Source organism: Paenibacillus sp. FSL R7-0272 (genome assembly GCF_037969905.1).
GTDB classification, from domain to species: Bacteria; Bacillota; Bacilli; order Paenibacillales; family Paenibacillaceae; genus Paenibacillus; species Paenibacillus polysaccharolyticus.
Map to the genome: position 1 here is coordinate 519,043 of NZ_CP150221.1, position 57,671 is coordinate 576,713.

General features: G+C 47.3%; 50 protein-coding genes and 1 riboswitch (1 of these 51 running past the window's edge). Of the genes, 42 read left to right on the plus strand and 8 right to left on the minus strand.

Going from position 1 to position 57,671, the window contains the following annotated elements:
* From MKY23_RS02410 to sdaAA, 17 genes are all read left to right on the plus strand, one after another.
* Positions 1–13, plus strand: partial view of a DUF1572 family protein gene (locus tag MKY23_RS02410; RefSeq protein ID WP_339834993.1) — the final stretch only. Its footprint begins 554 nt before the window's first position; 13 of the gene's 567 nt are visible here — the last part of the coding sequence; its start codon lies beyond the left edge, outside the window; it ends in the stop codon at positions 11–13.
* A gap of 28 nt (positions 14–41) precedes the next feature.
* A complete protein-coding gene (locus tag MKY23_RS02415) occupies positions 42–617 on the plus strand; it encodes a histidine phosphatase family protein (RefSeq protein WP_339834995.1) in 576 nt (191 codons plus the stop codon).
* A 9-nt stretch (positions 618–626) separates the two neighbouring features.
* Complete coding sequence (gene pxpB, locus MKY23_RS02420; RefSeq protein ID WP_339834997.1) at positions 627–1,364, plus strand: 5-oxoprolinase subunit PxpB; 738 nt, start codon at positions 627–629, stop codon at positions 1,362–1,364.
* On the plus strand, positions 1,364–2,389 hold the full coding sequence (locus tag MKY23_RS02425) for a biotin-dependent carboxyltransferase family protein (RefSeq protein ID WP_339834999.1): 1,026 nt from the start codon (positions 1,364–1,366) through the stop codon (positions 2,387–2,389). The genes pxpB and MKY23_RS02425 overlap by 1 nt, the downstream gene beginning before the upstream one ends.
* Positions 2,386–3,165 (plus strand): 5-oxoprolinase subunit PxpA, encoded by a 780-nt coding sequence (locus MKY23_RS02430; RefSeq protein ID WP_308722985.1) that lies wholly within the window; start codon positions 2,386–2,388, stop codon positions 3,163–3,165. The genes MKY23_RS02425 and MKY23_RS02430 overlap by 4 nt, the downstream gene beginning before the upstream one ends.
* Before the next feature lie 27 nt (positions 3,166–3,192).
* Positions 3,193–3,651: an NUDIX domain-containing protein gene (locus MKY23_RS02435; protein ID WP_154891429.1), complete on the plus strand. Its 459-nt coding sequence runs from the start codon at positions 3,193–3,195 to the stop codon at positions 3,649–3,651.
* 457 nt (positions 3,652–4,108) lie between these two features.
* Complete coding sequence (locus MKY23_RS02440) at positions 4,109–4,525, plus strand: pyridoxamine 5'-phosphate oxidase family protein (RefSeq protein WP_090918752.1); 417 nt, start codon at positions 4,109–4,111, stop codon at positions 4,523–4,525.
* 501 nt (positions 4,526–5,026) lie between these two features.
* Positions 5,027–7,300: a bifunctional 2',3'-cyclic-nucleotide 2'-phosphodiesterase/3'-nucleotidase gene (locus tag MKY23_RS02445; RefSeq protein WP_339835003.1), complete on the plus strand. Its 2,274-nt coding sequence runs from the start codon at positions 5,027–5,029 to the stop codon at positions 7,298–7,300.
* Positions 7,301–7,518: 218 nt separating this feature from the next.
* Positions 7,519–8,583: an EAL domain-containing protein gene (locus tag MKY23_RS02450; protein ID WP_339835005.1), complete on the plus strand. Its 1,065-nt coding sequence runs from the start codon at positions 7,519–7,521 to the stop codon at positions 8,581–8,583.
* A 200-nt stretch (positions 8,584–8,783) separates the two neighbouring features.
* Positions 8,784–10,823 (plus strand): methyl-accepting chemotaxis protein, encoded by a 2,040-nt coding sequence (locus tag MKY23_RS02455; protein ID WP_339835007.1) that lies wholly within the window; start codon positions 8,784–8,786, stop codon positions 10,821–10,823.
* Between the two features lie 94 nt (positions 10,824–10,917).
* Positions 10,918–12,210, plus strand: coding sequence for an arsenic transporter (locus tag MKY23_RS02460; RefSeq protein WP_339835009.1), 1,293 nt, complete (start codon positions 10,918–10,920; stop codon positions 12,208–12,210).
* Positions 12,211–12,999: 789 nt separating this feature from the next.
* Entirely contained in the window at positions 13,000–13,932 is a 933-nt protein-coding gene (locus MKY23_RS02465) for a phosphate ABC transporter substrate-binding protein (RefSeq protein WP_154891424.1), read from the plus strand.
* Between the two features lie 145 nt (positions 13,933–14,077).
* The gene (pstC, locus tag MKY23_RS02470; RefSeq protein WP_090919026.1) at positions 14,078–14,986 is read left to right on the plus strand and encodes a phosphate ABC transporter permease subunit PstC; all 909 of its coding nucleotides are present in this window, start codon (positions 14,078–14,080) and stop codon (positions 14,984–14,986) included.
* A gap of 2 nt (positions 14,987–14,988) precedes the next feature.
* The gene (gene pstA, locus MKY23_RS02475) at positions 14,989–15,876 is read left to right on the plus strand and encodes a phosphate ABC transporter permease PstA (protein ID WP_090919024.1); all 888 of its coding nucleotides are present in this window, start codon (positions 14,989–14,991) and stop codon (positions 15,874–15,876) included.
* 13 nt (positions 15,877–15,889) lie between these two features.
* Entirely contained in the window at positions 15,890–16,645 is a 756-nt protein-coding gene (gene pstB / locus MKY23_RS02480; protein WP_090918740.1) for a phosphate ABC transporter ATP-binding protein PstB, read from the plus strand.
* 526 nt (positions 16,646–17,171) lie between these two features.
* A riboswitch (glycine riboswitch) is annotated at positions 17,172–17,345 on the plus strand.
* Positions 17,346–17,601: 256 nt separating this feature from the next.
* Positions 17,602–18,291 carry an L-serine ammonia-lyase, iron-sulfur-dependent subunit beta gene (sdaAB, locus tag MKY23_RS02485; RefSeq protein WP_154891419.1) on the plus strand — a complete coding sequence of 230 codons (690 nt, stop codon included), beginning with the start codon at positions 17,602–17,604 and terminating at the stop codon, positions 18,289–18,291.
* Entirely contained in the window at positions 18,281–19,216 is a 936-nt protein-coding gene (gene sdaAA / locus MKY23_RS02490) for an L-serine ammonia-lyase, iron-sulfur-dependent, subunit alpha (protein WP_154891418.1), read from the plus strand. The genes sdaAB and sdaAA overlap by 11 nt, the downstream gene beginning before the upstream one ends.
* Positions 19,217–19,472: 256 nt before the next feature.
* Here sdaAA and MKY23_RS02495 read toward each other — a convergent pair whose 3' ends face one another.
* Complete coding sequence (locus tag MKY23_RS02495) at positions 19,473–21,227, minus strand: alpha-glycosidase (protein ID WP_339835013.1); 1,755 nt, start codon at positions 21,225–21,227, stop codon at positions 19,473–19,475.
* Positions 21,228–21,598: 371 nt separating this feature from the next.
* Between MKY23_RS02495 and MKY23_RS02500 the strand changes: the two genes are divergently transcribed.
* The 6 genes from MKY23_RS02500 (at position 21,599) to MKY23_RS02525 (ending at position 29,344) form a co-directional block, all read left to right on the plus strand.
* Positions 21,599–22,282 carry a response regulator transcription factor gene (locus tag MKY23_RS02500; protein WP_154960032.1) on the plus strand — a complete coding sequence of 228 codons (684 nt, stop codon included), beginning with the start codon at positions 21,599–21,601 and terminating at the stop codon, positions 22,280–22,282.
* Positions 22,279–23,865, plus strand: a complete 1,587-nt coding sequence (locus tag MKY23_RS02505; RefSeq protein WP_339835015.1) for a HAMP domain-containing sensor histidine kinase — start codon at positions 22,279–22,281, stop codon at positions 23,863–23,865. Before MKY23_RS02500 ends, MKY23_RS02505 begins: the two co-directional genes overlap by 4 nt.
* Before the next feature lie 97 nt (positions 23,866–23,962).
* On the plus strand, positions 23,963–24,877 hold the full coding sequence (locus MKY23_RS02510) for an ABC transporter ATP-binding protein (RefSeq protein WP_090918727.1): 915 nt from the start codon (positions 23,963–23,965) through the stop codon (positions 24,875–24,877).
* Complete coding sequence (locus tag MKY23_RS02515) at positions 24,874–25,590, plus strand: ABC transporter permease (RefSeq protein ID WP_154891414.1); 717 nt, start codon at positions 24,874–24,876, stop codon at positions 25,588–25,590. The genes MKY23_RS02510 and MKY23_RS02515 overlap by 4 nt, the downstream gene beginning before the upstream one ends.
* 1 nt (position 25,591) lies before the next feature.
* Entirely contained in the window at positions 25,592–26,326 is a 735-nt protein-coding gene (locus MKY23_RS02520; protein ID WP_154891413.1) for an ABC transporter permease, read from the plus strand.
* Positions 26,327–26,635: 309 nt separating this feature from the next.
* Complete coding sequence (locus MKY23_RS02525; RefSeq protein WP_339835019.1) at positions 26,636–29,344, plus strand: PAS domain S-box protein; 2,709 nt, start codon at positions 26,636–26,638, stop codon at positions 29,342–29,344.
* Positions 29,345–29,512: 168 nt separating this feature from the next.
* Here MKY23_RS02525 and MKY23_RS02530 read toward each other — a convergent pair whose 3' ends face one another.
* The gene (locus MKY23_RS02530) at positions 29,513–30,466 is read right to left on the minus strand and encodes an L-lactate dehydrogenase (protein ID WP_145334020.1); all 954 of its coding nucleotides are present in this window, start codon (positions 30,464–30,466) and stop codon (positions 29,513–29,515) included.
* Between the two features lie 558 nt (positions 30,467–31,024).
* Between MKY23_RS02530 and MKY23_RS02535 the strand changes: the two genes are divergently transcribed.
* The 4 genes from MKY23_RS02535 to MKY23_RS02550 all read left to right on the plus strand — a co-directional run bounded on the left by MKY23_RS02535 (position 31,025) and on the right by MKY23_RS02550 (position 35,405).
* Positions 31,025–31,723, plus strand: coding sequence for a hypothetical protein (locus tag MKY23_RS02535; RefSeq protein WP_339835022.1), 699 nt, complete (start codon positions 31,025–31,027; stop codon positions 31,721–31,723).
* 139 nt (positions 31,724–31,862) lie between these two features.
* Positions 31,863–32,693, plus strand: coding sequence for a protein kinase (locus MKY23_RS02540; RefSeq protein WP_339835024.1), 831 nt, complete (start codon positions 31,863–31,865; stop codon positions 32,691–32,693).
* Between the two features lie 589 nt (positions 32,694–33,282).
* Positions 33,283–34,029, plus strand: a complete 747-nt coding sequence (gene map, locus MKY23_RS02545; protein WP_339835026.1) for a type I methionyl aminopeptidase — start codon at positions 33,283–33,285, stop codon at positions 34,027–34,029.
* A 362-nt stretch (positions 34,030–34,391) separates the two neighbouring features.
* Positions 34,392–35,405, plus strand: a complete 1,014-nt coding sequence (locus MKY23_RS02550) for an NADP-dependent oxidoreductase (RefSeq protein ID WP_090918707.1) — start codon at positions 34,392–34,394, stop codon at positions 35,403–35,405.
* A gap of 299 nt (positions 35,406–35,704) precedes the next feature.
* Here MKY23_RS02550 and MKY23_RS02555 read toward each other — a convergent pair whose 3' ends face one another.
* The 3 genes from MKY23_RS02555 to MKY23_RS02565 all read right to left on the minus strand — a co-directional run bounded on the left by MKY23_RS02555 (position 35,705) and on the right by MKY23_RS02565 (position 38,489).
* Positions 35,705–36,190, minus strand: coding sequence for a cytochrome c biogenesis protein CcdC (locus tag MKY23_RS02555; protein WP_339835028.1), 486 nt, complete (start codon positions 36,188–36,190; stop codon positions 35,705–35,707).
* A 1,001-nt stretch (positions 36,191–37,191) separates the two neighbouring features.
* A complete protein-coding gene (locus MKY23_RS02560) occupies positions 37,192–37,767 on the minus strand; it encodes a TetR/AcrR family transcriptional regulator (protein ID WP_339835031.1) in 576 nt (191 codons plus the stop codon).
* Positions 37,764–38,489, minus strand: a complete 726-nt coding sequence (locus tag MKY23_RS02565) for an MBL fold metallo-hydrolase (RefSeq protein WP_339835033.1) — start codon at positions 38,487–38,489, stop codon at positions 37,764–37,766. The genes MKY23_RS02560 and MKY23_RS02565 overlap by 4 nt, the downstream gene beginning before the upstream one ends.
* A 429-nt stretch (positions 38,490–38,918) precedes the next feature.
* Here MKY23_RS02565 and MKY23_RS02570 point away from each other — a divergent pair, with 429 nt between their 5' ends.
* Together MKY23_RS02570 and MKY23_RS02575 are read left to right on the plus strand one after the other, a co-directional pair.
* Positions 38,919–39,380 carry an Rrf2 family transcriptional regulator gene (locus tag MKY23_RS02570; RefSeq protein ID WP_154985246.1) on the plus strand — a complete coding sequence of 154 codons (462 nt, stop codon included), beginning with the start codon at positions 38,919–38,921 and terminating at the stop codon, positions 39,378–39,380.
* A 229-nt stretch (positions 39,381–39,609) separates the two neighbouring features.
* On the plus strand, positions 39,610–40,236 hold the full coding sequence (locus tag MKY23_RS02575) for a nitroreductase family protein (protein ID WP_090918698.1): 627 nt from the start codon (positions 39,610–39,612) through the stop codon (positions 40,234–40,236).
* Between the two features lie 337 nt (positions 40,237–40,573).
* On the opposite strand, the gene MKY23_RS02580 is transcribed toward MKY23_RS02575, so the two are convergent.
* Positions 40,574–41,257 carry an S-layer homology domain-containing protein gene (locus MKY23_RS02580; protein WP_339835037.1) on the minus strand — a complete coding sequence of 228 codons (684 nt, stop codon included), beginning with the start codon at positions 41,255–41,257 and terminating at the stop codon, positions 40,574–40,576.
* A gap of 108 nt (positions 41,258–41,365) precedes the next feature.
* Positions 41,366–42,277: an AraC family transcriptional regulator gene (locus tag MKY23_RS02585; RefSeq protein WP_339835039.1), complete on the minus strand. Its 912-nt coding sequence runs from the start codon at positions 42,275–42,277 to the stop codon at positions 41,366–41,368.
* Positions 42,278–42,640: 363 nt separating this feature from the next.
* Between MKY23_RS02585 and MKY23_RS02590 the strand changes: the two genes are divergently transcribed.
* The 4 genes from MKY23_RS02590 to MKY23_RS02605 all read left to right on the plus strand — a co-directional run bounded on the left by MKY23_RS02590 (position 42,641) and on the right by MKY23_RS02605 (position 46,115).
* A complete protein-coding gene (locus MKY23_RS02590; protein ID WP_339839160.1) occupies positions 42,641–43,726 on the plus strand; it encodes a sulfate ABC transporter substrate-binding protein in 1,086 nt (361 codons plus the stop codon).
* 140 nt (positions 43,727–43,866) lie between these two features.
* Positions 43,867–44,706 (plus strand): sulfate ABC transporter permease subunit CysT, encoded by an 840-nt coding sequence (gene cysT, locus MKY23_RS02595; RefSeq protein ID WP_339835041.1) that lies wholly within the window; start codon positions 43,867–43,869, stop codon positions 44,704–44,706.
* Positions 44,707–44,841: 135 nt separating this feature from the next.
* Positions 44,842–45,720, plus strand: a complete 879-nt coding sequence (cysW, locus tag MKY23_RS02600) for a sulfate ABC transporter permease subunit CysW (protein WP_339835043.1) — start codon at positions 44,842–44,844, stop codon at positions 45,718–45,720.
* A 158-nt stretch (positions 45,721–45,878) separates the two neighbouring features.
* Positions 45,879–46,115: a YezD family protein gene (locus tag MKY23_RS02605; protein ID WP_154985250.1), complete on the plus strand. Its 237-nt coding sequence runs from the start codon at positions 45,879–45,881 to the stop codon at positions 46,113–46,115.
* A gap of 118 nt (positions 46,116–46,233) precedes the next feature.
* Here the strand turns inward: MKY23_RS02605 and MKY23_RS02610 are convergent, their stop codons facing one another.
* Positions 46,234–47,154 (minus strand): hypothetical protein, encoded by a 921-nt coding sequence (locus tag MKY23_RS02610; protein WP_339835045.1) that lies wholly within the window; start codon positions 47,152–47,154, stop codon positions 46,234–46,236.
* A 182-nt stretch (positions 47,155–47,336) separates the two neighbouring features.
* Between MKY23_RS02610 and MKY23_RS02615 the strand changes: the two genes are divergently transcribed.
* The 9 genes from MKY23_RS02615 to MKY23_RS02655 all read left to right on the plus strand — a co-directional run bounded on the left by MKY23_RS02615 (position 47,337) and on the right by MKY23_RS02655 (position 57,389).
* Positions 47,337–47,930: a sugar O-acetyltransferase gene (locus tag MKY23_RS02615; protein WP_154891399.1), complete on the plus strand. Its 594-nt coding sequence runs from the start codon at positions 47,337–47,339 to the stop codon at positions 47,928–47,930.
* A gap of 41 nt (positions 47,931–47,971) precedes the next feature.
* The gene (locus MKY23_RS02620; RefSeq protein ID WP_154891398.1) at positions 47,972–48,385 is read left to right on the plus strand and encodes a GNAT family N-acetyltransferase; all 414 of its coding nucleotides are present in this window, start codon (positions 47,972–47,974) and stop codon (positions 48,383–48,385) included.
* Between the two features lie 165 nt (positions 48,386–48,550).
* Positions 48,551–48,934: a ribbon-helix-helix domain-containing protein gene (locus MKY23_RS02625; protein WP_222591863.1), complete on the plus strand. Its 384-nt coding sequence runs from the start codon at positions 48,551–48,553 to the stop codon at positions 48,932–48,934.
* Entirely contained in the window at positions 48,912–50,207 is a 1,296-nt protein-coding gene (locus MKY23_RS02630; protein WP_339835050.1) for an MFS transporter, read from the plus strand. The genes MKY23_RS02625 and MKY23_RS02630 overlap by 23 nt, the downstream gene beginning before the upstream one ends.
* A 172-nt stretch (positions 50,208–50,379) precedes the next feature.
* The gene (locus MKY23_RS02635; protein ID WP_161556981.1) at positions 50,380–50,517 is read left to right on the plus strand and encodes a hypothetical protein; all 138 of its coding nucleotides are present in this window, start codon (positions 50,380–50,382) and stop codon (positions 50,515–50,517) included.
* A 120-nt stretch (positions 50,518–50,637) separates the two neighbouring features.
* A complete protein-coding gene (locus tag MKY23_RS02640) occupies positions 50,638–53,388 on the plus strand; it encodes a lanthionine synthetase LanC family protein (protein WP_339835052.1) in 2,751 nt (916 codons plus the stop codon).
* Positions 53,366–54,166 (plus strand): hypothetical protein, encoded by an 801-nt coding sequence (locus MKY23_RS02645; RefSeq protein ID WP_339835054.1) that lies wholly within the window; start codon positions 53,366–53,368, stop codon positions 54,164–54,166. Before MKY23_RS02640 ends, MKY23_RS02645 begins: the two co-directional genes overlap by 23 nt.
* On the plus strand, positions 54,163–55,638 hold the full coding sequence (locus tag MKY23_RS02650) for a hypothetical protein (protein ID WP_339835056.1): 1,476 nt from the start codon (positions 54,163–54,165) through the stop codon (positions 55,636–55,638). The genes MKY23_RS02645 and MKY23_RS02650 overlap by 4 nt, the downstream gene beginning before the upstream one ends.
* Entirely contained in the window at positions 55,620–57,389 is a 1,770-nt protein-coding gene (locus MKY23_RS02655) for an alpha/beta fold hydrolase (protein WP_339835058.1), read from the plus strand. Before MKY23_RS02650 ends, MKY23_RS02655 begins: the two co-directional genes overlap by 19 nt.
* Positions 57,390–57,671: the final 282 nt, after the last annotated feature.

The following is a 57,671-nucleotide window of genomic DNA, read 5'->3' on the forward strand; positions in this document are numbered from 1 at the left end:
CGAGCTTGAATGAGTTTTAGAGAAAAGAGGGATTACAAACGATGGCACAAATTGCGTTGATACGTCACGGCAGTACGGCATGGAATAAAGAAAAACGTTCGCAGGGACAGACAGACAACCCGCTTGATCAGGAGGGCAGAGAACAGGCGGCTTTGTTAGCGGCGAGGCTGGCGGAGGAATCCTGGGATGCCATCTACGCCAGTGACTTGGAGCGGGCAAGTGAAACGGCTCGTGTTATCGCAGATCGGCTTGGTATTCAGGAGATTCATCTCGACCCGAGATTACGTGAAATGGGCGGAGGTCAGGTAGAGGGCACAACAGAAGAGGAACGTGTCGCGAAATGGGGAGCAGATTGGAGTTTGCTCGATCTAGGAAAAGAGCACCCGGACACAGGTGCTTCCCGAGGGAAAGCGGCGTTAGAAGATATCCTTCGGCAGCATCCGAATGGACGAGTCATCGTGGTGAGTCACGGGGCTGTGCTTCGTAATACATTGCGGGCACTGGTACCGGAACTGGATATCAGCGTAAAGCTGGGGAACACATCGATTACACGAATGGTGCATCAGGATCAGGCATGGCAGTGTGAATTGTACAATTGCAGTGCGCATCTGGAGTGAGGTAAAGCCATGGACACAATCTCCTATAACTGGACAGAGGACAGGTTATCTCCACTCGGAGAGCGTGGAATTGTAATTCGCTGCGGCGAGTCGCTGTCTGAGGTGGTACATCAGAGAGTGATGTCAGTATGTGCTCTTTTGGAAAAGGGATCTGTGACAGCTGCGGTGGAGTGGGTGCCTTCTTATTTGTCTGTCACATTGTTTTACGATCCTTGGATATCGTCTTATGAGGACACATGTAAGCTTCTGCTACAACATTTGCGTCAACTCAATGACGAATCTAAAGATTTGAAGTCGATTGGGATGGGGAATCCTCCTAGGATCATGACTATTCCGGTATGTTACGGCGGAAAGTTCGGGCCGGATCTGGAATATGTGGCTAACGAACATGGCCTCACAGTAGAGGAAGTCATTGCGATCCATTCATCGGTTGATTACCTCGTACATATGATTGGATTTGCCCCCGGCTTCCCATATTTAGGAGGACTGCCTGAACAAATAGCCACGCCAAGGAGGGCAACGCCGAGGCTTCAAGTAGAGGCTGGGACGGTCGGCATAGGTGGTTCTCAGACGGGGATCTATCCGATAACGACACCAGGTGGGTGGCAGTGTATTGGACGGACACCTATCCGTCTTTTCCGTCCGGAAACGAATCCTCCAAGTCTGCTTGAAGCGGGAGACTTTGTTCACTTCAAGCCCATTACGATGCAAGAATACTTGGAACTGGCGCGGAAGGAGGAGGAGTGATGAGTATACAGATCATTCGTCCTGGCTTGTTAACAACCGTTCAAGATGAAGGCAGAATCGGGTATCGCCGTTATGGTGTGCCCGTAGGCGGTTCAATGGACATGTTCGCGGCGCGAGCAGCCAATATACTTGTCGGTAACTCTCGGCACGATGCAGTACTTGAGATCACGATGTCCGGGCCGGAACTGCAAGTACAAACCAATCAACTGGTTTCGCTATGTGGTGCAGATCTCAGTGCCACGGTTGATCGACAGCCTGTACCTTTGTGGAGACCCGTGCTGTTACGGGCTGGCAGTGTATTGAAGTTTGGCGCATGTCGGCATGGCCTGCGTGCATATTTGGCGTTTGCTGGCGGGATCGATGTACCAGAAGTGATGGGCAGCCGTAGTACGGATGTTAAGACCGGGTTTGGTGGTTTTCATGGGAGAGCTCTGCGTGCGGCAGATGTCCTAGATACGGGAAGCATCCAAGATCAGGTTCGACAATGGATGCGTTTTATGGAAGAACAATTAGGTGATAACAAATCCATGGTCGCTCCGGCATGGCTATTATCAGAGCGGGAGAGACCCAACTATTACGGTAAAGCTGTCGTTCGAGTGATGCAAGGTCAAGACTGTGCGGAATTCAGCGCAGAGAGCCTGGATCGATTTGGTACCGAAGATTACCTCATCTCTCCCCAATCTGATCGTATGGGATACCGGATGCAGGGGTTACGGCTGGAGCTGGATCGGCCATTGCATCGTTTATCCGAGGCGGTCACCTTTGGCACGGTGCAGGTACCTGCGGATGGGCAGCCTATCGTATTGATGGCGGATCACCAGACCATTGGAGGATATCCTGTGATTGCACAGGTAGCTGCGGTTGATTTGCCCATTCTGGCTCAGGCCAGGCCCGGAAGTCGCGTTTCTTTTGCAGAGATTACGCATGAAGAAGCGCGTGATCTCTACATCGAACGTGAGCGGAACTTAAGACTGCTGGATCAGTTGATTCGCAGGAAAATGGCCGAAATGGAGGTGATATCATGAGCGTTTCATATACACTGGATATCAATTGTGATCTTGGTGAGAGTTATGGTTTTTATCAGACGATGATGAATTCCGATGAAGCCATGATGCCATTGATCACATCGGCTAATATTGCCTGTGGATTCCATGCGGGTGATCCCTCCGTCATGCGGCTGACGGTAGAACGGGCAATCGTGCATCAGGTAGCCATTGGCGCACATCCCGGGTTGCCTGATTTGCAAGGATTCGGAAGACGAAATATGGAGATTACACCACGGGAAGCCTACGACATGGTGGTATATCAGATTGGGGCTTTGCAGGCTTTTGTCTATGCCAGAGGGGGACATCTGCATCATGTAAAACCACATGGAGCACTTTATAATATGGCGGCAACCAATTCGAAGCTCGCTGAGGCTATTGCCGAAGCGGTTTATAGGGTGCAACCTGAGCTTTATTTATATGGTTTGGCAGGCAGTGAACTGATCAGGGAAGCTCAGCGAATCGGTGTACGCGGCGTGAATGAAGTATTTGCAGATCGGACGTATACCTCTGATGGCAGATTAACGCCTCGCAGTCACGAAGGTGCTCTCATAGAACGATCTGAAGAAGCACTGGCTCAGGTGATTCGCATGGTTAAAGACGGAGTGGTCGTATCTACGGATGGAACCTTAGTTCCCATTACAGCAGATACAGTTTGCATCCATGGTGACGGCACACATGCGCTTACGTTTGCTCAAGAGATTCGTCGCATGCTGGAAGCCGAGGGTGTTGCACTGACAGCATATGAAGCGAGATAAAGATGGAGAATGGAGGAGTTGTACACCATGAAACCGATACGGAATTCGGCCAAAGCGGTCATTGTTCAGGACGGAAGTTTGTTACTGATTCGTCTACAAGATCAGTATGGTGATGCTTATGTTTTTCCAGGCGGTGGGCAGGAGAAGGGTGAAGAACTGAAAGATGCGGTAGCTCGGGAATGTCTGGAGGAGATTGGACAGGCGGTGCAGGTAGGTGAGCTATTACATATCCGGGAATACATCGGTGCCAATCATGAGTTTGCTGAGTGGGATGCAGATATCCATCAGGTGGAGTTTTATTTCGAGTGCAGTCTGGTTGATCCAAAAGCTTCAGTCTTTGAAGGCTCTAACCCGGATGATCATCAGGTTGCTGTAGAATGGATTGCGCTCGAGGAGCTGTCCAACATCCGCCTGTATCCCAAAACCATCGGTGAATTGCTGTTGAAAAAGGGAGAGCAACGCATTTACCTTGGAGACCTTAATTAAGTTAACATTCTCAAAATTGTCATGCATATGTTCTGGTTCAGGGATTCATCATAGGTGAGGCGGGTACACTATAAGTACAGGCGTATGTTAAAGGAATCGTGCTTAAATATACATCTGTACATTGTGTCATTAGGAATCTGTGTCGACTGTTAGAGACATAGATTGTATACAATTAATCTTAAAAGAATAGTTCAAAGCTTTTGGGCTTTGAAACTGCTTCTACCAATGAAAGAACTGCAGAAGTAGTGAAAGAGACGAAGTCGATTCTGAAGAAGCGAAGCGCTCGCCTTTATCACCGGATTATTTACCATTAAACCATATTCAATAATAAATCCGGGGATAACAGCGATCGAAAGAACGATTCGTCACTGTAACGGTCACACTGCATAACTATGTTGGTAGCTAGCATCAAAGCCAAGCTTTCAAACACTCCCCCATCCCGAAAGGAGCAACTCCCATGAACCAGAACGAATTGGAACAAAACATTGTGAAGGCTTTGGAAAATAACCCGTATTGCAGTTTCTCCACCGTAGAGAATGGCAAGCCGAAATCCCGTTATATGGCTATTTTCAATGATGGGCTGAATATTCATCTGGCAACCAACCGTCAGACGCACAAAGTAGAGGAACTGGAGAACAATCCGAATGTTAGTCTTCTGCTTGGTTACGAAGCCGGAGGCACCAAGGAAGTGGTGGAGATCGAGGGTACTTGTGAGGTCACTAAAAATGAATCCTTGCGTGAGCAAGTGTGGAATGATGAGTTGAAGGCATGGTTCGATGGACCTAATGATCCCAACTATGTAATCTTGGATATTACCCCAGCTCGCATAGAATATACAGGCAAAGACCATGAGCATCATGTGTGGGAGCAATAAATTCAGGCGTAGCTTCAAGGTAAAGCCAATTACCAAATTATCTTGGCGAATACTCGTTGTCAGACGACGAAAATATAGAGAATGTTCAACCGTGAATGCCTTTTCTAAGGCTTCGCGGTTTTTAATTTTATCCCAAAACAGCAAGATATGCACTTTATGTAACATTGATGTAACATACGTGATTTTGAGTAATTATACCCTAACCCTTTCCTTATTCACTGCAAAATATGTCGAAATCACGCATGAAAACGTAAAATGGACTAGTTATGTGCGGATAACGTAAAAATTAATGCTTTTCATTGTTTTAACATTACGTTATGATTTGATATGTAAATACACGCACAGATATGAATAGATGTTCATGTGAGATAAACTTACCTGAAGACGCCGATGAGTGCTCATTGGATCATCAGTACGCACAACCCATGAAATCTATTATTTTCTGTGCCTGTATTTGCGGTATTGCATGATTTAATGTACATAAACCGGGAGGGGTTATTTTTGAAGAAAAGTAAGAAGTTGTTATCAAGCCTGACTGCCGCTTTCGTTGCATTTAACGTGCTTGCGGTATTTCCAGTACCTGTATCGGCTGCCGATGCGGCCAAAGTCAAATTGCGGATCATGGAAACAACGGACATTCATGACAACCTGATCAACTATGACTATTATTCAGACAAAGCGACGGATCAATATGGACTGGCCAAAACGGCTACGCTGATCAAGAAAGCCCGTGAGGAAGCGAAGAACAGCTTGTTGTTCGACAACGGTGACTTGATCCAGGGTAACCCGATGGGAGACTATGTTGCGAAGATTGATCCTCTGAAAAAGGGTGAAACTCACCCTGTATATAAGGCGATGAATCTGCTCGATTATGATGCAGGCAACATCGGTAACCATGAATTCAACTATGGTCTCGATTTCCTTGACATGACGCTGGAGGGGGCAAATTTCCCTTACATCAATGCCAACGTTTATGTAGACGATGGTGACAAAGATGAAACAAATGACAAAAACTACTTCACTCCTTATAAAATTTTGGACAAAAAAGTAACGGATGAGAATGGCAAGGAACATACCATTAAAGTGGGTGTGATCGGCTTTGTGCCGCCGCAAATCATGCAATGGGACAGTGCTAACCTTGAAGGTAAGGTTATTGCCAAGGATATCATCGCTACTGCGAAAAAATTTGTTCCAAAAATGAAAGCCGAAGGTGCGGACATTATCGTAGCGATCCCTCACTCGGGATTCGAGGATATTCCGCAAACCGACCTGATGGAGAACTCTGTGCTGTACCTGAGCCAAGTGGAAGGCATTAATGCCATTCTGTTTGGACACGCCCACAAAGTATTCCCTAGTGCAGACTTTAAAGGTAAAAAAGGAGTCGATCTGGAAAAGGGTACAATCAATGGTGTTCCTGCTGTAGAGCCTGGTTTCTGGGGGGATCACCTGGGAATCATTGATCTGGATCTGGAGCAAGTGGACGGTAAATGGAAAGTGGTTGATTCCAAAACAGAAGCACGTTCAATCTACGATACAGCGAACAAAAAACCGCTGGTAGATGCGGATCAGGCAATCGTTGATGCTGTCCATGACGAGCACGAAGGCACACTGGAATATGTACGTGGTCCCGTTGGCGAAACGACAGCACCGATCAACAGCTTCTTCGCTCTGGTGCAGGATGACCCATCCATTCAGATCGTAACGAATGCACAGAAATGGTACGTGGAAAAGAAACTGCAAGGCACTGACTATGAGAATGTCCCAGTCCTGTCTGCGGGTGCACCTTTCAAAGCAGGTGGACGTTCTGGTGCTTCGTATTACACGAACATTCCTAAAGGTACAATTGCCATCAAAAACGTGGCAGACCTTTATGTATATCCAAACACGGTACACGCTGTAATGGTGAATGGTGCCGAATTGAAAGAGTGGTTAGAATGGTCAGCAGGCCAATTTAACCAGATTGATCCGGCTAAAGGTGGTCAGCAACAATTAATTAATATGGATTTCCCAACGTATAACTTTGATGTTATCGATGGTGTAACCTACCAGATTGATGTTACACAACCAGCTAAGTACGATAGCAAAGCGACAGTGGTTAATGCATCGGCCAGCCGGATCAAAAACTTGAGCTTCGAAGGCAAGCCGGTAGATCCAGCACAAAAATTCATCGTAGCAACGAATAACTATCGTGCGTCTTCATCCAAATTGGCTAACCCGGACGGTAAACGTATCGTTCTGGCTGCACCGGATGAGAACCGTCAAGTGATTATCGACTATATCCGTGAGAACAAAACAATTAACCCGACAGCGGATGGCAACTGGTCGCTGGCACCAATTAAACCTTCTGCTGGTGTAACTGCGGCAGCGCTGAATGACCTTGAGGTGGTATTTGCTTCTTCCCCGGATGCTAAAGATCTTGTGGAAGCGAATCCGGCTATGTCCTTTATTGGTACCAATAAAGATGGGTTTGCAGAATACGGATTGAAACTGACAGGTGAGGCAGCAACAACACCAAAACCTGAACCAAGCCCGGCTCCGACACCGAAACCCGAACCAACACCAGCGCCGGCACCAAAACCTGTACCAGCACCAAAACCACAGCCGGAGAAACCAGCTACGAACCATAAAGTCGTATATGTGGTGCAAAAAGGAGACAACCTGTATCGCATCGGTTTAAAACATGGTGTAGACTGGCGTGTCCTTGCCAAAACAAACAAAATCACCAATGTGTATAACCTGAAAGTTGGACAAAAAATTGTCATTCCTGCTTCATAGAGTCTAATAAAGGGTATAGACGAGAGACTGGCAGTCATCAGACTGCTGGTCTTTTTTGTGGCAAGAAGGAATACAAATGTTTCTGTATACCTCATATAGGAAGTCATTAAAACATTAGAGATTAATTGTTGGACCCATGATATACTATTTACAAACTTTGGGTATAAAACTTGGTAACATTAATGATGTAGCTTGATAAACTGGCAAGGGGGTTCTACATGAATTGCAGTGGCTGCAGTCCAATCTATCCGATAGAGGGCCAAGGTACCCTGTACCTGCGACCCGTCTCCCCTGCTTTGCTGGAAGCGCTGCAAACCAAGGGAAGGCATGTTGATTATTCAGAAGAGATGTTTTGGTTCCATTTTTCAGATGTACAGGAGTTACAGGATCGAATGGAAGAGATTATAGATATGGAGAAGATATTGTCGATTTCGCTGGCCGTTCAGTTAAAGTCTGTAACGGAACCATTCACCGATGGTTTTGAGGGTGATTGGATTAGTCTATCCATGCAACATGCCAGAATCAAATATGCTGATATCGTTTCTACTATTTTAGAACGCCAGTTTACCAGTTATATGCAACCGATTGTAGATGCCTCACAGTGCATTATCGGATATGAGTTTTTGCTTCGTCCGGCTGAACATGGGAGAGCCTTTAGTTCCTATGAATTGTTTGAAGTAGCTCGCGAAACGGGACTGCATTCGTTTCTGGATCGTACTGCCCGTATTAAGGCCATTGAGACAAGCGCCAAATATCTGCCTCGCGGTGTGAAACGTTTTGTTAATTTCCTGCCTTCCTCTATTTATAACCCCGAATATTGCCTGACACATACATTTGAGGCGATAGAACGTCTCTCGCTCGATCCGAAAGATTTCGTTTTTGAAGTCGTGGAAACCGAACAGATCCAGCAACTGTCTACATTGCAGCATATTTTTGAAGTTTATCGCTCTCGCGGTATGTCCGTTGCATTGGATGATGTAGGCGCTGGATTTTCGACGATCGAACTAATGAACCGCTTAGAGCCGGATTTTGTGAAAATTGATCGCAGCCTGATTGACTATTGTGATCAGGATGAAGTGAAGCAACAGAAGATCAGGAACATTGTTCAGTTATCCAATCGATTTGGAGGCAAAGTGCTTGCCGAGGGGATCGAACGAATGGAGGAGTTTGATTTCTGCCGATCGGTTGGAATTGAACTTGCACAAGGATATTATTTTGGTAAACCCGCAGCACAACCTCCCGATGGTCCATATTCGGATCCATCGTACAGAGAAGCGAGATAACTGCTGTTCACCTTTGGACTAAACACTAATATTCAACATTAACATGACAGCACAAGTCACTTTCCCCTTGAAGTGGCTTGTTTGTTGTGAACTTTGTTTTTATTCAAAAAAACTCCGTCATTAGCCGATATATAGTATAGACCAATAGAAGTTCATACATAGCTGGGAGAATGGCTTCATAATATGAGGGGGAGAACCGATTGAAAGAGACTAAGAACAAAAAGAAAAGTAAAAAGAAAGCTTTTGTCTGGAATATCCGCAATAAAATGCTCGTTTCGTTTTTGGTTGTTCTTTTAGTACCAAGTTTGGCAATTGGCTTGGTGTCTTTGTATATCGCGGAAGATACAGTACAAGCACAATTGAACGACAGTGCCCTTCAGAGCGTAAGTACGGCTAATAAAATTGTGGAGAGTCAGGTCAATAACAAAATTTTTGACATTAATTTCTTCTCGGAATCACTCGACCCGTCCCTGATCAAAGGAGAAGATGATAGCACGGAGCTTCAAACCAAGCTTGCTCAGTATCTGGGACTGCATCCGGATGCTTTGAATATTTTTGTAGGGTCGACAGAAGGAGTCATGGTTCGTGGCAAGCCAACAGAGAGTAGCCAGCGAGGAGAAGCTTATGATCCAAGAGAGCGTGAGTGGTATAAGCTCGCGATGGATAAGCCGGGTACGGTTGCTATTTCACCTGTCACCAAAAATACAGATGGCGTAGCGGTTGTTTTTATCTCCAAAACGCTTAAGGATCAATCCGCTGTAATTGGTTTGTCACTTGATTTGACCGAGCTAAGGGATCAGGCTGCGATTAAGGTTGGTAAAGAAGGATACGTTATTATTCTGGATAAAGATAAACATGTTGTTGTTTCTCCTGTGCAAGAAGTAGGTACACAAGAAAAAAGCGGTGTGTTAGATCAAATGTATGATGGCAAGGAAGGTCAATTTGACTATGATTACGAAGGCCGCTCCAAAACCATGATTTTCTCTACCAATGAAGCAACGGGTTGGAAAATTGCAGGTACGATGTTCAAGAGTGAAGTCACCGACGCAAGTAAGGAAATAAGGCTCGCTACACTCATCGTGCTTTTGGCTTCTGTGTTCCTGGCCCTTATCTTTATTATCTGGTTCACTCGTTCGTTAGTGAGTCCGATTAAACGGTTGCAGGAAAATGCAAGAGCTGTAAGTAAAGGCGATCTCACCGTGAAGATGGATAGTAAACGTAAAGATGAAGTGGGTGAACTCGCGAAGTACTTTGAACGTATGGTGGATAATTTACGGATGATGATTCTGGGTGTGCAGGAAACAGCAGAACAAGTATCCGCTTCTTCACAAGAGTTGTCTGCGAGTGCAGACCAAACAACCAAAGCCATTGAACATTCAACTATGGCGATCCAAGAACTGGCCGAGGGTGCAGAGCAACAAGTGAATAGTGTGAAGGATGGTTCTGGACAGATGAGTCGCATGGCAGAAGATGTTCGTCAGATGTCAGAGCGTGTACAATCCATAACTACAGCGATGCGAAATACATCCGGGGCAGCATCTTCAGGGAATGAAGCAGCGGGAGAGGCTGTTGCACAGATGAATATCATCCAGGAAACGGTGGAACAGTTAGGAGATGTTGTGCAGTCCCTTAACGCCCGTTCAGTTGAGATTGGTAGTATGGTTGATGTCATTGCATCTATCTCGAAACAGACCAACCTTCTCGCACTGAATGCATCTATTGAAGCAGCAAGAGCAGGGGATGCAGGACGTGGATTTGCAGTCGTAGCTGGAGAGGTACGCAAGCTGGCTGAAGAATCGGGTAGTTCCGCGGCTCAGATTGGTGAACTTGTGCATAATATTCGTCAGGACATGGACTCTGCCCTAACAGCGATGAATGCTGCCCAAAGCCGTGTCGGTGAGGGGATACAGGCTGTAAATACTTCTGGAAAATCCTTCTCTCAAATTCGTGAAGCAGTGGAAGATGCTGTTCATACGCTGGACGAACTATCCGAAACGACGAAACAATTGGAGAATGGTGCCTCTCATGTGGCTCAGACGATGACGGATATCTCGAACGTCACTCAGGAATCTGCGGCGAGTACCGAATCTGTATCGGCTTCATCGCAAGAACAACTGGCTTCTGTTGAGGAAATTGCTTCGTCTTCTGCACATTTGAATAGTATGGCTGAACAGTTACAAGGATTGCTGGGTATGTTCAAAATGATGGATGATCCCGCAAAAGATAATAGCAAAAAATAATAGCAAAAAATAAATATAGACATTCCTCTTGCGTCCCTGTATAAATATATCGTCTGGTTCTTACGGGCAATTGTACAGGACAGCAGGAGGAACTATGGTATATGTAGCAATATTAATATTTGTTTTGACCATTACGATGGTGATCTGGCAGCCTCGTGGCATCGGCATTGGCTGGAGCGCTTCGGGAGGGGCAATCCTTGCCCTGGCAGCAGGAGTAGTTAGTTTCAATGATGCTTCGGATGTGGCCTCGATTGTGTGGAATGCTACGCTGGCCTTTGTTGGCATTATTATGATTTCATTGATTTTGGACGAGACTGGATTCTTCGAGTGGGCTGCCCTTCATATGGCCCGGCTGGCCGGAGGTAACGGACGTAAATTATTCCTTTATTCTATTTTACTAGGGGCCGCGGTGTCTGCCTTGTTTGCCAATGATGGCGCTGCGTTGATTCTGACACCGATTGTTCTGGCGATGGTTCGTGCTTTAAAGTTTGATGAGCGCATGGTGCTGGCATTTGTCATGGCAAGTGGTTTCATCGCGGATACGACCTCATTGCCACTCGTGGTCAGCAATCTTGTGAATATTGTTTCTGCCGATTTCTTTGGCATTACATTTGTAGAGTATGCGGTACGTATGTTTGTGCCTAATCTGTTCTCTATTGCAGCGAGTACGGCGATGTTGTTTTTGTTTTATCGTAAAAGCATCCCGCAGACGTATGATGTCACGGCTGCTCGTGACCCCAAGGAAGCCATCCGTGATCCACGTGTGTTCAAGATTGCATGGTTTATGCTGGGGCTGTTATTGGTAGCTTACGCTTCCAGTGAATTTCTGCCGATTCCCGTCTCCGTTATTGTAGGTGCGGTGGCCCTGCTTTTCGGTATACTTGCACGCAAGAGCGAAGCGGTGGATTTGAAAAGGGTGGTTAAGGAAGCACCTTGGTCTATTGTTGTCTTCTCGGTAGGGATGTACATTGTTGTTTATGGTTTACGTAATGCTGGATTAACGGATCATCTGAGCAGCTGGCTTGATGCTATAGCGGATTATGGTCTGTTCGCAGCATCGCTAGGTATGGGCCTGACCGCTGCGGTATTATCATCCGTGATGAACAATTTACCAACGGTATTAATTAATCTGCTCGCCATTCAAGGTGCACACACTGAGGGTATCATTAAGGAAGCTATGATCTATGCCAATGTCATTGGCTCGGATCTAGGTCCAAAGATGACGCCGATTGGGTCACTTGCAACCTTGTTATGGCTGCATGTATTGTCCCGTAAGGGTGTTAAGATTACATGGGGATATTATTTCAAAGCAGGCATTATTCTAACCATTCCAACGTTGTTGATTACATTGGCCGGTTTAGCAGTATGGCTGTGGATCTTGGGATGAAAATAAGCAGTGAGTTTAAAATAGTTATGATTTAAAAAGGCTATTCTTAACGGATGTGTTAACCACATCTGTTGAGAAGGCCTTTTTTGTTTGCAATCATAAATACCGTGTCCGTTCCTCTCTTACATATAAGAGGCCAATTATCCTATATCTATTTCCGAGGCCAGCCTTGTCTGAGGCAGGCCTTTCATTGCTACCACCCATAGCTGGAATCAAAGCTTTTGGAATTCCAACGAAGTGATCAAGTGCAGGAGACGGAATCGATTCTGTAGAAGCGAAGCGCTCGCCTTTGTCTCCGAATGTTTACATATGAAAAATGAAATCCATAACGATTTGGAGACAACAGCGATCGGAAGAATGATCCGAAACCGGAACGCCCAGCACGGAGTGGTTCTTTTACTGCCCTCAGCCTTAGCTAGGAATATAAATGTTTTAGAAACAGATGAGCGCTGACGCAACAGATGAGCGCTGACGCAGCGGAGGGAACGGAACGATTGTGGAAAAGCGGAGCGTTCGCCTTTACCCCCGGATATATTCCTCTTACAAATACAATCAAATATATCCGGGGGTAACAGCGATTGAAACAACGTCCGTTCCCGAAGCGGCCACCAGCGTACAAAATTTATTTTTCGTATGTTTCGTATTTTATCCCTAGCCCATATTTTTAACATTGCGTTTACAAAACATTGATTTTCAGATGACATAACGAAACTACAATGATTAAAGAGTTGATGGTGATCACACAAATTCACAAAACGCCATCACTACATTGGGGGAGGAAAACAAAAAATGTTTAAAAAGTTGCCGTTTATTTTGATGACCTTAACGTTCGTACTGGTGCTTGCAGCATGCGGATCGAAAAACGACGCAGGTACTACAAATGGTGCCGCAAGTAATGGATCAGGAGATAATACTGCTGCTGAACTCAGCGGTAACATTCTCGCTGTTGGATCAACAGCACTGCAGCCTCTGGTAGAGCAAGCTGGACAAAAATTTATGGCAGTTGATCAATATAAGAACGTGACGGTACAAGTGCAAGGCGGCGGTAGTGGTACAGGTCTGACTCAAGTATCTGACGGACAAGCTACGATCGGTAACTCTGACGTATTTGCTGAAGAGAAGCTGAAAGACGAAGCAAAAGCTAAAGAACTGGTTGACCACCAGGTAGCAGTTGTAGCAATTGCACCAGTAAGCAACAAAGATGCAGGTGTAACGGATCTGACAAAAGAACAACTGGTAGATATTTTCTCCGGTAAAATCACGAACTGGAAAGATGTTGGTGGTAAAGATCAAGCGATCGTTATCGTTAACCGTCCAAGTAGCTCCGGTACACGTGCAACTTTCGAAAACTTCGCGCTGGGAACGAAGGTAGAAGATATTCAAGGTTCAATTCAAGAAGATTCTTCCGGTACAGTTAAGAAGCTGGTATCTGAGACTCCAGGAGCAATTGGTTACCTGGCTCTGTCTTACCTGGATGACAAATTGCAAGTTCTGAAATACGGCGGTGTTGAAGCTACAGTTGAGAACGTAGAAGCAGGAACATATCCAGTATGGGCTTACCAGCACATGTATACAAAAGGTGAGCCGGATGCAGCAACAAAAGCATTCCTCGACTACATGCTCAGCGATGAAATTCAACAAAATGACGTTAAGGAACTGGGCTACATTCCGGTATCCGGCATGAAAGTAAAACGCGATGCAGCAGGTAATGTGACTCAGTAACATTCTTTGAACTTGCGCATACAGCGAAAGAGGCGGACCCAGGTCCTGCCTCTTTGCGCGGTTTGCTCAGAAATTATCCCATATTTTGCACTAATTCTACTATAGAAGGATGGTTGTTATGGAACAGACCGAAGGGGGAACGGTGATGAACAATAAACTGAAACCACGCCGGCCCTTGAGAGAGAAACATTACTGGGAAGAGTGGACGGGACGGATCTACACGTCGATATGTGTCGTTTTCCTGATCGTTGTCATGTTTTCCATCGTATATTTTGTCGCATCCAAAGGGTTATCAACCTTTTTCCAGGATGGCGTCAGCCTGCGTGAGTTCATTTTCGGAAAAACGTGGAATCCTACAGGTGAGCCTGGCGTTTATGGTGCATTACCGTTTATCACGGGTTCCTTTACAACCACCTTGCTTGCAGCATTGATTGCAAGTCCGCTTAGTCTATGTGCAGCACTCTTTATGACCGAGATTGTACCGGGTAAAGGTAAAAAGATTTTGCAGCCCGCGATTGAATTGCTTTCCGGTATTCCATCCGTTGTATACGGATTTATCGGTCTAAGCGTAATTGTTCCGATGTTACGCAGTATCTTCGGAGGACCCGGCATTGGGATTGCAGCCGGATGTCTGGTGTTGTCCGTCATGATTCTGCCTACAGTTACGAGTATCATGGCAGATGCGTTGTCTGCTTTGCCTAAGGGCTTGCGTGAATCTTCTTATGCGCTTGGCGCAACACGCTGGCAGACGATTTATCGGGTAATCATTCCGACGGTGCTACCTGCATTGCTGACAGGTATTGTCCTTGGTATGGCTCGTGCATTTGGTGAAGCATTGGCTGTACAGATGGTCATCGGTAATGCGCCGCATGTACCGACATCCCTGCTCGAATCCGCTTCAACATTAACAAGTGTAATCACCCTGAGTATGGGTAACACCACGATGGGTTCTGTTCATAACAATGCATTGTGGAGCATGGCGCTTGTCCTGCTGGTAATGACCTTTGTCTTCGTCATTCTGGTTCGCCTGCTTGAAAGGAGGAACCGGGTATGAGAATGAAGCCAAAAACAGCGGATAAAATTGCAACAGTAGTCATCGTGATTCTGGCTTTATTCATTGTTGTACTTTTGCTCGGTTTACTCGGATTTATTCTGTTCCGGGGGATCGGTCAGATCAATTGGCACTTCCTGACGAGTGCGCCGCAATTGCTCAAAGGTGGCGGTGGTATTGGTCCGCAACTCTTTAACTCTATCTTTTTGCTTGTACTAACGCTGATTATTACCATCCCGCTCGGCTGGGGCGGAGGTATTTATATGGCGGAATATGCCAAACCGGGTCGGATTACAAGTTTCATTCGACTGGTTGTCGAAGTATTGTCATCTTTCCCATCGATCGTGATCGGTTTGTTCGGACTTTTGCTGATCGTAAATACGTTTGGCCTGGGCTTCTCACTCTTATCGGGTGCGATGGCACTGGCGATTTTCAACTTGCCACTTATGGTACGGACGACAGAGCAAGCTTTCCGAGCCGTTCCCAAAGAGCAGAAGGAAGCAGGACTTGCTCTTGGTTTATCCAAATGGAAGATCATTACGTCCATCCTGTTGCCTGTGGCACTGCCAAGCTTGATCACTGGTACGATTCTGGCATCCGGTAGGATCTTCGGTGAAGCAGCGGCCCTGATGTTCACTGCGGGTATGAGTAGTCCACCGCTGGACTTTACGGACTGGAATCCAACAAGTCCGAGATCACCAATTAATCCACTTCGTCCTGCGGAAACACTAGCTGTACACATCTGGAAAGTCAACAGTGAAGGCATCGGACCAGATTCAAAAGAAGTTGCAGCAGGGGCTTCTGCCGTGCTGGTCATTCTGGTACTGGCATTCAATCTGAGCGCGCGCTGGATCGGCCGGGTTGTGTACCGCCGTATGACAGCTTCGAAATAAGGAGGAAATCCACATGGCCATACCTTTTGGTACGGAACAGTTAAGCATATATTATGGACATTTTCAGGCCGTGAAGCAGATCAGCCTGACTTTCCCCGAAGCGAGTGTAACGGCCCTGATCGGGCCGTCCGGTTGCGGGAAATCCACATTCCTTCGTTCGTTAAATCGGATGAATGATGAGATTGCCGGGTCCCGCACGGAAGGACATATCTGGATGGACGGCAATGACCTTAACGAACCGGGGACGGATGTAATCAAGCTTCGTCAGAAAATCGGCATGGTGTGGCAGAAGCCAAACCCTTTTCACAAGTCTATTTACAACAATATCGCATTTGGCCCCCGCTACCGCGGTACAAAAAGTAAGAAGGCACTGGATGAAATCGTGGAAAAAAGCTTGCGCCGTGCTGCCCTCTGGGATGAAGTGAAAGACAGACTACATGAGTCAGCCTTGGCACTTTCAGGTGGACAGCAACAGCGTCTCTGTATCGCGCGCGCGCTGTCTGTAGACCCGCAGATCCTATTGCTTGACGAGCCTGCATCTGCGCTTGACCCTGTATCTACGGGTAAAGTGGAGGAATTGATCTCGGAGCTGAAGCAGGAGCTACGCATCGTTATTGTTACCCATAACATGCAGCAGGCGGCTCGCATCTCGGATTATACCGCTTATTTTTATCTGGGCAGTATGGTTGAGCACGGGGAGACGGAGCACATTTTTACTAACCCGGACAACCGCTTGACGCAGGAATATATTATGGGGCGTTTTGGTTAATAAGAGTCAAGGGTGTAGCATAGATTTATATGTTTAGAGAAACACGAAATAACAGCATGATCTTTGAACGAGGGTGTTCAAGGATCATGCTTTTTTTTGTGTTTTTTTATATTTGAACATGCTTTATGAGTTATTTACGAGTACACAAATCGCTACAATTGTAGGATCGAACTGGAATGTTGCCTATAATATTATGTCACAAGTACATTGGCAGGTTCATATGTGTCTATGATTCGTACCTGTCATGGAGTGAGGGCGGTCTTCGTTATTCGGTGCTATATAAGTTGAACTTTTCTTTTACACATTAACGGAGTGGACTGTGTAAAATCTTTAGTTCAACTTATATAGAAAAGATCGAACAAGCCCTGAACCATATGAACGAAATGAGCATATCCTATATAGAAATGATGTGCTTTGAGAATACGTCACTTTTATTGACATATAGCGTATGGCATATTACGCTGTATATGATTGAATGCATGGCAGAATGGTGAACTTTCATCATGAAATAACAGAATATAGCGAATGATAACGAGCGGGAGAGACCTGAGCAGGATAATCGAGCACAGTACAAGTAGGCATGATTGATGCAATTTAGATTCAGAACTGTACTGTACAGATGGCTTAGGCACCGAAGGAGCAAGCAGTTATGCACCCGGCATAACCGTTAATCTCTCAGGTAAAAGTACCGTCGTTGGACGCAACTCTGGAGAGTGCGCGGAAGAAGCGCCACCCAAGGGGTATATGATTGTCAGATCGCTGAACAGAGGAGTACTTGAGTGTACTTGGCTTTGTTCTTCCTGACGTTATAATCATGAAACTCTCAGGTATCAAGGACAGAGAGAGGGCTAACGGCCTTCTTCTGTCCTTTTTTAATGTCATCATTCAGTAAATCAGGAACATTGTGGTGATTCTTGTCCAGATGTCGATGACAAAACCAATTGGAGGGTTACAAGGTGCGATTTAAAGATGTTTTTTCAATTATTGGCCCGTCGATGACGGGGCCATCCAGTTCACATACAGCCGGTGCGGCAAGATTGGGACGAATTGCGCGTCAGTGGCTGGGATGCACACCGGAACGTGCAAGGCTTACATTATATGGATCATTTGCGGATACCTATCAGGGACATGGAACAGATCTGGCACTAATCGGTGGTTTGCTGGGTTACGTTACAGATGATCCACGTATACCGGATGCAGAGCAATATGCAGATGAAGCAGGCATGGAGGTTGAATTTTACACCAGCGGTCTGCCAGCTCCCCATCCTAACACGGTCAAGATTGAATTGTGGCACGGCGAACGGGCATGCTCTTTAATAGGCGCTTCCATCGGTGGCGGCAGTGTATCTGTGCATGCTTTAAATGATTTTCGCGTACAGATCAGTGGAGAGTTTCCGACACTTGTTTTGCGTCATGCCGATAAAGCGGGAGTTCTGGCATCCGTGACCTCAACCATTAGCTCATCTGGAGTGAATATCGGCTATATGCAAGTGGATCGAAAGGCTCGTGATGGTGAGGCGCTTACAGCAATGGAGATGGATGCACCGCCGAGTGAAGACACGTTGAACAAGCTGCGTTCATTGGATCATATGCTGGATATTCGTGTGATTGATCTGAAGAGAGGGGGTGATCCGGATGCGGTTTAAACATCTACATGAATTGAACACCATCTGCACTGCGGAGTCCAAAACAATTGCACAGTTGATGATTGAAGAGCAGGTGCAGGAGACTAACACACCCGAAACAGACGTCGTAAAGCAAATGTCGGAGTACTACCAGGTGATGAAAGAAGCGGTTCGTAAAGGACTTACAGAAGATACAACCTCACGTAGCGGACTGACGGGTGGGGACGGGAAAAAGATGGCCGAATATATTCGCCAAGGCGAAACATGCTCAGGTGATGCTTCTGCCCTTGCCATGGCCTATGCGCTATGTGTATCGGAAGTAAATGCCTCTATGGGACGTATCGTGGCTACCCCAACGGCGGGCTCTTGTGGCATCATTCCGGGTGTGTTTATCAGCTCGCAGGAACGATTTGGCTGGACGGATGAACATCTGGTGAATGGATTGTTCTGCGCCGGTGCTATTGGATACGTGATCGCCAACAATTCATTTATTTCAGGGGCCGAGGGCGGCTGTCAGGCGGAAGTAGGATCAGCGATTGGCATGGCTGCCGGTGCGATGGTGGAGCTTCGCGGAGGGACACCGGAGCAGGTAGTGCATGCTGTAGGATTGGCTTTGAAAAATACACTGGGCCTCATCTGCGATCCGGTTGCTGGCCTTGTAGAGATTCCATGCATCGTGCGCAACGGACTCGGTGCCGTTACTGCACTGGCTGCCGCAGATATGGCACTCGCTGGTGTACGTAGTGCCATTCCGTCTGACGAAGTCATTGACGTGATGTTGGAGGTAGGCAGTGCGATGCCAAGCCGTCACCGCGAGACAGCGCAAGGTGGGCTCGCTCAGACACCTACAGGCCGCAAGATGATGGAGAAGCTGGCGAAACCAAAGGCCAAGCGGTTGCCGGATGAGTCATCCGAAACATCAACAACAGGCTCAGAGGCAGAATAGCAAGTGGATCATATACAGGACAGGGTCAGATAGCTTGGGAGTACAAAACCAGGTTCCGATTTAGCAAGTAGCAAGTAGTAATTATTAATTAGAGCATGTTAGTCGTTATTACATCATAACAAACAAGCGTCCGCGAACCTGGTTTTCTCAGGTTATGCGAGACGCTTGTTTGTCCAGTCTGCCTAAACCGCCAAGATAGCAGTCAACCAATCAGAATTGGAGAAGGCAGTCATGTATTGTTGTTTCAAAAAGGCATCTACTTTACTTCTGTGCGCATCACGGCATATCCGTAAGCAGGCAGTTCAATGGCAAGCACACCGTCTTCCAGAGCGGTGCGATGGTTGCCCTCAAACAGCTCCGTCCAAGGTTGCTCTCCTGCATCCAGTTCAACGATGGCGGTTTCCTCAGAACGGTTGAACAGAATGAGGATGCGTTCCTCGTCACTTTGCCGCTCCATCACAAGCTGGCTACCGCCTTCCTGAGCTTGCAGGAAACGGATGGTTCCGGCTGCTCGCAGAGCAGGATGAGCATGGCGCAGAGCAATCAGCTTTTGATAAAAGTGAAGTAGCTCCCGATCCTGCTTCGCTTCGTCCCACTCCATGCATTTGCGGCAACCTGGATCATGTTCTCCGTCAAGCCCGATCTCGTCACCATAATAGATACATGGGGCTCCCATATAACTGAACTGGAACAAGGCAGCCAGTTTCATCTTGCGTTGATCGCCCTCACACAAGGTAAGCAGGCGCGGAGTATCGTGACTGTCCAGTAAGTTGAATGCCACCTCGCTCGCTTGAAGTGGGTAGCGGGATAGCTGCCTGCCAAGGGCACTCGCGAATTGTTCAGCGTGCATCTTATCTTCCACAAAGAAATGATTTACGGCGGCGGTGAACGGATAGTTCATGGCAGCATCGAACTGGTCCCCTTGTAGCCAGGAAGAAGATTCGTTCCATATCTCACCTAGAATGTAGGCATCCGGGTTGGCTTCCTTAACAACCCGCCTGAAATCTCTCCAGAAAGCATCGTCCACTTCATCAGCTACATCAAGACGCCAACCGTCCGTTCCAACTTCCTTGATCCAATATTCCGCTACTTCGAGCAAGTAGGCCTTCACATCGGGATTCTCTGTATTCAGCTTGGGCATATGAGCCTCAAAGCCAAATGTCTCATAGGTTGGAATGCCATCCTTTACGTCGAGCGGGAATTCATGTACGTGAAACCAGTCCTTGTATTTAGACTTGGCACCAAGCTTTTGTACATCGACAAAAGGAGCAAATGTTTTGCCTGAATGATTAAACACGGCATCCAGCAGCACACGAATACCGCGTTCATGACATAGCTTCACCAGATGCTTCACTGTGTCAGCATCACCGAAATGGCGGTCGACGCGCAGATAGTCTTCGGTATCATATTTATGATTGGTTGTAGCTTCGAAAATCGGAGTAAAATAAATCGCATTAATACCCAGTTCACTGAGGTAATCAAGGTGGTCGATTACGCCCTGCAGGTCACCGCCAAAGAAATTAAAGGGTGTAGGTTCACCGCCCCAAGGTTCAACCTCTTTGGGATTGATATCCGGGTTGCCATTGGCAAAGCGCTCGGGGAAAATCTGATAAAACACAGCATCTTTCACCCATGCTGGGGGTGTAAACACAGCTCCGGCATGAAGATATGGGAACTGAAACATGCGGCCTGGGTCATCGGGCTCCTCCTCTTGGAAATCCGTCTCGGTCATCCAGATGTGTTCATCTCCACTTTTGAGCAAAAAAGCATACTTCAATCGATGATACGGAGGTCTCACTTCCCCCTCGTAGTAGTCAAACATTGAGTCTGACGTCAATTTGGTCAGAGGAACCATATCTCTTGTTTCCTCCCACGCGTATTTATCTCCAGTCAGGGCATACACCTCGGTGAGATCATTCTTTTTGGCACGCAGACGTAGACGAATCGTATCCTGATCATAGGCATAGGCCCAGTTTCGTTTCGGTTGGTGAAAGATGGCTTCAAGCAGCATATGTAATTCCTCCTGTCAGATATAAATGAAGTAAGCAGAGACCAATTCATTTAAATTAGATAAAATATGCTAGTAGTGCAGTAATACAGGTGATATGTAGACATTATTGCTGAAAGATATAGCTTCATAATTACGTGACTGCAGATTGCGTTATAATAGGGTATGGACAGAGAGGACTGGCTCCAAACGAGTGACATGGAATGTACTGAAACCTAGGTAACGGACATTGTAGCTTGTGCAACCAGGCTTGCATTTAAACTCGCGGGGAGGTTCGCTCCATTCAAAATTTAAAGCCAAAAATCATAAAGATAAGCATTGCCGCCCAGATATATCATTAACCCAAAGGGAACGGAAAGGAAACGAGTACATAGATGAAAAACAAACTGTTATACATTGAGGATGATACGGAAATTGCAACATGGGTGAGAGAAGATCTGGAGGAGCGTGGATATGAGGTCGTTTGGCTTGGGAGCGGTGAAGGGGCCACCGAGGCTGTGGCAGACTGCTCCCTGGTCATTCTGGATGTCATGCTGCCAGGGCTCGACGGATTCACGGTAGGCCAGCGATTAAAAAAAGAATATCCTGCTGTGCCCATCGTTATGCTCTCGGCCAGAACATCCATTGATGACAAGTTGCATGGACTTGATTTTGCCGATGATTATGTGACCAAACCTTTTCATCCGGACGAGCTTGCAGCGCGGATTGAGGTTCAACTGCGGAAAGCAGGCAAAGTAGCTTCAAGTGAAGCGGTACTTAAGCTGGATCATCTGTCGATTTATGAGCAGGATAACCGGATAGTGAATGAGCAGACGGGGGAAGAGATTATTTTATCCGGTAAACAGTTCCACATCTTCGCTTATTTGCTTCGGCATATGGGCATGATTCGCACCAAAGAGCAGATCTATGAAGCGGTGTGGAACGAGTCTTATCTGGATGGGGACAAAACGTTGATGGTGCACATCCGGCATCTGCGCGAGAAGCTGGAGATTGATCCGGCCAATCCTGTCATTATTCAGACAGTACGCGGTGTTGGCTATCGTGTGAAGAAGCCATGATCAGATGGTATAGAGAACGGAAGGCAAGAAAGTCTGAACAGAACAGAGGCAGTGAAACAGGACAGCCTATCCGTCCCAAAATAAAGTTTGGCCGATCGCTGATGTCCAGATACATGCTACTGATTCTGGCAGCTTTTCTGTTTGTACCGGTTGTGGTACCGATGGTAGCAACGGTTTTTATTGTAGTCATCAATAACGTAAACTCTAGTGAAGAAGCACCTTACGGTGATGCTGATCAAATCACCAAACTGTGGACGAGCGAATCCAAAAAGCTGGGCGAGGCTTCTGACCAAATCATAGATAAACGGATGAAAGAACTGCAGGAGAAATACCCTAAATCGGCTATGTATCGTGTAGATGCGGCAGGCAGAACGAAGTTAGTGCTTGGCGGTGAAGAGGCGGAGGTACTGAAGTCTAAATCATTACATCCTTCAGTCACTGCGGAAGGGGAGCCGGAGTCTTTAAATACAGACGTCATTCTGAAGTGGTCGCTCGCAACTGGAAAAAAAGCAGAGACCCGAATCCCGGCAAGATGGACACCAAATGATGCGGTTCAGTTTATGAAGGAAGCCTTCTATCGCGATCCTCTAACCGTTGTTTCTTTTATTGGCGGAGGAAATGTGAATAAGGGACAAGGGTTTATGGTGATTGAAGTCCCTCGTGAGCTCATTCAAAACCTTACCAATAACGGACTGTTAGAATTTGTATATTTCGGGGTAGTGATGCTGATTGTGTTTGTGATCTTTATTGTGATGTCCGTTCTGTTCTTTGCTAAAATTCGCAAGCGACTGGTTCACTTGCAATCTGCTATGGTTACCCCGAGCAAGGAGGGTATACCTCTTCCAGTGGACATTAAGAGATCGGATGAGATTGGACATTTGGAGGAATCCTTTAATCAGATGGTACACCAGTTAACGGATAGTCTTCAGCGTGAGCGGGAAGAGGAGCAACTTCGCAAACGGCTTGTGGCAGGGTTATCCCATGACCTGAGAACACCGCTTACGGTAATTCGCGGGCATATGCATGCATTGAATAAAGAGAACCTAAGTGATCAAGGCGTGCGCGCACTGAGTCGGATGGAAGGCAAGATACAGGATCTTGGTGAACTGATCGACAATTTGCTCACGTATAATCTGCTGACTAGTGGAAGATATACTTTAAAACTGGAGCAGAAAGATGCACTGCGTATGATAAGAGAAGCCGCTGCCTCATGGTATCCGGTGTGGGAGAAGGAAGAGTTTGAGATCGATATTGACCTGCCTGAAACTCCGTTAATCTGGGATGTAGATGCGCAAGGGCTGCGGCGTGTGCTGGATAATTTGTTTCAAAATGTAGTTCGTCATGCGGCAAGCGGAAAATATATTCGCATTTCCACGGAGCAGATTCAGGGTCGAACTGCCGTAGTGATCGAGGATCGCGGACCGGGAATTCAGCCGGATTCGGGTACGAGGGGCACAGGACTTGGCTTATCCATTGTCGATCTGCTGATTCGTGAGATGGGCTTGCGGAAGCGGGTAGATAGCTCAGATGCGGGTGTCCGTACCTATCTATACAGTGGCAAAGAGATTGATCGGGAAGTTTGAACGCAGGCAGAAGAGGTTTCTTTTTAAACTAAACTTAAACTTGGATGTACGCTGGCTTTAACCTTGGAGGGTTACGATAGTTCCGAGGTGATAATGAATGAGCGAAAATATTATTCAAACAGCGAATTTATGGAAAACATATAAGGACCGTGCAGCGGTTCGTGAACTTGACCTTCATATTAAAAAAGGAGATATCTACGGCTTCCTTGGTCCTAACGGTGCCGGCAAAACAACAACGATCCGCATGCTTCTTGGCCTGATTAAACCGACCAAAGGTGTCATCCGGGTCTTCGACAAAGATATTCGCAAGGACCGCATGGACATTTTACGGCGTGTAGGTTCTCTGGTGGAGTACCCTTCCTATTATGGTCATCTGAATGCGGTAGAGAATCTTGAGGTGCTACGCCGTATTATCAATGTACCCAAGTCTAGAATTGCGGAAGTATTATCTATTGTAGATCTGACAAAAGATGCTAAACGAAATGTAAAAGGATATTCCCTCGGCATGAAACAGCGTTTGGGCATTGCCAGCGCGCTACTCGGTGAACCGGAACTGCTTATTTTGGATGAGCCAACGAACGGACTTGACCCGGCGGGGATTCAGGAGATTCGGGAACTCATCAAACGTATGCCGCTGGAGCATGGCATCACCGTTCTTGTATCCAGTCATTTGCTGAGTGAAGTGGAGCAGATGGCGAGTCGTGTCGGTATTATAAGAGATGGCAAAATGGTGATGCAGGACACGATGGCGAGTCTCCATAGTCAGACAGGCAGCTCAATCAGGCTCACGGTGTCTGAACCGGAGGCAGCCATGAAGCTTGCTCGTGAGCAGGGGCAATTTGGTCAGAGACAGGGTGCTGAGCTTACCTTCCCCTACATGGATAACAGCGCAGTTGCACTGCTGGTACGTCGTTTGATTGAACAGGATCATGATGTATACCGGGTCGAAGAACAGAGACAGTCTTTGGAGGATCTCTTCATGCGTGTCATTGGCGAGGGGGCTTCCCTATGACAGGACGTGCATTATCAGCCGACTGGCTTAAAATTCGTGGCAAAGGCATCTGGTTTCTGGTGTTTCTGGCACCAATCGGCTTAACGGCCATGCAGGCTCTGAATTTCGGATTGCGGCTGGATTATCTGAAAGAACAGTATGCCGACAATTTGTGGGGAGGTCTGCTGGGAAACGTGGTTGTTTTTGTGCCGCTGGCTTTAATGCTGGGCGCAACCATTTTGAGTTCGATGATCGCCGGAATAGAGCATGAGCAGGGGTCGTGGAAGCAACTTCTGGCGATGCCAATTAAAAGGCCAGCCGTTTATCTTGCAAAGTTTCTGCTGGCCTGTGTGCTACTAATGATCTCATGTTTGTTGCTAACGGCGGGGGTTGTTGGACTGGGACTTGTGCTTGGTTTCGATGCCAAAGATATACCTTGGGCACAGGCACTGAAGCTGGGGCTTATGCCGCTAGCTGGCGCACTGCCTGTATTGTCCATTGAATTATGGTTTACGCTGGTATCCAAAAATCAGGCGCTACCGGTTACATTCGGCATTATTCTTGCGATTACCGGTATGTTCTCTCTCAGCATCTCTCCACAGTTTCCACTCGCTTGGGCACAAATGGCTTGGAGTGCGCCTAACGCTTACTTATACGCAGCAATGGGTGCAGGTTTAGGAATCATCATTCTGCTGATAGGCATGATGCACTTCAGCCGGAAGGATGTGGCCTGATATGAATTTTGCTACAACCTATTTTCGTATCTTATCTGCGGAACGTTTGAAAATGGCCAAATCGCCAATCTCGCTTTTGGTTCTAATCAGTCCCTTGATCGCACTGCTCATCGGTCTGCTCTCTTCCCCATCGGGTGATTGGATTGCATTGATGTCAGCCATGGTGATGATTCACGGTATGCTTTTGTTACCAATGCTGACAGGGGTGTTTACCTCATTTGTATGTCGTTTCGAACATGCAGGGGGTGGATGGAAACAACTCTTGGTTTTGCCACTTACACGTACAGGTGTGTATTTAGGCAAATTCACAATGGTGTTACTGCTCCTCGCTGGTACACAGTTACTTCTATTCGGAAGTATCGTTTTGACAGGATTAATCCATGGGATGGCATCACCGGTACCTTGGGGATTCCTTGTCAGTAAAATGTTGCTTGGACTTCTGGCTTGTATCCCATTGGCGGCATTACAGATGTTTGTGTCTCTGATCTGGAGCAGTTTCGCCGCGCCGCTTGCCCTGAACTTCGCGCTAACGATACCTAACATTCTGGTTGCAAACTCCGCAACGTATGGCCCGTATTATCCATGGGCACAGCCGATGATTCTGATGCTTCCCATTGAGGGAACAGGGTTTGGTGCGTTCAATGTTCCACTAGGTACACTTTTATCCGTAGTTGGTGGCAGCGCCGTGTTATTCATTGCGATGGGCATGATTTATTTTTCGAAGAAGGAAGTATAAAGTATACGTTCGATGAGAATAACAAATGAACCTTTCCTGAGGCTGTGCATCCAAAGAGTTGGTATGCAGACAGTCTCAGTTTTTTTTATATTATGCGATAAAGGTCAAATCCCATCTTTTTCATGCCTATTGATGTGAATTTCATCCTATTTGATAAGCAAAATGAGACGAGAATCTGGTAAAATAAAAAAAGCTGTTTCTAGTCAGGCGAACATGGTTATTCGAGGGTAAGACTGTTACAGCCGAAAATGGCGCATATGTAATGTGATGAAGAAAGAAGATTTTGGCTGAGAAAAGAGGGGTAGGCCTTTGGATCATAATAAAACGGAAACCCTGAAACGAATTATTTCTGAGGGTAGCTCTTACCGATCATTGTTTTTTAATCACCCGGATGCCATCTATGTGATGGACATTAAAGGGAATCACATCGATGCTAACCCTTCGTTTGAACGGTTATCTGGCTACAAGATTGAAGAGCTTGCAGGGGTGAGTCGGGATCGCATCAGCCCGCCTGAGAGTGAAAATAGAAGAGTGCAATTCATCGAAGATGTTCTGGCTGGACGTTCAGTCAGCGAAGCGATGGCTTTTTATCATAAAGATGGCTCTGTGAAACATGCACAGGTGACCTATATACCGATTACAGAAGGTGATGATGTCGTTGGCATCTATGGTATTGCCAAGGATGTGACGGATAAAGTAATCATCGAACAGGAACTGCAACAGACTCAAGAGAAATATCAGGTATTGGCCGAACATGCGCAAGATCTGATTACAACCTGTGCTATAGATGGTGAACTCTTGTATGTCTCTCCATCTGTTCGTGCACTGCTTGGTTATGAGCCGGAGGAAGTCGCAGGGAAATCATTTAAATCCTACTGTTACCCGGGAGATTATCCGGACCCTTTGCTCATTTCTAATATTGGTCATGGCTGCAAGATGAGAGTGTTACACAAAGATGGGCATTACATCTGGATGGAGACATTGGCGAAGCCCGTGACCGGGGAACATGGCAAAATAACGCAAATTGTGAGCATTAGCAGGGATATTACCCAGCAGAAAGATGCTGACAGACGTCTTCGCGAAAGCCGTGAGCGGTACAAGTCATTGTTTGAATATAATCCAGCTGCGGTATACTCCCTCGATCTGGAAGGGAATTATAGTGCTGTGAACAGCAATATGGTGCAAATGCTTGATATTCCGCGTAGCAAACTCATCGGACAGTCCTTTCTGTCGAACCTGGATAAACGAGAACGGCAGAAGGGGGAAACTGGATTTGAGCTCGTGAAGCAGGGGAAGCCTCAATACTATGAGACTCGTGTTGTAAATTCCAGTGGCCGGAAGATCGAAGTTTCGGTAACGAATGTGCCGATTATTATAGATAACGAAGTAGTTGGTGTCTACGGTATAGTATCAGATATAACGGAGCGCAAGGAGTACACGGAGCGTATTCAGGAGCTGAGCAAGCAGCATGAGTTGATCCTCAATACCGTTACCGAAGGAATCTACGGTCTCGATGCGGATGGCATTACCATGTTCATGAATCCGGCTGCGGCATCCATGTTCGGTTATGAAGCTCATGAATTCATTGGTAAAAGTTCACACCCGATTATCCATCACACGCGTGCAGACGGAAGTTATTTTCCAAAAGAAGAATGTCCGATTCACATGACGGTGCTCGATGGACATGCGCGTTCAGTGACGGAGGACGTGTTCTGGCGAAAAGACGGCAGTAGTTTCCTCGTACAGTATCAAGTAACTCCGATTATTGACGAGGGCCAGATTCGTGGTGCGGTCGTTGTCTTTAATGACGTTACCGGTGAACGTGAAATTGTCCGTGCCAAGGAGACAGCCGAACTGGCTGCACAGGCCAAGTCCGAATTCCTTTCCCGCGTTAGTCACGAAATCCGGACACCGATGAACGGCATTGTAGGAATGACTGAGCTATTGGTGGGTACAGACTTGTCAGAGGAGCAGCGAGAGTACGCCCAGATTATTCAAGAGAGCGGCGATGCATTGCTGAACATCCTGAATGATATTCTGGACTTCAGTAAGCTGGAGTCTGGTAAAATGGCCCTGGCCTTCGAGCCGTTCTCGCTCCGCAAGATGCTGGAGCAGGTTGCGGAGCTGTTCAAGCCACGAGCAGACGAGAAACATCTGGATATTCGTTTTCGTCTGAACCCGAATATTCCTGATTATATGGCGGGGGATTCGATGCGAATAAGGCAGATTCTGGTGAACCTCGTTGGCAACGCGCTGAAATTCACAGATCAGGGAAGTATCGATGTCACGGTGGACATCATTAAAGGAAGCAAACCTGAGGATAGTGTACTGGATTTTGCTGTGCAAGATACGGGGATTGGTATTCCTGCGGACAAGCAGGATCAGTTGTTCCAGTCGTTCTCTCAACTACATCCAGTAATTAACCGCAAATACGGCGGAACAGGACTTGGGCTGGTGATCTCCAAGAGACTTGTTGAGATTATGGGTGGAAGCATCAGTGTGGAGAGTACGGAAGGAGAAGGCTCCGTTTTCCGGTTTGCTATTCCGACGACGCGAGTTGAAGCATCAGGTGAAAAGTCAGCAAGTGAGTTCCAGCATGACCGTACACGTCAAAGTGACAAGGTGGCTATGCGTATTCTCGTAGCAGAAGATCATCCGGTCAACCGGAAGATTTTACAGGAATATTTGGAGAAATTGGGCTATGAGGCTGATGTGTGCACGAATGGTGTAGAAGCGATTGATGCCATCTCGCAGAATGCCTATGATATTGTTCTGATGGATATCCATATGCCTGTAATGGACGGTCTGAAAGCCACGAATCTGTTACATCGGTTAATTCCTGAGGATCGGATTCCCCCGATTATTGCCGTTACGGGCAATTCGAGGCGGGAAGATAAAGAGGCCTGTCTGGAGATCGGCATGCGGGACTTTATCAGCAAGCCGGTGATGCTAAGTGAACTGAAGCGGGTCCTCCAGCAATGGGGACCGTCTGATGAGCCGCGGATTGGGCCTAGTTAAGTAGAGATTCATATGTGGATCATTGGATTGAGCCCAACGGATTAAAAAGATAGTGTAGCAGAACAACCTTCATGTCCACGGTGTGGTGAAATGAAGGTTGTTTTTTTGTGTTCTATTTTGGAACAAGCTCGCAGTGTAGACCTGTTCCTACTCAGAATTTACGAAGGCTTAGGCTATAGTCAGGCGGTTAATATTACCGGACAAAATTTCACAGGAACGCTCGAATTTCTCAACCTCCGCTTGATCGAGATTTAATTCGATAATCTCTTGAATGCCGCCCTCCCCAATGATTGCAGGGACTCCTGCACAAACATTCCGCTGTCCATATTCGCCATCAAGAATCGCGGATACAGCAATGATTTTATGCTCGTCATTCAGGATGGAGCGAGTAATATGGGCAAGTGCATTCCCGATGCCAAACTGGGTTGAACCTTTACGTGTGAAAATTTCCCACCCAGCATCTTTCGTTTTTTTGGCGATATCGTCCAGATCCAGATGTTTGAACCGTTCCTTGTGTTGATCCAAAATGTGCAGAATAGGCTTGCCGCCAATGGTAACATGGGACCAGGCTACGAATTGGGACTCGCCGTGCTCACCGAGCGCGTAGCCGTGTACGCTGCGCGGGTCGATGGAGAATACCTCGGAGAGCAGTGTTTTGAGTCGTGAAGAGTCGATCGAAGTTCCCGTCCCGATGACACGCTCACGCGGCAACCCGGACAGTTTCCATACCATATACGTAACAATGTCCACGGGGTTGGCTGCGACAACGAAGATTCCGTTAAAACCACTGTTCATGATCGGAACCACGATATCTTTGGCAATGGACTCTGCTTCCTCCAGAACATCCAGTCTTGTCTGTCCAGGCTTTGGATTGGCTCCAGCGGTCAAAATGATGACATCCATACTGCCGCAATCGGCATACGTTCCTGCGTATACTTTCGTTCGGTTGTGTGTAAAGTCCATGCAATGGGAAAAATCGAGTGCCTGTGCTACCGCACGGTCATACGTCCGATCGACCATCATAATCTCCCTGCATATCGATTGATTGATCATCGAATATGCACAACTTGAACCTACAAGACCCGCCCCGATGACCGCCACTTTCCCTGATTTGCCTAACACTGCCTTCAGCCTCCGTTTACATTGGATTTATCCATTACTTGATTATTGTTATGTTAAGTATAGTGCTTTATTTTATGCTGAAATTCAATTCTACGTTACATAAGATAACACATGAAAAAGCAATACAGCAATGATTCCCTCTGTCGCGGGAGCGTATTGGAGTAATGGAGTTAACAAAATTGACATCAATTCGATGCACTCCGAAATTTAGACGGCATTTGCATGTACCTTTTTCGACACGACAGCATTCCTCTAGCTTGTCGGATGAAGGGACTTTTATGCGGAATATATACCTGACAAAAGTTCTTATGAATCCCCAGAAACAGAACTAAACCGTCAAAGGGTTCTGTAAGCGGATTGACGAATACTTACCGACATGCAAGAGAGAAGCACTGGCGGGCTACATTGAGGAAGGTTGTTTGGGAGTCGTTTAAGGTTTCATGTGCACAGTCCATTGTTGGCAAAGAGAAAGGTCACCCGATCCGATGACAGTTCGTTGCAGGAGCGCTAAAGTCGTTATTTTGCAAGCCAAAAAGACTTCATACCGGGAGGGAATTCATGATGATTGAAGAAGTAGGAGCAACGACGGAAACGGCCAAGAGCCTGGGTATAGGTGCCAGTACTCTTCGTAAATATGCGGCAGCACTTGAGGAGCAGGGATATCGTTTTGAACGTTCTGCGAATAAGTCCAGATTGTTCAAATCCGATGATATCGAGTGCATTGAACGTCTGATGACGGAGCTTAGAGAGCATAACCTGCCACTAGCTGATGCAGTGGTTACGGTGCTATCCCCGGCAGAAGGGAAAACAGAACAGCAGTCTGTCCAAGCCATTCGTGAGCATACAGAGCAGGAGTGTGCTGCATCCAGTACGGTCTTATCTGGAGCTAATCCATTACCGCCGTTGGAAGTGGATCAGTATGGGCAATTGAGATCTTATGAAGGACTCGGCCAGCTTGTAAGTGAGGTTACCTACGGTGCAGTTGAGCCCAAGCCGGAAGAGGACGATCGCGTGCAGGTGTTACAGCACCGGGTGGATGAACTGGAACTGACACTCCAGCATCTGGCGGAGACTCATCTTGCGCTCCAGGAACAGATGGAGAAGCAACGTCAGTGGATGAACGAAAAACTGGAGGAAGAACGAGATCGCGAACTCGTGACCAATTTGCGCAGCTATCAGGGGCGAAAACGAAAGTCTAAAATCACTTCACTCCGTATGTTGTTTGGTTTGATGCCAAAGAAACATAAAGAAGCTTAAATGAATCTGCATTATGGGTGATCGTGATTTCACATATACAGCCTGCTATAATTAGCTCCAATACAACATGAAGTCCAGCCGCTGATCAGCCGTTTCTCATGACAGGACAGGAAACTGGATCAGGCATCAGATAGCTGGCGTGGGAGGCAACGTGGAGCTGGAGAGAAGCTGGCAAAGATTGATCGGATTATTTGCAGACCGTCCTGGGCGGCAAGGAATAATCATAGGGGATCGTTATGTGATACGGGAGCTTCTAGGCATGGGGAGTTACGGACTGACCTATCTGTGCGTGGATCAGCAGACGGGAAGAGAAGTCGCGTTGAAGGAATCGAAGCCGAGTAAGGGCAGACTTGCTGCGCGGCTGCTGAGCAGGGAAGCGGATGTGTTACAGCACCTGCATCATCCAGCAATTCCTAAGCTTCTGGATACCTTTAACGTGCGAAGACGGAATTATATGGTGACAGAGTATGTCCGGGGACAGACGCTGGAACAAATGATCTTCGAAGAAGGTCAGCAATATACAGAGCGTGAATGCGTGGAACTGGCTTGTCAGCTACTAGCTCCGATAGCTCATGTACATCAGCAGGGATTCATTCATGGCGACATCCGAATCCCTAACGTCATTGTACGAGAGGGACGAGTGCATTTAATTGATTTTGGCCTGGCAAGACGCTTGGGGGAGCCGTTGTTGCCAGAGTTAAAACGCCGAATGAAAGATGTGCCTGAGCCTGAGGATGAACCGGCTATACCTGATCAGGATTTACAGGATATTGGTCACTTTCTGCTTTTCATGCTGTATTCGGCCTATGAGCCTCAGAAGGGTAGCGCACCTGCCAGCTGGCAGGAGGAGCTTCAGCTTACGCCTGCACTGCATGAGATGCTGGAGCGGCTTCTCGGGCTTCGTCCGGGTTATGAGGGCGGGGCAGGAGAGTTGCAGCGTGAGATGGATCGGTTGAGACCGTTGCTGTAGAAGCAGAAGAGCGGAGTAGAAGTTTATGTAAAATTAAAAAGCAGGGGTGTTCCGAAGGCCGTGTGTACGGTATCGATGGAACACCCCTTTGTTATATCTGGTGGTTAAGAGTCAGGTTCAAGCGAGATTGAAGTCGGGACCGACGTAGAGTCATATCAGATTCGATCGTTTAGCTGGAGCTATACTTTCTGCTTTTGTAATACCCTGATCCATGGCGCTGATCCCTGTACTTCATATCAGATGAGGAATAGCGCTTGTAGCCGCGTTTGCCAGAGGAACTGCTGTATTTTTTATAGGAACGTCTATTGGAAGAACTGTAACGTTTGTGTTGAGATGAGGACTTGGAGTCGATGAGTTTGCCTATGAGCTTCTTAAACATGAGTCGTTCATCCTTTCGTTTTCAGTTATTTTTATGCTAATACGAAGCTTGCCCAAGAGGGGTTTCGTGTTTTTGGAGAAAAAAATACTCATTCATTCACAGCTTGGCGTATAATAGGATGTTGTTTCAGTTATCGGAATTTTTTATTTTGAGCGTTTCGCGTTACAATAGAAGACAGGATAAGATCATAACGGACAAGGAGTAGTTGGCATGATCACGATAAAGACGAAAGAACAGATTGAACAAATGAGAAGAGCTGGAGAAATTCTGGCTGCCTGCCATAGAGAAATTGCAAAACTGATTCGTCCGGGAATCACAACACAGGAGATTGACCAGTTTGCAGAGGCGTTTATGAAGAAAAATGGCGCTATACCGGAGCAAAAGGGATACAACGGGTACCCTTATGCGACATGTGCGTCGGTTAATGACGTGATCTGTCACGGCTTTCCGGGAAAATATGCGCTGAAAGACGGCGATATCGTTACCATCGACATGGTCGTTAATTTGGATGGATGGCTGGCGGACTCGGCTTGGTCTTATGCAGTGGGAAATGTAAGTCCTGAAGGGCAACATTTGTTAGACGTGACGAAAAACTCTCTATACAAAGGCATTGAGCTTGCTATTGTCGGTAACCGTATCGGAGACATCTCACATGCCATTCAAACGTATGCTGAAGGAGAAGGACTGTCCGTGGTTCGTGAATTTATTGGACACGGTATTGGAGAGAAGATGCACGAAGAGCCGCAGGTTCCTCACTATGGCCCACCGCATCGCGGTCCGCGGCTTAAAGAGGGCATGGTCATCACCATTGAACCGATGTTGAATATCGGAACATTCCGCAGCAAGCTGGATTCGGATGGTTGGACTGCACGCACTTTGGATGGAAGTCTGTCCGCTCAGTATGAACATACCATTGCCATTACAGCCGATGGACCGGTCATTCTGACTGCGCAATAAGATGGGGTAGGGATTCAGATGGGTGGACTACACACAGATGTAAGGCTATTCGCCCAGAATGAAAAGATGGTGTCATTTCACTATTGGCTAATTCATTTTCACTGTGTGGTAAATTTAGTTCAGAAAAGCTATAAGGCTGGGTGACTGAGATTCCTAATAAGGATACTTGAAAAAACGATACGAAGCATGCTTTAGAACGATAATGTGACGATATTTGTATAATTTCGGGCGGCCCACGTTTGTGATCCGTCTGTTTCGGTTTAAACTATTATGAAGATCAACATAGAGCCAGTGGTGTGCCTGTGTTACTGCAGATGACAAGGGCTGACCTTGGAGCCACTGGGAATCAGGAGGTTATTTTAATGAGTGTAAATAAACAGATCGTACTGGCGTCCCGTCCTGAAGGGGCTCCATCCAAAGAGAATTTTGAATTCGTTGAGGCATCGCTACCTGAACCGGAAGCTGGGCAAGTGCTGGTTCGTACATTATATTTGTCGGTCGACCCGTACATGCGGGGACGAATGAAAGATACGAAATCCTATGCACCGCCGTACGCCCTGAATGAAGTCATTAAGGGAGGAGCGATCGGGCAGGTTGTGGAATCATCCGAGCCCAATTTACGCAAAGGTGATCTGGTGACGGGGATGTGGGGCTGGCAGCAATATGCTGCGGTCAATACGACGGATCTGTCGCTGATTGATTCGGACGAGGCTCCAATTACAGCTTATCTCGGTGCATTGGGCCTGACAGGTTTGACCGCGTATTTCGGCATGGAGGATATCGGTAAACCCAAGGATGGAGAGACCGTTGTGGTCTCTGGTGCGGCAGGAGCTGTGGGGATGATCGCAGGTCAGATCGGTAAAATCGTCGGTGCGCGTGTGGTTGGTATCGCAGGTTCTGACGATAAATGTACCTATCTGAAAGAAAAGCTTGGTTTCGACGTTGTGCTGAACTATAAGACGGAGCAAGATATGTCGGCAGCGATTGAAAAGGCTTGTCCTGACGGAGTCGACGTATACTTCGACAATGTTGGCGGCGATATCTCGGATGCTGTACTGCGTCATATCAATCGGAATGCCCGTATTCCGCTGTGCGGACAGATCTCGTCTTATAATCTGGAGAAACCGGATATCGGCATGCGTCCACAAACACTGCTGCTAACGAACACGGCGCTGATGAAAGGTTTTCTGCTGGGCGACTACACGAAGTCTTTCAAGGAAGGACGTGCTAAGCTTGCTAAGTGGATTCAGGAAGGCAAGCTGCAGTATGAAGAAAATATTGTGGACGGCTTCGAACGGACGCCGGAAGCTTTCATTGGACTCTTCTCTGGAGATAATCTGGGCAAGCAGCTGGTGAAGGTTGCAGACCCTGAATAGATGGATTGAGCGAGTAAACTTGGGTTGATGGATGAGTACATTCATTCCAACGATTAAAGCGGCTTCCGCATAACAGTTCTGATTAAGTCGTTGCAGCCTGCAAGCAAAAGACACGTTCTTGGCACCTTTTAATGGTGTGTTGAACGTGTCTTTTTAAATTGATGTTGATGTCGATTGATGTTATCGCTAAGTTGATGTGATCGATGTGATTGGTAAATGCTTAATACCTTGATTGTTTAATTTCTTATTGCTCTAGACCTATAAAAATCAGGGTAGTGCCGGGGGGGGTTAGCTACCGTTTAGTTCTGAACAGCGAGCACTTCCTTGTAGTGTTTGTACATATATACACGCCAGCGCACAATCATACCGAACGCCAGCAGGAAGAACAGACCGCCTGTTTGCGGAATGCTGACATATCGCTGGATGACTTCATGCAGAATCAGGCGTACAGCCAGAAGTCCTAGCAAAATGAAGGCAAAGCTGCGGGAACGTGTGGCAAAAATCTCTTCTCCTACGCGTTCAAACTTGGTGCTGCGAATGAGAGGATACGAGAAAATAAACCAGCCGACCAGAAGCGCGATGAGCGCCCACAACCATGGAACATGGGTCTCCGGTACAACAAACATAAAAAAGCCTGTGCTCATGCCGAACGGCGGAATAATAATTTTACGGATGGTGACCGGCCGGTGGCTGGCTTTCATACGAATGAAGATGGCAAGTAAGGCCATGACAAGCATGCCAACAGTCGCCCCGATTTGAAGATAGTACGGAGAGATTTGAGCCACGTAAACGCCCTCTTTCTACAATGATATGTAATCCGTTCAACCGGATAAGATACAAAAAGACCTGATTTTTCAGTTCCTATTATAGCACAAATACAGGAACTCGATAGAACACATATCTTTTAAAAATGCAGGCAATGTTGATCGTTTTTTGTTAGGAAAATATGTAGGAAGTGTCTGAAAACTCTGAAGAAAGCTGATTTTGCCGAATGTTCATTCCAAGCAAGGAAGTTTCCCGCAGGCGTATCGGGACACGTCAAGGGAAAGTGACGTAGCAGGGGGCGGAAAGGGGGAAAGATGCACTTCAGTAGGTTTCAAGACACGCTCTAGTATTGTTCCCGCTGAGTTGTCGTTTATTCGAATAAGAGGAAATTAAGCCAGATGTACTAACAGATGTACTAATGGCTGCACTAAGAAGGGATTACTGCAACAGATGGACAGGCGTGGGATGGTGTATCTAAACTTATTAACCTCCTGCTCCTGTTCCTGGGCACAAGCTATGTAGGCTAACGATCACCAGGAAGCTTATTTGCCGCATTTTCTGCTCCTTTTAATTCTAACGATCAGGAGAAACCTTATTTTGTGAATTCTCGGTCTGTTATATGGTTTCTAACCGTTTTTTGAGAAAATAGCATCTCTGGTGATCGTTAGAATTCCAAAAGGCTGTTTATCTGGCATATAAGCTCTCTGGTGATCGTTAGAATTCTGGCAGACACATGGAAGTCTCACTTTGTTGAGAGGAAATTGTAGTAGGTCGGACAGATTCAACGGATCAGCGACGGAGGTTAGCTTAGTTGTAGGCATGCTTCGCATGAAGAGTGGCACCGCGTGAGCCAGGAGCTACAAGCGGTGCGGGAAACTTAGTTCGTTTGATTAGACAGACTTCTATTACTTGGTGTAGCTCAGCTTCCGAGCGAGAGTATTTTGTTTCGTTCGGTTACTTACGAGTGTCTCGGCGGTTTTCTCTTGCTTGGATATTTTAGGAAACTTAGCTTTGCCCTCATTTATATGTCTTCGGACAGGTGGCGCAGCCCGTGGAGAAAAGCGGACACGGTCAGACGCAGGCTATCGTCCGGACTGAAATCCATGCCGAAGCCGCCCTGTGCCTCTATGGAGGCAAAACCATGGCAGAGGCTGCGTAATCCCCGAACAGCATGCAATGCTTTCGCTTCGGTGAGGGGATATGGCTGCAGGGTATGCAGCAGCATGTCCAGCAGAGCTGTTTTGCATGCCGCGAGCTGCGGTTCATTCAGGTCGGGCGCATGGTATGAGGCTTCGTAGAGCCCGGGATGCTGGCGAACGAAGCCTATATAAGCAGCGGCGATGGCTTGAATGGCCTCGTCGCCGGTGCGATCCGCCGTAGCCTCGTTTACGGCAAGGCCAAGCTGTTGCACTGACATCAGCGCTAGTTCCTGGCGAAGCCCGGGGAGCCCGCTGATGTGGTTATAGAGCGACGGCGAGCGCACATCCAGCCGCTTCGCAAGAGCGGCCAGGGTCAGCGCCTCAAAGCCGTCGCTGTCCACGATCTGAATCGCAGCGTCAAGCAACGCGCCGCGATCCAGACCTTGCCGGGGGCTCATCGCTGCCCCCCGGCTGGTTGCAGTCGCTGCTGAGCATCAGCGACTGCCGCGCGCATGGCCGCCGCGGGCTGGCGAAGCATTCGTCCGTGGCCAACGGCCAGCACGGACGGCTCCAGCTCCGCCAGGCGCTTCCCGCTGGCTAGTGCCGCTTCGCGATTCCACGTGGCCAGCGCAGGGAACGGGAAGAGCGGGCGCACGCGGCCGGACACGGCGAGGCCCCCGCGCACTTGATACGCATCGCCGGCGATCATTACCCGGCTGCGTGTATCCATGAAGGCCATATGCCCGGGCGTATGGCCTGGAGAAGCAATAGCGACCAGCGATCCAATCTGGTCGCCATCTTCGAGCAGGCGATCCGGCTTCGTACGGATGCCTTTGGGCAAACTGCCGCGTACCGGGGTCTGCGGCTCGTGCGTCAACAGCGATGTATCCCCGGTTAATAGCTTGGCATCTCGGCTGGAGATGCATACCTCAGCATCGGGGAGCGCATCCTTGAGACCATCAAGCGCCCCAACGTGATCCGCATGGGCATGGGTCAGGATGATGGTGGTGATGGGTTTCCCCAAGGAAGCGGCTGTCTCCAGAATGCCTTTGAGACTGAATGGCATGCCTGCATCAATCAGGGTCAAGCCTTGTTCCTCTTCAACAAGATAGACATTTACAGGGAAGAGGCGGGGAAGAAAGGTGACTTGGTGAACATCGAATTCACGGGTGATCCGCATCGGAAATCCTCCTAAAACTAATGATGTTAGTAATATAACTAATGACATTAGTTTATGCAATATAAATTTTCATCATAACCGGATAACTCCTGAATCAGCTTAAAATCAAACTTTACAAAAAAAGCGTTTTCAAAATGAAGATTAGCGATTATAATAATCACGTAAGCCCTTTCATATGTCTATCTTATTGGAGCCCTTCGCGAAGCGAAAGGCTCACTTTTTTATGCATAGAACGTTTTCAACAACAGTTTTGAATCAGCGTTCGGCAGATTACCAAGAGAGTGTAAGTATTGATATAACAGGGAAATCTAAGATCAAATGACGTTCAGGAGCAAGTGTTGACAAACATAACTGTTATTCATATAATGACAGTTATACTTACCTTGGAATGAAGTTCATCGGTGTTGTATGCCGGGAAGGGAGTAAGTTATGAACAGCGAATTTACCATTGCGGTGCATTGTCTTGTTTTTCTATCGATGAGAAGCGAGTGTATGGCCAACAGTGAAGACCTGTCTCAAAGTGTGGGCACACATCCGGCCAGAGTCCGCAAGGTACTGAGTGTTCTGCGCAAACATGGTTACTTGACGACCAAAGAAGGTGCTCATGGGGGATACTTGCTTAGTCGACCAAGTGAAGAGATCAAGCTTGGAGAAGTGTACAGACTAGTTGCTGGAGGTTCGCTCGGGCCAAGCTGGTGTTCAGGTGAATCGGGTTCACCGTGTAAAGTTTCCTCTAATATGCAGGGTGTGATGGGGGCTATATACGATGGAGGGGAAGAAGCGCTGAGCGCTTATTTCGACCGCATATCCATCCTTGATGTGATGCAAAGCATTGAGCGTGGAGAAGGACCTTTTCCGTTGGAAGGGGTATCTACCAAAGAGAAGATCTGAATGGGTGCTGTCATGGCTCATGAGAGAGAAGTGTAAGAGATACGTATGCTCCGGTGTAAAAGAGGTTGAAAGTTGGGTAATTCCGGGCATAACGTGAACACAGATGGGGAGCGTTCGTCTGCGCTGATGTTATTTTCGGAAGGCCTGTGCTTGGGGCGGAATGGCTTTCAAGGCGTGCTTTGCGAACGTAAAAATATAATATTCCAAACAGAACTAAGGAGTGGAACACATGTCCGTTACTGAAAAAAATGAAACACTTAGCGTTATTAGCGAACGCCACGCAGTTAAAAAGTATGAAAAAGGTTTTGTATTGCCGGAGGCTGACCTGAACGCAATCTTGACTGCAGCTTCTGAAGCCCCGTCTTCCTGGAACCTGCAACACTGGAGATTCCTCGTGATTGAATCCGAAGCAGACAAAGCAAAATTGCTCCCGATCGCTTACGGACAAACTCAAGTAGTGGACAGTTCTGTTACGATTGCCGTTCTTGGTGATCTGGAAGCGAACCGTAATACATTCATCTACGATCAAGCTGTTGAAGCTGGCGCATTGCCTGCTGAAGTTCGTGACGCGTTGGTGGGTCAAATTAACGGTGCTTACCAAAGCCCGCAAATCGCTCGTGATGAAGCAATCCGCAACGCTTCTTTTGCTTCCCAAAACATTATGCTGGCAGCACGTTCCCTGGGTTATGACACTTGCCCAATGGGCGGATACAACCCACAACAATTGATCGAAGCGTTCAACATCCCTGCACGCTTTGTACCAACTTTGCTGATTACTGTAGGTAAAGCTGCTGAGCCAGCTCGTCCATCAGGTCGCTTCCCATTGTCCGAAGTGGTTGTAAAAGGTTCTTTCTAAGTCTATCTAAACGTGGATGATAGGCAGTAATATTCTAAGCGAGTACATCCTCTTATTGGAGGAAAGTACTCGCTTTTTTGCTATTTTTACAGACCGTCGGTACGCAATTTCTAGTAGAAAACCAGTTAATTGTTGTAGATCCGTTTCAGGAGGATGGCTCGCTGAAGGAAGATTTGATCCTACGAAGCTCTGATTTAACCGACCTGGGAAACCAGTTTTTCTTAGAGGTTTTCCCCAAGTGTCTTAGAATCGCACTGAGCTGTACACAAAACCCCGCACTTTCTAAAGAAGAAAGATGCGGGGTTTGCCATTCTATTCTTTTATCCTGAGATACCATTTACTTCTCCGGTGTTTCCGGGATTTGCGGTGTGAAGAAGGATTTCATGTGCTCCAGGGCATTGTACATCATCACGGCAGCCTCAGCACGAGTAATGGCTTGTTTCGGATGGAACTGTCCTTCCGCATCCAGCGCGCTAATCTTCAGCACCAGAGAACGTTGTACGGCACCTTGGTACTCTGGTGTAAGCTCATTCTCGTCCGCAATGTCTACCGGCTGGATTTTGATCATAGGCAGACCACCTTTGGCCTCAATCGCTTGCATGAGGAACAGAGTGTACTGCTCACGAGTGAGCGGTTTGGAAGGATCAATATTTTGCGGAAGCTTGATGCTGTTGTACTGTGCGCGGATGAAAGCATCGCTGTACCAGACACCGTCTTTTACAGCAGAGAAATAATCACTAGGCACAGGCATTTTAATAAAACGAATAGCATTCAGGTTTAAGTCCAGTCCGTCTACGATCAATTGAACGCCTTGCGCGGTACTCAGCTGTTCTTCTGGCTTGAACAAGTTATCGCTAACCCCTTTAATTAATCCATTCTGATGGAGAGATTCGATTTTGTCTGCACCCGGAATACCTTGAATATCCGTAAATTTGGACGGCGTAGCATGGAGAGGGCCCGCACTTAAGGAGAGTGTAAGCAGGGCTCCTACTGTAAGAGTTGCTATAATATTTTTCTTCATTTCGGTGTCGCCTCGCTTTTCCAGGAAGTTCATATCCCTTTGTTTTAAAGTGATTTGCCCCTATAGACGACCCTTTTGTTCAAAAGGTTGCTGTAATTTTCCACAAATTTATCCTTTGGATTGGTTCCGGTAATCCGTAGGGGATTGACCCATCATTTTGCTGAACAGTCGTGAAAAATAGTACGGGTCACTGAACCCCAGCTCGGAGCTGATCTGTTTGATCGTCCAATCGGTAAAATCAAGATAACGGCAGGAATGCTGGATTTTGAGCCGTAAGAAATAATCGATGGGTGAATGACCCGTCACCTGTTTGAACACTTGGGAATAATGCGGCACGGACAAGCGGGCATGCGCTGCCAGTTCCTTGAGTGTAACCCCGCTCTCCAGGTGCTCCAGCATATACTGTACAGAATACTCGGCTGCTTGTTTGCTGGTCATCACCCCGTTATCTGTCGCAGAGGCATAGGAACCGTAAGCAAGCAAGCCCAGCATGTAACCGATAATCTGTGAGGCAAAGGTCATCGTTTGCAGCGAATATCCGGTTTCGAGTACGCCGTAACACTCATGAAAAAGCTCCAGCCATCGTTGTGCCTTCGCAGGTGGCATTGTTGTAATTTGCTGCGAGATCAAAGATTCGATATATGCATGGGCGTGTTCACCGCGCAAGTGAAACCAGTATATACTCCACGGTTCTTCCGTGTTGGCACCATAGATATGAGGAACGTGGGCGGGCAAAATAATCAGGTTCCCCGGTTGCACCTTGCAGGGTTTACCCTGCTCCAGTTCATACCAGCCTGAGCCTTCCGTGCAGTACATCAGAATGTGGGAGTCACATCCCTCCGGACGATCCCGATAATGATGCTCTGCTTCATGGAAATATCCAATATCCGTAACATACAATCCCGATGTCACCGGGGAAGCAGCCGCTTCCATCAGTAATGATTCGGGTAGCACCATTAGTTTTTGCCGGCGGAATCCGTCTGATTTACGTAACAGGGGTGGTCGGTGTGTTGGTCTCATATTTTATATTATGGTGAGGGAGGGAAGTGGAGTCAATGTTGCGGTATTTCGGTAAAAAACGGAAAAAAACGTTTGACAGTCATATAGACTGCCTTTATTATACGTATATAACTTACTAAACAGGTAGGAATAATAAAAATGACTGCAAACACTTGAACAGCATAACGTTCTCACCGTATAGACGGAGGAACACCGCAGTGCATTTTACCGATGAAGCATACACGACTTTAGGGGTCGGTATGACTTGATGAGGGAAGAGTGCACAGGGGGTTCCTCCGTCTTTTTGTTCTTTTCTGGTGCGTATCGCTGTTCTGCCGACCTGTAGTTGATCATGCAAGTTTATATCGGGGGGAGTGTAAGATGATGAAAAAGAGAGTTCACAAAGGAATTCTGATGGGGTTGGCATTGGTGTTAACGGGGGTGCTGGCAGCTTGCGGATCAAATAACGACGGGTCAAGTGCAGCGGGCGCATCAACAGGAACGGGGACAGATGGGAATAAAGAAGGCAGCAAAGCAGTTGAACTGCTCAATGTCTCCTATGACCCGACAAGGGAACTTTATGAGGAATATAACAAAGCATTTGCCGCCCATTGGCTGAAAGAGAAAGGCCAGGAAGTGACGATCAAACAATCTCATGGAGGTTCGGGTAAACAGAGCCGTTCCGTCATTGACGGACTGGATGCAGATGTGGTGACACTGGCACTGGGCTATGATATCGATGCGATTGAAGATAAAGGTCTGATTAATGCAGGCTGGCAGGACAAATACGAGCACAACAGCTCTCCGTACACGTCCACAATTGTATTTCTGGTGCGTAAAGGCAATCCGAAAGGCATCAAGGATTGGGATGATCTGATCAAAGGAGATACGCAGGTCATTACTCCGAATCCGAAGACATCAGGCGGAGCACGGTGGAACTATTTAGCGGCCTGGGGTTACGCGCTGAAGCATAACAACAACGACGAAGAGAAGGCAAAGCAGTTCGTGGCAGAGCTGTTCAAACATGCCCCTGTGCTTGACTCTGGTGCTCGTGGAGCGACAACGACATTTGTGGAACGCGGCATTGGCGATGTACTGCTGGCTTGGGAGAATGAGGCATTCCTTTCTGTCAAAGAGTTAGGGCCGGACAAATTTGACATTGTCGTGCCTTCTATCAGCATTTTGGCTGAACCTCCTGTAGCGATCGTGGATAAAAATGCGGATAAAAAAGGCACTCGCGACGTGGCAGATGCGTATCTCAAATACCTATATAGCGAAGAAGGTCAGACGATTGCTGCCGAAAATTACTACCGTCCTACGCTGGATAGCGTAAAGGAAAAATTCAAAGATCAGTTTCCGAAGCTGGAGCTGTTTACGTTAAAAGATGTCTTTGGTACTTGGCGGGATACCCAGGCCAAACACTTTAATGACGGAGGTATCTTCGACCAGATCTACGTGCCGGGTAGCTAAGAATAACAGGGCAACAGCATCCGAAGCGAGTATAGGAAATCAATCAAAGCAAACCAGTCAAAGTAAATCAAACAAAGCATAAATTGCGCTGTACGCAGCCAACCAGCCTGACCGGCTGACGGCAGAGAGGATGAATAGGCATGAGCAAGGTTATCGCGGCCCGGGGAAGGCGGACATTGCCGGGATTCGGATTAACGATGGGGTACAGCGTGCTTTACCTGAGTCTGGTCGTGCTGATTCCGCTGACGGCACTGTTATTCAACTCCACGGGATTGACCTGGGCAACGATGGTGGAGGTGGCTACCAATCCAAGGGTGCTGGCTTCGTTCCGGGTCAGTTTCCTGACAGCTGGTGCGGCGGCACTATTTGATCTGTTCCTGGGCCTTCTTCTGGCCTGGGTGCTGGTTCGGTATGAATTCCCTGGTAAGAGATTGTTCGATGCGGTTATTGATCTTCCGTTTGCGCTACCCACGGCCGTAGCCGGGGTGGCTCTGACAGCGATCTATGCCGGGAATGGATGGATCGGACAATTTGTAGAACCTTTGGGCATCAAGCTGGCATACTCTCAAGTGGGAATTACACTCGCACTTATGTTTATCGGCATCCCTTTTGTCGTGCGTACGGTACAGCCAGTGCTGGAAGAGCTTGAAGCTGAGGTCGAAGAAGCAGCGGCGACGCTGGGTGCGGGGCGATGGCGGATATTCCGTGCTGTTTTGCTGCCGGATCTCGTCCCACCGCTACTGACGGGGTTTGCGCTAGCTTTTGCACGGGGCATTGGTGAGTATGGTTCGGTCGTATTTATTTCAGGCAATATGCCGATGAAAACGGAAATCGCGCCGCTGCTCATCATGTCCAAGCTGGAGCAGTTTGATTATGCAGGGGCTACAGCGGTAGCCTTGTTACTCTTGTTGATCTCATTTATCCTGCTGCTCATCATCAACTCTCTCCAGCGCTGGAGTCGGAAGGCAGGGAGAGTGTGATCGCAGCAATAGTAGAGCCGGAAGGGTGCCTAATCACTTCACATTCTGTCCGTGCGGCTTGCCCATTCGTGGCGGCCCGGATGGATTAACATTGCCACAATGTGGCGCACTCACCAAACCGAAGGAGGTGTACATATGGCGGATTCTGTTCCCCTTAGTCCTGTTCCACCTGTAAGAACCGGTCGCAGTACAAATCGCGCCACAACAGAAGCACCTTGGGTAAAATGGCTACTGATCGGACTTGCGAGTCTCGTCCTGATCTGGTTGCTGATCCTGCCACTGGTCATCGTGCTTATGGAAGCGTTGAAGCAAGGCTGGGGGGTCTACATCGCTGCGCTGACGGAACCGGATGCCTTGTCTGCACTGAAGCTGACACTGCTGGTTGCCGCAATAACCGTTCCGCTCAACACGATCTTTGGCGTGGCAGCGGCTTGGGTCATCACCAAGTTCCAATTCAAAGGTAAAGGGCTGCTCATCACACTGATTGATCTTCCCTTTTCCATCTCGCCTGTCGTTGGCGGTTTGATCTTTGTCCTGGTGTTTGGCTCAAACGGATGGTTTGGCCCGTGGCTGGCAGAGCATGATATCAAAATCATTTTTGCACTGCCGGGAATTGTAATTGCGACGTTATTTATTACCTTTCCTTTTGTGGCGAGAGAGCTGATTCCGCTGATGGAAGATCAAGGCACGCGAGAAGAAGAAGCGGCTGTAACACTTGGAGCCTCTGGGTGGCGCATCTTCTGGAGTGTGACATTACCCAATATTAAATGGGGGCTTCTCTACGGAATTATCCTGTGTAATGCGCGTGCTATGGGTGAATTTGGAGCAGTGTCGGTCGTATCCGGACATATTCGTGGAGAAACCAATACCTTGCCGCTTCACGTCGAGATTTTGTATAACGAATATCAGTTTTCGGCCTCATTTGCCGTTGCTTCCCTACTGTTAATCTTGGCTTTAGCTACGTTACTACTCAAGAGCTGGCTTGGCCATAAAGCCGTTTCAGAAAAGGCATAGTGTGGATCAAAATATCAATTGACAGCTGCTGGAAGCCCTGATATTGTATAAACCAAGTATATGGGTTGGATAAGAATGAATTATAATTCAACACTTTAAATGACAGGTACGTACAGGATGAATAACGGGTGATAGCCCGAGAAGAGGAGGCGGCTCAAGTGGCTAAGCCGTTAAAAGTGGATGAGGTATGGTTAAACCGAATTGCCGGGCAGCTGGATGACATGGAATTTGGTTCATTGCATATTGTGGTACATGAGGGACAGATTGTGCAGATGGAGCGTACCGAGCGCAAACGTTTTGAAAATACGTCCTCAGGCAATGCCTCCAAATCCGGGCCTAGAAGTAGCAGCTCCGCCCGTTCCGTTCGTGGATCGAACGCGAGTGCGAAAGGATAATCCCTTTTCATCTTATCCTAAGAGCATGAAAATCCTGTGTGTTACATGGTTGATTTTAAAAAATAAACAGGCTATCCCTGTCGTCGTGATGACTTAGGGATAGCCATTTTTGTGTGAACTAGTCGGACGCCGATACAGATCTGCGAGGTGTCACAGGGAGAGGGGGATCCTCTACAACAGCTTCATGTATTGGCGTAGCCATACTGCTGTTACTACTGTTTTCATCTGTTTCAGCATGTCCGGCATATGGGCGCTCGCTACGGGAGCGTGATCCAGTTAATCCGAATCCGGAGACAAACAGAATAAGTTGCAGAGCAAGGGCATAAGGGGCCGCCGCAAGTCCGATCAGATGAAGCAAAGAACAGAGTGCGATCAAGAGGGATAGCCATTTGACCAGCGCTCCTGAAGTGCCACGCTTGGGGCTGGACCAAAGCAGGTAACCGTATAGTATCGTAAGCATGAGGGAAATGGCCTGAAACCATGGTAACAGGTTATCCCAGGAATCTACGGGGGTAATAGTGATACGCTCTGTGTAGAACAGGTATCCGATTAAAAGTGCTGTGGCCATGAGTGCGGCAGGTTCAGCTGCAGGCCTGAAAATGTTCCAGATGGCACGGCCCCAGTGCACCGAATATGTATTCCGGCTGAATTCATCCGATAGTGCAGTGCACTCCCGTTCAAGTGCTTTATGCATCAGAGCAAGCCTGGCGGGATCTTCATTTTTAACGCAGTCACGAATCTGATCCTGAAGCTGCGGGGAGAGGCATGAGGCCGCTTTGCAGGCCTGCATTGCTTGTAACAACTCATGATGTTCCTGTGCGGGATCTTCATATTTTCGTTGTTCCCAAATGGTAAGTAGTCCCAAAAGGCCTGTGCTTATGTATAATGTATCTCGTATCCTCTGCATATGCCTTTCATGGCTTCGCCGAATTTCTGTGGCCGACCATAGATAAGCTGCCAGAAGCAATGCAACAACACCAAGCAGTATAAACGTAGCATCGGGATGTGATGACAGGTTATCCAACCAACGTTGAAACACAACATTTCCTCCTTTACAACCAACTTGACGTATCTAAACACGCTTTTACGCAAGCCTTCTCTCACTATTACACAGGAAGTAGATGAATTCAAGCAGTTAGATCCATTCTTAATTGGAGAATTCCTGGTTTTTTGTTAGGATACATCTGTATGAAAGGAAATCAGGTTCTGGAGGAAATTAGCATGAAATGGACAGAGAAAGAAAAGGCTCAGAGGGGTTTGCTTTACGATAATAATAACGATAAACAGTTGATTCGAGAGCGTACGTATGCGAAGGAAATGTGTTATGACTATAACCAGATTCGCCCAAGTAATCTAAAAGACAGAGAAATACTGATTCAGAAGCTTTTTGCGAAAACCGGGGAGAAATTTCTGATTGAGCAACCATTTTATTGCGATCAGGGATATAACATTGAAATTGGAGACCATTTTTATTGCAATCATAATACTGTCATGCTGGATGCGGGCAAGATCAGTTTCGGAGATTATGTATTTATCGGGCCCAATTGCGGCTTTTATACACCTGAGCATCCTCTTGACGCGGAACAGCGAAATCAAGGTTTGGAGGTTGCTCTACCCATCTCGGTAGGAAATAATGTTTGGATAGGTGGAGGGGTATCTGTTCTGCCAGGGGTCACCATTGGGGATAACACCGTTATTGGTGCAGGAAGTGTAGTTACAAAATCTATTCCTGCCGGCGTTGTTGCTGCTGGGAATCCATGCAGGGTGATCAGGGAAATTACAGAGGAAGATCAACATAAATATCCACGCGTTTGATGCAGGTCAATAAGATACAAGATCAGAAAGGGGAGGAACAGATGAACGAGGTGAACATTGAACATGCACCGCCGGCTGCGGTTGAATATTTGGCACTGCGGCAGATTGCGGGGCTGAGTCCGATGAGCCGGGAGGGGGCTGAGATAGGGCTGCCTCGCAGTTTATTTGCGGTGTGTTTGCGAGAAGCCGACGTTCTCATCGGGATGGGACGTGTCATTGGGGATGGTGGTTGTTTTTTTCAAGTGGTCGATATTGCAGTGCATCCTGATCTTCAGGGGAAGGGCTATGGGAAACTGATCATGATCGAAATTATGAACTATTTGCGTGAAGCCGTGCCTGCGAGGGGGTTGGTCAGTCTACTGGCTGATGTTCCTGCGGATCGCTTGTATGCTCAATTTGGCTTTGAATATACAAGCCCGAAATCGGAAGGCATGTGGTGGAGGCAGGGGGAATAAAGTATAAACCGGAAACCGCCAATACAGCAGGTTCAACAAAAATAGTTACCGCAAACCTTTGGGAAACCAAAGGTTTTTTGCTTTACAACCATATTTTTACATGATAATGTAAAATAAATACAATTTACGATTTACAAATTACAGATTATAAAATATGGAGGAAATATGTTGAACAAAAATCAAAAAATACAGTTCAATCAAATGATCGAGCGATCAATGGAACAGGCTGCTAAAAATCTTTCGGGTACCAAGGGGGTAGTTTCCGTTCGATTAAGTCAGGATGAGATTGATGTGATCGACCAAATGGTATTTCTGGAACTCGCCAAAAACCGCTCAGATGCGACAGCGATGCTGATTCGGGAAGGGATTCGCACGCACCAGACACTGTTTCACGAGTTACAGGAGTACACAGCTGAGCTGGAAGAAGTTAAAGCCAAAATGCAGCGAAGAATACAAGAATCGGGTCTGGTTGCTCAATTAAAACAAGGGGATGAGCGTGGGGAGATTCCGATTGGAGGCGATGGAAATGAACCAGAAAACAACGAATAAGACTGGCGAAGAAGGCTATCTTGCCGTGTTACGAATACCTTCCTTTACAGTGCTGCTGGTAGGCAGGCTTGTCTCAGGTGCAGGTCAGATTTTATTTTCCATGGCCACGATGTGGTACATCTTGCAGTTAACTGAATCCGCACTTGCTGCGGCATTAATTCCGATGCTTCCCTATTTGATCTACGCTTTCCTGGGTATTCCACTTGCAACGATCAGTGACCGTCTGCCAAAGAAACCATTGCTGATCTGGACCGACATATGGAGAGCGGTTATTGCTTGTATCTTAGCGATTCTATTTCTGACGGGTAGCATGCTTCCGTGGCATATCTATGTAGCCAATCTGCTCATTGCGATTCTCGGTTTCATGTTCAACCCTGCCACTCAGACGGTCATTCCGGCGATTCTGCCCAAACCGACTGAGCAACTCGCTCCAGCCAATGCCCTATTGAACTCCTCCTCCAAAACGATAGAACTTCTCGGTTATGCTCTAGGGGGAATTTTAATTGCCTTTATCTCCGTACAATCGATCCTGTTCATCTATGCGATCACTTTTCTGTTATCCGCACTTGCGATTGCCTTCATTCGTATTCCTGTGACCAAAGTGGTCAAACAAAAAGGATTTTCAGGTTTTGTCAAAGACAGCATGCAAGGGATTACCTTTTTATTTTCAAACAAAGTTTTGGCCTGCTGTATTATCTTTGGTGCCATTATCAATTTTGCAGGGGCCCCGCTACATATCTTCACGCCGATTTTTGCCAATATGGTGCTTGAAGCCGGGCCACAAGGATATGGGTTGCTTCAATCTGCTTTTGCCGCTGGCAGTATCGTTGGTTCTTTGCTTAGTGGAAAATATGCCAAACGTCTGTCACTCGCCCATTGGTTCCTAATCAGTTATCTGATCTCGGGCGCAAGCTTGCTGTTCATGCCGATGTATCCTAACTTGTACTTTGCCATTGCCTGCTCTTTCCTGTTGATGTTGGGGCTTGCTCTTGTAAATGTACCGTTAGTCACTTCCATTCTGTTATCTACACCGGAAGAAAAAAGAGGACGTGTCATGAACAGTATGGGAGTACTTATGAGTGGTGTTAGTAACCCGCTCGGTTTGTTACTCGGAGGATGGTTAATTGAAGCCTATAGTCCTTCCTGGGTGTACATGGGAATCGGCATGTTTGTTATTTTTATGGGCACGGCAAGCCTGTTTGTCAGACCTTTTCGGGAAGATCGAGCAGGACATACCTCACACAGGAAATCGTCCGTTTCGTCTGGAGTTTGATGTCAGATTACTCCTTTTTTTAAGGGAAAACCAAAGGTTATGACATGTATTACAACTATATATGGGTTTCTTAAATAATTTTTGTAAAAAAATTCAATTAAAAAGAAGGAATTTAAAATTTTATGTAGAATTTGGTTTATAAGAGGGGGAGACAAATGGGAGGTAATTTATCATGGAAAACAAGGAAATTTTATCTGTACAGGATTTGATGGCTCTGGAGGTTGAAGAGGATAACAACATGTTCGAGGAAACTAGCTTGTGTACAGTGTGCAGCTGGACAAGCTCACAAACGATCGTTGTAGAGGCTTAGAACTCTTCATCGTCTCGAACCACTGAATGATTCGTAAGATAAGTCTTTGATTTCGCATTACTAAACTAAAATAATTGTACCTCCCCCTCTTACTCTACTTCAAAAAAGGAGTGATTCTCATTGAAATCAGCAAGCCTGACTGAAAAGAAGGACGCCTATGAGAACGCTTTGCATTATATAATCCGGGATCTACCCGAATCCATCCAATGGTCGAATGACGGCCATTGGATTTGTTTTAAACCGGACCGATTAACACTTCCCCCGCAGGGATGGAAGATTCATTTATCGGTTGTGCCTGTAGAGGGAGCGGAACTGCTACGAAGGATTACACCCATTCTGACAACGTATGGTGTGATGTGGAAAGTCGTAAATAGCGGGCTAAAGTTAATTGAAACATCCAATGGTTCTACACCGCTACCTCAGACCGGGAAGTGTGTGACGATCTATGCACGCAGTGATGAACAATTTATACAATTGCTTGAGGAGATGTATGTTTGTACGGGTGATCTTAAAGGCCCCGCGATCCCTACAGATCGGGCTTACCGGGGAAGTTCATGTGTATTTTATCGCTATGGAGCCTTTGTAGACCGGTTCTATTATGATCGTTACTCTGGGGCAAAAGTATATGCGATCCAGAACCCGGAAGGTAGACTGGAGGAAGACCGGAGAATACCAGGCAGATACAAGCCCGAGTGGGTAGACGAGCCGGAAGAACTGGTGAGCATACAGGCTGGGTGGAAGAAAGAAAATGAGGCAGTAAATAATCCCGATAATTCCAGTAACAATGAGTTCGGAATACGTAAAATCCGTGTGAAGCGGGTGCTCAAAAAATCGGGCAAAGGAGGCGTATTTCTTGTCTCCACGTCCCGGCATGAGCAAGCTGTGATGAAAGAAGCGGTTCATCTCATGCGTGTGGATGGTGCCGGACGTTCTGCCCATGATTATCTGGATAACGAGTATCATGTGCTTGATCTGATGAAGGATACGGGGTATACTCCGCGGCCAATCGATCTGTTCAGTGCTGAACGGAATCGATATCTGATTCTGGAATACTTCGAGAGCATCAGCTTGCGCGAGTACATCCACCGCAGACATGTTGCTACCGATGGCAATCAGGCAGAATTTTACCGAATCGGCTCGGATATTCTGGATATTGTGCACGAGTTTCACGCTAAAGGTATTGTCATCAATGATCTCACGCCGAACAACATTGTGGTGTTGCTTGACGGAAGTGTGCGATTCATTGATCTGGAGTTAGCCTATGTGAAAGATAACGAAAGTCAGGTAAAACCATTAACAGGGCACACGCCTGGTTATGTGCTTCGAGGAAGAGAGCACAGTCAGCGATCGGAATACTCCGATGATCTTTACGCGCTGGGAGCCGTTTATTATTACATGGCAACCTCCATGGACCCTTATTTGAAATACAGACAGTCTCACCTGTCTGCTGGACAAGCCTATTTGGACAATCTCAATGATAGACAGCTTCTTGGGCTGGGAAGTCTGGGGATCGAGATCATGTCTGCACGATATAATGATTTATCTGAAATACGTGAACAGCTAATACGTATGTGTGAACAAGCTAAGGGCGATTTAACAGGGAGCGAGCAATCTTCGCGCGCGAATGAAGCAGGCATGACGGCAGAAAAAGTGCTTCATCAAGCCGAGCTTATGGCTACCAAGTTGGTTCAATCTCTTGATTTGAACAATGCTCACCAACTTTATCCCGAAAATAGCATGAGCAAGATGTTCCACCCGGCTAATTTCAATTTTGGATGGACGGGCATGGCCTACGGTTTTCATCAGCTTGGGCAGATTACGCAGAACAGAAAGTATCATCAGTATGCACGTGAAGTATTGGAGTGGATATTGAATCATACGCCTTATGTTCCCGGAGAAACGCCAGAAAGCCTGTATTTCGGTTATGGGGCTGTTCCTTGGGCACTGGCACATACAGCGGATGCGCTGGATGATAAACCGTTATTTCGCATTGCTGAAAATCTGGCCTTGGAGATGACAAGACATGACCCGGTTCAAACCAATATCAGTCATGGAGCGGCAGGTTTAGGATTAATGCTGATGGAGGTACATCATCTTGGAGGTTGTTCCGAACTTTTGACAAGGGCTGATGAACTCGGTGAAATGATTTTACGGCAGGAAAAGCGAACAGAAGACGGGCTGAGCATGTGGGAAGTGAAGGACAAGTCGGATAAAAAAAGTCACCACTCGTATGGGTTTTCGCATGGCATTGCAGGCATCGGTTATTTCTTGCTTGCTTTAGCGAAGCAGACGGGGAAGGGCGAGTATTATTCGGCGGTGAAGCGCATTGTGGACACGCTGGAACATTCGAGTTACGAAGGCAAGAATGGGGTGAGGTTATGGCCTGCTTCCCCCGAAAAGCCGGATGCTCTCTGGGTTCATTGGTGTAATGGTTCGGCGGGTATAGGACGGTTTTTACTGACTGCAGCCGAGGTTCTGCAAGATCCGGTATGTTACAGACTTGGTCAGCAGGCCGCAGATGCGGTAGCCCAGTCGACCATTTTTGCTTCTTTCGGCCAGTGTCATGGGATCGCGGGTAACGGGGACTTTTTGATCATGGCCAATCGGAGTTTCCCTGGCAGATACGAAGCCAAATTGAAAGAGTATACACAGAGTCTATACATGCTTCGTAGTGATGTGCAGGAAGACTTTTGGATGTGGCCACTGGAGGATATGGAATCATTCTCCCCGGACTATATGACGGGATACATGGGGATTTACTCTTTTCTGCTTCGTCGATTTTATCCTGCGGTTTCTTATGAACCCATGGTATATTCAGGCTTCGACCAGACCAGGGAGGTACAGGTATATGATGCAAACATCCATAGCTGATATTCTGCCACAATGTCAGCATGAACCCGGCAAGGTCGGGGGTCGATACTATGCCAGTGAGCCTGGGAAAAGAGAAACGATCTCTTCCATGCTGTTGATAGATCATGGGGAAGGTCAATATATGATGGATTTATGGAGTGAAGCTTCATCTCATGCATATTGGGAAGGAAGGATCACATCCTTATTGGATACGTTGTCCTACTCCTCTATATATGTAACTGCACCCGCCTCGTTTCCATGGGAAAGGCTCGGGTATAAGGCAGATGTGCTTGCCCATCGATATCGCTTTTACGGTGATCTGAAGCACATTTCTGTTCCGGTTATGCCGGACCTGAACGGCAAGTGGTTGCCTGCAGAAGGGCAAGAGGAAGTTATGGCTCATTTGCTTCAAAGCAGTGATCCAACATGCCCCGGAATCCATGCTGCTCGCAAGGCGGTAGATGATATCTATGAAGGGCTGTATGGACGTTTACTGGAAGGGTCGGGACTTGTGGAGCTGGAAGGAACGAAGATCGGAGGCTGTCTGTTAAGTGATGAGTTTGATAGCATCCTTCTGTCACATATATTCACCATGCCTGCGGCAAAACGCAAGGGCTGGGCACGGTGGCTTGTTGCTTATGCTCTCCATCAGTGCAGTTCCGACCCGGAAAAGCAGATTAAGGCTTCTCTTGATGCAAACAATCAAGGGAGCTATCGCTTGATGAGTGCATTGCCTTTACAGCAGGTGCCTGAACTTATACATGTATGCCGGATCGGGAAAGAGAGGGAGTCCTCATGAAACCTGTTTTGCTGGAAAGTACGGACTATCATGATCTGAGAAGTACATGGTTTCGTGCGAGCCACGAACCAGGGTTATTTGTGGTTGAAGGACGTTCGGATATTGTGCAGCGAGAGCTACGCAAGTTAAGTATGCATTGGCAGGATCAGGCGATTCGCCTTGTGCTTGATGATGCGTATCACACGTTGCCATTCATTTATCAGTTGAACCCGGTTCACCCGATTGATGATCTGGTGGCATGCAAAAATGCATTGCTCCGATTCCATCGAGCCGGCTGGGCACCGGGGCTACGGAAATGGATCTTGGTTGAGGTGGTCTCCGGTCTGCATCCTGCAGATTTGGGAGCCATACATCATCTGCTCTATCGTCAAAAACTAAAGGATGTAAGCGTATTGTTATTTTTTCATCAATATCCCGTGCGCGTTAACCTTCCCCAACATGTATCGAGGCTGGCTATTTCTCTGGTGAGAGATACACCGGAACATACCCGGCGTTTGTTAAATGAACAGTTGCGGATGGCTGGTAGGCACGATGAAGCGGAAGGTAAACATCAACGTAAAGCATTAGCTCTATATAACAGGCTGGCCTGGATTTTGTTGTGCAAATCGGATAATCACCTGCGGTACAGGGCTTGTTTTCGCTTTTTTAGTCAAAACTCCATATTCCAACAATTATCAGCTTCGCAGCAGGCCATTCTATGGTTTGAACTGGGTCAGTTATTAACTAAAAATGGGGATGATTATGACGCGGCAAGAGAATGTTATGCTCACGCTCGGGCCGTTCTGGAGCATGAGGAATTGGACGAAGTTTATCGTATTGGAAAAGAGGCGGCACTAGATAACGGTGAAGCATTAATTGAGATGCAGGAAGGCCACATCTCACGTGCAATTGAACTGGAGAAGCGAGCCGGGATGCGTATTCGTGAGCTTCCTCCAGGGCCGGATCGGCATGTTTTTCAGATTCAAACGGCTCTAAATATTGCAGGGTTGCAGATCCGGGCAGGACTTCTCATGGATGCCGAGACGACACTAATAGCTGGCGAAAAGCTCTGTACAGGTGTGTACTCGGGTTGGCTCGGGCAGATGCTTCAATTAAAAATGTCGGTATATCAACAACTCGGCGAGCAGGAGTTAGAATACAAAATGTTGATTCAAGTGTTACGGATGAAGACGGGTTCAATTCCTTCCAAATTGTTGCAACGTTCAATCGAAATGGCTGGTGTGCTCATCCAGCAAGGGGAAGAGGAACGTGCTGCGGAGGTGTATCGTCTTCTGATCGCGGGATTGCCAGCAACCAATCTGAAGCAAATCCGTTTGATCCGGCAAGCGTTAAGTAGTTTGGGAACAGAGAGTCCCGCAGCAACGGCCACACAGCATCAGCTTACGCTCAAGCTGGGACTACAGCTTGATACCTGGGAGCAATTCAAGCATTGGCATGAGGGGAGGGAATCCGGTTGGGCAATGCATTCCTGAACCGAATGAGTGTGAACCGGGAGCGGACAAGCATGGTCTTGTGTTATGACGATCAGACATGTGAATGGTGTGAGCTTGACGATGCTGGCAATGTTCAAGGTGTGCTTAGTCTTTCCGATCATTGGACAGAACGGGGCCAGATTGTACAGCATGTTCAATTCGTCGGAACAGACCAAGTGGTGGCAATCACTCTGGAGAAGACGGAGAGATGGATTTATGTCTTCCAAAAAGAGCGGGAGCACATAAGCATGATTCAAACGCTCTCTCTAAAATTACCGTTTCCGGTGATGCAGTTTGCCCGGCAAGATGAACAACTCCTGCTACTTTTTGCCGTTCGGCATCGTTCAGGAACGGTGCAGATCGGGCTGTACGATCCCGTAGAGGAAAAAGCCGAATGGGTTACTCCAGAACTGGATAACCCGCAATTTGTGTTTTGGGCCAAGCCCGAGCGAGAGATTGGTGTTAATGTGGGCGGGGTTGGCAGAGTATATTTTTACGGGAAAGATACCGGATCATCTCGGGAAATTCCTTATCAGGAATATGCTTATCCGGTGATGGACAAGCAGGGTGATCAGATTGCTGTCTGCATTCCGGCGGGAGATGGTTTTTGTCCTGGCTGGATGAGCGTTCAGGAGAATGTTGTTCAAGGTAGTTTGGAGCACAGTGAGCCGTTCTCTGAGTTGATTCGTATCCAGCTGGATGTGGATCGACAGCATATCTTATGCGAGGGAATAAGGCGTGGTAAGTGGCAATACGTTCAGTACACGCTGGATGGAACAAAGACATTTGAGCTGTGTGACTATCCCGGAACGTTAACGCAAGCGGTTCACAGCAAGGACAAGCAGAGTCTCATAGGTAAATTCGAGTCCATTACGACTGCCCCGGTGCCCGCCAGGTATAAAATATCTGAATCGTTTGGTGACATTACCCCACTTTCGGTCAGGCATGGGGATGCACTTGTGAGTAATCTTGTACAGCAACCGGAGACCAAGTACAAACACCTGCGTTACGGGAATGAGTTCATTCCTTATATGGATATCCATCCGGGAGGTGAAGGACAGGCAGTCATCTATCTGCACGGCGGGCCTCATAATTGCCTTCTGGACAGTTACAGTCCGGTTATTGCGCGTTTATGTGAGGCTGGAGTGAGGGTGATTGGGCTGAATTATCCCGGTAGTTCAGGATTCGGTTCTGATTACAAGCAACGTATTCAGAATGATTGGGGCGGTGTGGATGCAGATGTTATTCGGATTATTCGAGAGCAGGTCTTGGGTTCCTATTCGGCAGTTTCACTGTATGGCGTCAGTTATGGGGCTTATTTAGCGCTGTTAGCGGCAGGTAGAAACCCGGAACTGTGGAGCGCCGTTGTGGCTTGCGCACCGTTTACGGACTTAAGCAGCTTGTATGCTGGTGGTGGGGCGAAGCTAAGATCGTTTTTGCAGATGGAAATTGGAGGATTGTTACAGGATGAATCCGCACTGCGGGAGAGAAGCCCGTTAACCTATGCGTCTGGATTGTGTGAAGTAGATCTACAGCTTGTGCACGGCCGGAATGATCAGCTCTGCCCGGTGGAACAGACGGAGCGCTTATATCAGGAGATATTGAAGCGGAAGGAGCCTGTAGAGGCGGCTGATAGGCAACTTGAGATGCACATCATTGATGATTTGCAGCATGAGGTGTATGCAGAGCGAATCTGGGCGGCGAAGGCAGTTCATTTTCTAACCCGAAATAGGGTAACTCAGCCAGGGTAAACAACGAAGACGAGCAACGTAGATAAGTTCTTTAAGCATACGTGACCAGGAGAGATAAACAAGATGAATTGTTGAAGCCGCCCGTGCGGCTTTTTTTGGCGTACGTGGATCTAATTAGACGAGAGAAGAAGGGCGAAGAATGGGTTAAAACCTGGGAGAACATTTATAAAGAAATCTACAATATGCGAATGAAATAGTAACGCTCAGCTGAGGTGTTGGTACCGCGGATGAAGATTCAAGTTTACAAGTAGGTTTATCCGGTTTAAGATGGCGTGAGCCGTT

What these genes read in the sequence shown, in the direction of transcription:
- MKY23_RS02550 (WP_090918707.1), top strand. Translation starts at nt 34,392, where the DNA reads ATGAGTGTAAATAAACAGATCGTACTGGCGTCCCGTCCTGAAGGGGCT.
- MKY23_RS02515 (WP_154891414.1), top strand. Translation starts at nt 24,874, where the DNA reads ATGACAGGACGTGCATTATCAGCCGACTGGCTTAAAATTCGTGGCAAA.
- MKY23_RS02495 (WP_339835013.1), bottom strand. Translation starts at nt 21,227, where the DNA reads ATGCTGCTTGAAGCCATCTTTCACCAACCGAAACGAAACTGGGCCTAT.
- MKY23_RS02570 (WP_154985246.1), top strand. Translation starts at nt 38,919, where the DNA reads ATGAACAGCGAATTTACCATTGCGGTGCATTGTCTTGTTTTTCTATCG.
- MKY23_RS02645 (WP_339835054.1), top strand. Translation starts at nt 53,366, where the DNA reads ATGATGCAAACATCCATAGCTGATATTCTGCCACAATGTCAGCATGAA.
- MKY23_RS02505 (WP_339835015.1), top strand. Translation starts at nt 22,279, where the DNA reads ATGATCAGATGGTATAGAGAACGGAAGGCAAGAAAGTCTGAACAGAAC.
- MKY23_RS02565 (WP_339835033.1), bottom strand. Translation starts at nt 38,489, where the DNA reads ATGCGGATCACCCGTGAATTCGATGTTCACCAAGTCACCTTTCTTCCC.
- MKY23_RS02465 (WP_154891424.1), top strand. Translation starts at nt 13,000, where the DNA reads ATGTTTAAAAAGTTGCCGTTTATTTTGATGACCTTAACGTTCGTACTG.
- MKY23_RS02585 (WP_339835039.1), bottom strand. Translation starts at nt 42,277, where the DNA reads ATGAGACCAACACACCGACCACCCCTGTTACGTAAATCAGACGGATTC.
- MKY23_RS02630 (WP_339835050.1), top strand. Translation starts at nt 48,912, where the DNA reads ATGAACCAGAAAACAACGAATAAGACTGGCGAAGAAGGCTATCTTGCC.
- cysW (WP_339835043.1), top strand. Translation starts at nt 44,842, where the DNA reads ATGGCGGATTCTGTTCCCCTTAGTCCTGTTCCACCTGTAAGAACCGGT.
- MKY23_RS02415 (WP_339834995.1), top strand. Translation starts at nt 42, where the DNA reads ATGGCACAAATTGCGTTGATACGTCACGGCAGTACGGCATGGAATAAA.
- MKY23_RS02560 (WP_339835031.1), bottom strand. Translation starts at nt 37,767, where the DNA reads ATGAGCCCCCGGCAAGGTCTGGATCGCGGCGCGTTGCTTGACGCTGCG.
- pxpB (WP_339834997.1), top strand. Translation starts at nt 627, where the DNA reads ATGGACACAATCTCCTATAACTGGACAGAGGACAGGTTATCTCCACTC.
- MKY23_RS02625 (WP_222591863.1), top strand. Translation starts at nt 48,551, where the DNA reads ATGTTGAACAAAAATCAAAAAATACAGTTCAATCAAATGATCGAGCGA.
- MKY23_RS02520 (WP_154891413.1), top strand. Translation starts at nt 25,592, where the DNA reads ATGAATTTTGCTACAACCTATTTTCGTATCTTATCTGCGGAACGTTTG.
- MKY23_RS02425 (WP_339834999.1), top strand. Translation starts at nt 1,364, where the DNA reads ATGAGTATACAGATCATTCGTCCTGGCTTGTTAACAACCGTTCAAGAT.
- MKY23_RS02435 (WP_154891429.1), top strand. Translation starts at nt 3,193, where the DNA reads ATGAAACCGATACGGAATTCGGCCAAAGCGGTCATTGTTCAGGACGGA.
- pstA (WP_090919024.1), top strand. Translation starts at nt 14,989, where the DNA reads ATGAAGCCAAAAACAGCGGATAAAATTGCAACAGTAGTCATCGTGATT.
- MKY23_RS02590 (WP_339839160.1), top strand. Translation starts at nt 42,641, where the DNA reads ATGAAAAAGAGAGTTCACAAAGGAATTCTGATGGGGTTGGCATTGGTG.
- MKY23_RS02460 (WP_339835009.1), top strand. Translation starts at nt 10,918, where the DNA reads ATGGTATATGTAGCAATATTAATATTTGTTTTGACCATTACGATGGTG.
- MKY23_RS02620 (WP_154891398.1), top strand. Translation starts at nt 47,972, where the DNA reads ATGAACGAGGTGAACATTGAACATGCACCGCCGGCTGCGGTTGAATAT.
- MKY23_RS02650 (WP_339835056.1), top strand. Translation starts at nt 54,163, where the DNA reads ATGAAACCTGTTTTGCTGGAAAGTACGGACTATCATGATCTGAGAAGT.
- cysT (WP_339835041.1), top strand. Translation starts at nt 43,867, where the DNA reads ATGAGCAAGGTTATCGCGGCCCGGGGAAGGCGGACATTGCCGGGATTC.
- MKY23_RS02450 (WP_339835005.1), top strand. Translation starts at nt 7,519, where the DNA reads ATGAATTGCAGTGGCTGCAGTCCAATCTATCCGATAGAGGGCCAAGGT.
- sdaAA (WP_154891418.1), top strand. Translation starts at nt 18,281, where the DNA reads ATGCGGTTTAAACATCTACATGAATTGAACACCATCTGCACTGCGGAG.
- MKY23_RS02535 (WP_339835022.1), top strand. Translation starts at nt 31,025, where the DNA reads ATGATGATTGAAGAAGTAGGAGCAACGACGGAAACGGCCAAGAGCCTG.
- MKY23_RS02510 (WP_090918727.1), top strand. Translation starts at nt 23,963, where the DNA reads ATGAGCGAAAATATTATTCAAACAGCGAATTTATGGAAAACATATAAG.
- pstB (WP_090918740.1), top strand. Translation starts at nt 15,890, where the DNA reads ATGGCCATACCTTTTGGTACGGAACAGTTAAGCATATATTATGGACAT.
- MKY23_RS02430 (WP_308722985.1), top strand. Translation starts at nt 2,386, where the DNA reads ATGAGCGTTTCATATACACTGGATATCAATTGTGATCTTGGTGAGAGT.
- MKY23_RS02635 (WP_161556981.1), top strand. Translation starts at nt 50,380, where the DNA reads ATGGAAAACAAGGAAATTTTATCTGTACAGGATTTGATGGCTCTGGAG.
- MKY23_RS02440 (WP_090918752.1), top strand. Translation starts at nt 4,109, where the DNA reads ATGAACCAGAACGAATTGGAACAAAACATTGTGAAGGCTTTGGAAAAT.
- MKY23_RS02580 (WP_339835037.1), bottom strand. Translation starts at nt 41,257, where the DNA reads ATGAAGAAAAATATTATAGCAACTCTTACAGTAGGAGCCCTGCTTACA.
- map (WP_339835026.1), top strand. Translation starts at nt 33,283, where the DNA reads ATGATCACGATAAAGACGAAAGAACAGATTGAACAAATGAGAAGAGCT.
- pstC (WP_090919026.1), top strand. Translation starts at nt 14,078, where the DNA reads ATGAACAATAAACTGAAACCACGCCGGCCCTTGAGAGAGAAACATTAC.
- MKY23_RS02575 (WP_090918698.1), top strand. Translation starts at nt 39,610, where the DNA reads ATGTCCGTTACTGAAAAAAATGAAACACTTAGCGTTATTAGCGAACGC.
- MKY23_RS02615 (WP_154891399.1), top strand. Translation starts at nt 47,337, where the DNA reads ATGAAATGGACAGAGAAAGAAAAGGCTCAGAGGGGTTTGCTTTACGAT.
- MKY23_RS02500 (WP_154960032.1), top strand. Translation starts at nt 21,599, where the DNA reads ATGAAAAACAAACTGTTATACATTGAGGATGATACGGAAATTGCAACA.